52 protein-coding genes and 4 tRNA genes (1 of these 56 cut by a window edge) are annotated in these 56821 nt (G+C 68.4%); 40 read left to right on the top strand and 16 right to left on the bottom strand.

What is annotated here, in order from left to right; translation table 11 throughout:
• From E3O60_RS13075 to E3O60_RS13065, 3 genes are all read left to right on the top strand, one after another.
• A protein-coding gene (locus E3O60_RS13075) for a polyprenyl synthetase family protein (RefSeq protein WP_088454984.1) crosses the window boundary here: on the top strand, positions 1-490 show its end. 581 nt of this gene lie to the left of the window's left edge; only the last 490 of its 1071 coding nucleotides appear in the window; its start codon lies beyond the left edge, outside the window; the stop codon is at positions 488-490.
• A gap of 10 nt (positions 491-500) precedes the next feature.
• A complete protein-coding gene (locus tag E3O60_RS13070) occupies positions 501-1898 on the top strand; it encodes an FAD-dependent oxidoreductase (RefSeq protein WP_103478485.1) in 1398 nt (465 codons plus the stop codon).
• A gap of 71 nt (positions 1899-1969) precedes the next feature.
• Positions 1970-2956 carry an alpha/beta hydrolase gene (locus E3O60_RS13065; RefSeq protein ID WP_088454986.1) on the top strand — a complete coding sequence of 329 codons (987 nt, stop codon included), beginning with the start codon at positions 1970-1972 and terminating at the stop codon, positions 2954-2956.
• Between the two features lie 75 nt (positions 2957-3031).
• On the opposite strand, the gene E3O60_RS13060 is transcribed toward E3O60_RS13065, so the two are convergent.
• Positions 3032-3520: a YajQ family cyclic di-GMP-binding protein gene (locus tag E3O60_RS13060; RefSeq protein ID WP_088457811.1), complete on the bottom strand. Its 489-nt coding sequence runs from the start codon at positions 3518-3520 to the stop codon at positions 3032-3034.
• 49 nt (positions 3521-3569) lie between these two features.
• On the bottom strand, positions 3570-4586 hold the full coding sequence (locus E3O60_RS13055; RefSeq protein ID WP_088454987.1) for a LacI family DNA-binding transcriptional regulator: 1017 nt from the start codon (positions 4584-4586) through the stop codon (positions 3570-3572).
• A gap of 156 nt (positions 4587-4742) precedes the next feature.
• Here E3O60_RS13055 and E3O60_RS13050 point away from each other — a divergent pair.
• The 3 genes from E3O60_RS13050 (at position 4743) to E3O60_RS13040 (ending at position 7350) form a co-directional block, all read left to right on the top strand.
• A tRNA-Tyr gene (locus tag E3O60_RS13050) sits at positions 4743-4824 on the top strand.
• 109 nt (positions 4825-4933) lie between these two features.
• Entirely contained in the window at positions 4934-5767 is an 834-nt protein-coding gene (locus tag E3O60_RS13045) for an inositol monophosphatase family protein (RefSeq protein WP_134498350.1), read from the top strand.
• Positions 5768-6012: 245 nt separating this feature from the next.
• Complete coding sequence (locus E3O60_RS13040; RefSeq protein ID WP_133159696.1) at positions 6013-7350, top strand: M23 family metallopeptidase; 1338 nt, start codon at positions 6013-6015, stop codon at positions 7348-7350.
• Between the two features lie 130 nt (positions 7351-7480).
• Here the strand turns inward: E3O60_RS13040 and E3O60_RS13035 are convergent, their stop codons facing one another.
• Positions 7481-8242: a GTP pyrophosphokinase family protein gene (locus E3O60_RS13035; RefSeq protein ID WP_241993273.1), complete on the bottom strand. Its 762-nt coding sequence runs from the start codon at positions 8240-8242 to the stop codon at positions 7481-7483.
• A gap of 130 nt (positions 8243-8372) precedes the next feature.
• Complete coding sequence (locus E3O60_RS13030; RefSeq protein WP_134498348.1) at positions 8373-10043, bottom strand: glycoside hydrolase family 13 protein; 1671 nt, start codon at positions 10041-10043, stop codon at positions 8373-8375.
• A gap of 173 nt (positions 10044-10216) precedes the next feature.
• Between E3O60_RS13030 and E3O60_RS13025 the strand changes: the two genes are divergently transcribed.
• From E3O60_RS13025 to E3O60_RS13000, 6 genes are all read left to right on the top strand, one after another.
• On the top strand, positions 10217-11449 hold the full coding sequence (locus E3O60_RS13025) for a maltose ABC transporter substrate-binding protein (RefSeq protein ID WP_088454990.1): 1233 nt from the start codon (positions 10217-10219) through the stop codon (positions 11447-11449).
• A 100-nt stretch (positions 11450-11549) separates the two neighbouring features.
• Positions 11550-13175, top strand: coding sequence for an ABC transporter permease subunit (locus E3O60_RS13020; protein WP_088454991.1), 1626 nt, complete (start codon positions 11550-11552; stop codon positions 13173-13175).
• Between the two features lies 1 nt (position 13176).
• On the top strand, positions 13177-14094 hold the full coding sequence (locus E3O60_RS13015; RefSeq protein ID WP_088454992.1) for a sugar ABC transporter permease: 918 nt from the start codon (positions 13177-13179) through the stop codon (positions 14092-14094).
• Positions 14095-14101: 7 nt separating this feature from the next.
• Entirely contained in the window at positions 14102-16057 is a 1956-nt protein-coding gene (locus E3O60_RS13010) for a glycoside hydrolase family 13 protein (protein WP_134498346.1), read from the top strand.
• Between the two features lie 53 nt (positions 16058-16110).
• Positions 16111-16182 (top strand) — tRNA-Thr (locus E3O60_RS13005).
• Between the two features lie 31 nt (positions 16183-16213).
• Positions 16214-16287: transfer RNA gene (locus E3O60_RS13000), tRNA-Met, on the top strand.
• Positions 16288-16440: 153 nt separating this feature from the next.
• Here E3O60_RS13000 and E3O60_RS12995 read toward each other — a convergent pair.
• Entirely contained in the window at positions 16441-17184 is a 744-nt protein-coding gene (locus tag E3O60_RS12995; protein WP_133159695.1) for a hypothetical protein, read from the bottom strand.
• A gap of 273 nt (positions 17185-17457) precedes the next feature.
• Complete coding sequence (locus E3O60_RS12990; RefSeq protein ID WP_103460550.1) at positions 17458-18459, bottom strand: LacI family DNA-binding transcriptional regulator; 1002 nt, start codon at positions 18457-18459, stop codon at positions 17458-17460.
• A gap of 249 nt (positions 18460-18708) precedes the next feature.
• Between E3O60_RS12990 and E3O60_RS12985 the strand changes: the two genes are divergently transcribed.
• From E3O60_RS12985 to E3O60_RS18525, 8 genes are all read left to right on the top strand, one after another.
• Positions 18709-19968, top strand: a complete 1260-nt coding sequence (locus tag E3O60_RS12985; RefSeq protein WP_165791151.1) for an extracellular solute-binding protein — start codon at positions 18709-18711, stop codon at positions 19966-19968.
• Positions 19969-19977: 9 nt separating this feature from the next.
• Complete coding sequence (locus E3O60_RS12980; RefSeq protein WP_134480910.1) at positions 19978-20991, top strand: carbohydrate ABC transporter permease; 1014 nt, start codon at positions 19978-19980, stop codon at positions 20989-20991.
• Complete coding sequence (locus E3O60_RS12975; RefSeq protein WP_088454998.1) at positions 20988-21872, top strand: carbohydrate ABC transporter permease; 885 nt, start codon at positions 20988-20990, stop codon at positions 21870-21872. The genes E3O60_RS12980 and E3O60_RS12975 overlap by 4 nt, the downstream gene beginning before the upstream one ends.
• A gap of 119 nt (positions 21873-21991) precedes the next feature.
• Positions 21992-24271: a beta-glucosidase gene (locus E3O60_RS12970; RefSeq protein WP_134498360.1), complete on the top strand. Its 2280-nt coding sequence runs from the start codon at positions 21992-21994 to the stop codon at positions 24269-24271.
• A gap of 510 nt (positions 24272-24781) precedes the next feature.
• The gene (locus E3O60_RS12965) at positions 24782-25915 is read left to right on the top strand and encodes an acyl-CoA dehydrogenase (protein WP_134498344.1); all 1134 of its coding nucleotides are present in this window, start codon (positions 24782-24784) and stop codon (positions 25913-25915) included.
• Complete coding sequence (locus tag E3O60_RS12960; protein ID WP_134498342.1) at positions 25909-27339, top strand: bifunctional PIG-L family deacetylase/class I SAM-dependent methyltransferase; 1431 nt, start codon at positions 25909-25911, stop codon at positions 27337-27339. The genes E3O60_RS12965 and E3O60_RS12960 overlap by 7 nt, the downstream gene beginning before the upstream one ends.
• On the top strand, positions 27336-28037 hold the full coding sequence (locus E3O60_RS12955; protein WP_241993272.1) for a glycosyltransferase family 2 protein: 702 nt from the start codon (positions 27336-27338) through the stop codon (positions 28035-28037). The genes E3O60_RS12960 and E3O60_RS12955 overlap by 4 nt, the downstream gene beginning before the upstream one ends.
• A gap of 91 nt (positions 28038-28128) precedes the next feature.
• Entirely contained in the window at positions 28129-28290 is a 162-nt protein-coding gene (locus E3O60_RS18525; RefSeq protein WP_165787843.1) for a hypothetical protein, read from the top strand.
• Positions 28291-28347: 57 nt separating this feature from the next.
• Here E3O60_RS18525 and E3O60_RS12950 read toward each other — a convergent pair whose 3' ends face one another.
• Both E3O60_RS12950 and E3O60_RS12945 read right to left on the bottom strand, forming a co-directional pair.
• Positions 28348-29094, bottom strand: a complete 747-nt coding sequence (locus tag E3O60_RS12950; RefSeq protein ID WP_241980048.1) for an SGNH/GDSL hydrolase family protein — start codon at positions 29092-29094, stop codon at positions 28348-28350.
• 69 nt (positions 29095-29163) lie between these two features.
• Positions 29164-29718 carry a HEAT repeat domain-containing protein gene (locus tag E3O60_RS12945; RefSeq protein ID WP_088455003.1) on the bottom strand — a complete coding sequence of 185 codons (555 nt, stop codon included), beginning with the start codon at positions 29716-29718 and terminating at the stop codon, positions 29164-29166.
• Positions 29719-29866: 148 nt separating this feature from the next.
• Here E3O60_RS12945 and E3O60_RS12940 point away from each other — a divergent pair, with 148 nt between their 5' ends.
• From E3O60_RS12940 to E3O60_RS12930, 3 genes are read left to right on the top strand one after another with little or no spacing between them, the layout of a single operon-like run.
• Complete coding sequence (locus tag E3O60_RS12940; protein ID WP_088457815.1) at positions 29867-30853, top strand: methionine ABC transporter ATP-binding protein; 987 nt, start codon at positions 29867-29869, stop codon at positions 30851-30853.
• Positions 30854-30855: 2 nt separating this feature from the next.
• Positions 30856-31623, top strand: coding sequence for a methionine ABC transporter permease (locus E3O60_RS12935; RefSeq protein ID WP_255455318.1), 768 nt, complete (start codon positions 30856-30858; stop codon positions 31621-31623).
• 39 nt (positions 31624-31662) lie between these two features.
• Positions 31663-32529, top strand: a complete 867-nt coding sequence (locus E3O60_RS12930; RefSeq protein WP_241993271.1) for a MetQ/NlpA family ABC transporter substrate-binding protein — start codon at positions 31663-31665, stop codon at positions 32527-32529.
• 50 nt (positions 32530-32579) lie between these two features.
• Here the strand turns inward: E3O60_RS12930 and E3O60_RS12925 are convergent, their stop codons facing one another.
• Complete coding sequence (locus E3O60_RS12925; RefSeq protein ID WP_088455005.1) at positions 32580-33056, bottom strand: GNAT family N-acetyltransferase; 477 nt, start codon at positions 33054-33056, stop codon at positions 32580-32582.
• 64 nt (positions 33057-33120) lie between these two features.
• Here E3O60_RS12925 and E3O60_RS12920 point away from each other — a divergent pair, with 64 nt between their 5' ends.
• From E3O60_RS12920 to E3O60_RS12910, 3 genes are read left to right on the top strand one after another with little or no spacing between them, the layout of a single operon-like run.
• Positions 33121-33567, top strand: a complete 447-nt coding sequence (locus E3O60_RS12920; protein WP_088455006.1) for a MaoC family dehydratase N-terminal domain-containing protein — start codon at positions 33121-33123, stop codon at positions 33565-33567.
• Positions 33564-34004, top strand: coding sequence for a MaoC family dehydratase (locus tag E3O60_RS12915; RefSeq protein ID WP_088455007.1), 441 nt, complete (start codon positions 33564-33566; stop codon positions 34002-34004). Before E3O60_RS12920 ends, E3O60_RS12915 begins: the two co-directional genes overlap by 4 nt.
• Before the next feature lie 6 nt (positions 34005-34010).
• Positions 34011-35216: a UDP-N-acetylmuramate dehydrogenase gene (locus tag E3O60_RS12910; RefSeq protein ID WP_134498340.1), complete on the top strand. Its 1206-nt coding sequence runs from the start codon at positions 34011-34013 to the stop codon at positions 35214-35216.
• A gap of 205 nt (positions 35217-35421) precedes the next feature.
• On the opposite strand, the gene E3O60_RS12905 is transcribed toward E3O60_RS12910, so the two are convergent.
• From E3O60_RS12905 to E3O60_RS12890, 4 genes are read right to left on the bottom strand one after another with little or no spacing between them, the layout of a single operon-like run.
• The gene (locus E3O60_RS12905) at positions 35422-36045 is read right to left on the bottom strand and encodes a response regulator transcription factor (protein WP_134498338.1); all 624 of its coding nucleotides are present in this window, start codon (positions 36043-36045) and stop codon (positions 35422-35424) included.
• The gene (locus E3O60_RS12900) at positions 36042-37295 is read right to left on the bottom strand and encodes a sensor histidine kinase (RefSeq protein ID WP_134498336.1); all 1254 of its coding nucleotides are present in this window, start codon (positions 37293-37295) and stop codon (positions 36042-36044) included. Before E3O60_RS12900 ends, E3O60_RS12905 begins: the two co-directional genes overlap by 4 nt.
• A gap of 46 nt (positions 37296-37341) precedes the next feature.
• Positions 37342-38223 carry an ABC transporter permease gene (locus tag E3O60_RS12895; RefSeq protein ID WP_088455011.1) on the bottom strand — a complete coding sequence of 294 codons (882 nt, stop codon included), beginning with the start codon at positions 38221-38223 and terminating at the stop codon, positions 37342-37344.
• Positions 38220-39116, bottom strand: a complete 897-nt coding sequence (locus tag E3O60_RS12890; protein WP_103460540.1) for an ABC transporter ATP-binding protein — start codon at positions 39114-39116, stop codon at positions 38220-38222. The genes E3O60_RS12895 and E3O60_RS12890 overlap by 4 nt, the downstream gene beginning before the upstream one ends.
• A gap of 121 nt (positions 39117-39237) precedes the next feature.
• Here E3O60_RS12890 and E3O60_RS12885 point away from each other — a divergent pair, with 121 nt between their 5' ends.
• Positions 39238-40116: a hypothetical protein gene (locus tag E3O60_RS12885; protein WP_134408371.1), complete on the top strand. Its 879-nt coding sequence runs from the start codon at positions 39238-39240 to the stop codon at positions 40114-40116.
• A gap of 7 nt (positions 40117-40123) precedes the next feature.
• On the opposite strand, the gene E3O60_RS12880 is transcribed toward E3O60_RS12885, so the two are convergent.
• Positions 40124-41326 (bottom strand): pyridoxal phosphate-dependent aminotransferase, encoded by a 1203-nt coding sequence (locus E3O60_RS12880; protein WP_088455014.1) that lies wholly within the window; start codon positions 41324-41326, stop codon positions 40124-40126.
• Between the two features lie 151 nt (positions 41327-41477).
• Between E3O60_RS12880 and E3O60_RS12875 the strand changes: the two genes are divergently transcribed.
• From E3O60_RS12875 to E3O60_RS12850, 6 genes are all read left to right on the top strand, one after another.
• Positions 41478-41550, top strand: a tRNA-Trp gene (locus tag E3O60_RS12875).
• A gap of 42 nt (positions 41551-41592) precedes the next feature.
• Positions 41593-41865, top strand: a complete 273-nt coding sequence (secE, locus tag E3O60_RS12870) for a preprotein translocase subunit SecE (RefSeq protein WP_088455015.1) — start codon at positions 41593-41595, stop codon at positions 41863-41865.
• A gap of 120 nt (positions 41866-41985) precedes the next feature.
• Positions 41986-42918: a transcription termination/antitermination protein NusG gene (nusG, locus tag E3O60_RS12865; RefSeq protein WP_134498334.1), complete on the top strand. Its 933-nt coding sequence runs from the start codon at positions 41986-41988 to the stop codon at positions 42916-42918.
• A 107-nt stretch (positions 42919-43025) separates the two neighbouring features.
• A complete protein-coding gene (rplK, locus tag E3O60_RS12860) occupies positions 43026-43457 on the top strand; it encodes a 50S ribosomal protein L11 (protein WP_066592266.1) in 432 nt (143 codons plus the stop codon).
• 135 nt (positions 43458-43592) lie between these two features.
• The gene (gene rplA, locus E3O60_RS12855; protein ID WP_088455017.1) at positions 43593-44282 is read left to right on the top strand and encodes a 50S ribosomal protein L1; all 690 of its coding nucleotides are present in this window, start codon (positions 43593-43595) and stop codon (positions 44280-44282) included.
• 180 nt (positions 44283-44462) lie between these two features.
• Positions 44463-45107, top strand: coding sequence for a GntR family transcriptional regulator (locus E3O60_RS12850; protein WP_133159693.1), 645 nt, complete (start codon positions 44463-44465; stop codon positions 45105-45107).
• Between the two features lie 47 nt (positions 45108-45154).
• Here the strand turns inward: E3O60_RS12850 and E3O60_RS12845 are convergent, their stop codons facing one another.
• Positions 45155-46819, bottom strand: a complete 1665-nt coding sequence (locus tag E3O60_RS12845) for an ATP-binding cassette domain-containing protein (protein ID WP_134498331.1) — start codon at positions 46817-46819, stop codon at positions 45155-45157.
• Between the two features lie 222 nt (positions 46820-47041).
• On the opposite strand from E3O60_RS12845, the gene E3O60_RS12840 reads away from it, so the two are divergent.
• The 4 genes from E3O60_RS12840 (at position 47042) to E3O60_RS12825 (ending at position 51068) form a co-directional block, all read left to right on the top strand.
• Positions 47042-48733 (top strand): circularly permuted type 2 ATP-grasp protein, encoded by a 1692-nt coding sequence (locus E3O60_RS12840; protein WP_134408369.1) that lies wholly within the window; start codon positions 47042-47044, stop codon positions 48731-48733.
• On the top strand, positions 48727-49656 hold the full coding sequence (locus E3O60_RS12835) for an alpha-E domain-containing protein (protein ID WP_088455021.1): 930 nt from the start codon (positions 48727-48729) through the stop codon (positions 49654-49656). The genes E3O60_RS12840 and E3O60_RS12835 overlap by 7 nt, the downstream gene beginning before the upstream one ends.
• The gene (locus E3O60_RS12830) at positions 49653-50495 is read left to right on the top strand and encodes a transglutaminase family protein (RefSeq protein ID WP_134498329.1); all 843 of its coding nucleotides are present in this window, start codon (positions 49653-49655) and stop codon (positions 50493-50495) included. The genes E3O60_RS12835 and E3O60_RS12830 overlap by 4 nt, the downstream gene beginning before the upstream one ends.
• A 111-nt stretch (positions 50496-50606) precedes the next feature.
• Entirely contained in the window at positions 50607-51068 is a 462-nt protein-coding gene (locus E3O60_RS12825; RefSeq protein WP_088455023.1) for a MarR family winged helix-turn-helix transcriptional regulator, read from the top strand.
• A 110-nt stretch (positions 51069-51178) separates the two neighbouring features.
• Here E3O60_RS12825 and E3O60_RS12820 read toward each other — a convergent pair whose 3' ends face one another.
• The gene (locus tag E3O60_RS12820; protein WP_088455024.1) at positions 51179-52705 is read right to left on the bottom strand and encodes a helix-turn-helix transcriptional regulator; all 1527 of its coding nucleotides are present in this window, start codon (positions 52703-52705) and stop codon (positions 51179-51181) included.
• A 145-nt stretch (positions 52706-52850) separates the two neighbouring features.
• Between E3O60_RS12820 and aceA the strand changes: the two genes are divergently transcribed.
• The 3 genes from aceA (at position 52851) to E3O60_RS12805 (ending at position 56702) form a co-directional block, all read left to right on the top strand.
• Positions 52851-54212: an isocitrate lyase gene (gene aceA / locus E3O60_RS12815; RefSeq protein ID WP_088457817.1), complete on the top strand. Its 1362-nt coding sequence runs from the start codon at positions 52851-52853 to the stop codon at positions 54210-54212.
• A 46-nt stretch (positions 54213-54258) separates the two neighbouring features.
• Entirely contained in the window at positions 54259-55980 is a 1722-nt protein-coding gene (gene aceB, locus E3O60_RS12810; protein WP_088455025.1) for a malate synthase A, read from the top strand.
• 83 nt (positions 55981-56063) lie between these two features.
• Positions 56064-56702: an N-acetyltransferase family protein gene (locus E3O60_RS12805; protein ID WP_370448651.1), complete on the top strand. Its 639-nt coding sequence runs from the start codon at positions 56064-56066 to the stop codon at positions 56700-56702.
• Positions 56703-56821 lie beyond the last annotated feature (119 nt).

Raw genomic sequence — 56821 nt, 5'->3', positions numbered from 1 at the left:
CGACAAGACCGGCTCCCTGATCGCCGCCGCCGCCCAGGCCGGGATCATCTTCTCCAACGCTCCCGAGAAATTCGAGGAGCCCGTCGTGCTCTTCGGCGAGCGGATCGGTGTCGCCTTCCAGCTCATCGACGACGTGCTCGACCTGTCGCCGCAGCCCGAGGCGACCGGCAAGGTGCCCGGCACCGATCTGCGCGCCGGGGTCGCCACCCTGCCGCTGCTGCGCCTGCGTGAGCGTGCGGCAACGGATGTGCGCGCCGCCGACCTGGCCGCCCGCCTCGAGGCCGATGTGATGAGCAGCGCCGGCGTGGCCACCGAGGCCGCCGACTCCGCCATCACGGCTCTGCGCGAACACGACGTGACCACCCAGACCCTCGCGGAGGCCCACGGTTGGGCCCGTGATGCCGTTGCCGCCCTTGCCCCCCTGCCGAACGGCTCGGTCAAGAAGGCGCTCACCCGCTTCGCCGAGACCATCGTCGAGCGATCCAGCTAGAAAGGCTTCCATGACCAAGTTGCGATTGGCCATCGTCGGTGCGGGCCCCGCCGGCATCTACGCCGCAGACATCCTCCTGAAGGCCGAGCGAAACTTCGACGTTTCCATCGACCTGTTCGACCACCTGCCGGCCCCCTACGGGCTGGTGCGTTACGGCGTGGCGCCGGACCACCCCCGCATCAAGGGCATCATCAACGCGCTCCGCGACGTACTGGACCGCGGCGACATCCGCCTGTTCGGGAACGTGCGCTACGGCACCGACATCACCCTCGATGACCTCAAGAAGCACTACAACGCGGTCATCTTCGCCACCGGCGCCGTGCACGACGCCAACCTGCCCATCCCCGGCATCGAACTCGAGGGCTCCTATGGCGCCGCGAGGTTCGTGAGCTGGTTCGACGGCCACCCCGACGTGCCGCGCACCTGGCCGCTCGAGGCAAAGTCCGTCGCGGTGATCGGCAACGGCAACGTCGCCCTCGACGTCTCCCGCATGCTCGCCAAGCACGCCGACGACCTGCTGCCCACCGAGATCCCGGCCAACGTCTACGACGGACTCAAGGCCTCCCCGGTGACGGATGTGCACGTGTTCGGGCGCCGAGGCCCCACCTCGGTGAAGTTCACCCCGCTGGAGCTGCGCGAACTCGGCGAGCTGCCCGACGTGGACATCATCGTCTACGACGAGGACTTCGACTACGACGACGCCGCCCGCGCGGCGGTGGCCAGCAACAAACAGGTCTTCGTGATCGACAAGGTGCTCAACCAGTGGCGGAAGCGCGAGACCGGCCAGGCATCGCGTCGGCTGCACCTGCACTTCTTCGCCCGACCGGTGGAGGTCACCGACGACGGCAACGGCCACGTCGGCGGCTTCCGGTACGAGCGCACCGCACCGGATGGCCAGGGCGGTGTGCACGGCACCGGCGAGATCCGCGAGCTGCCGATCCAGGCCATCTATCGGGCGGTCGGCTACTACGGCTCGTCGTTGCCCGGCATCCCGTTCGACAAGAAGCGCGGCGTGATCCCCAACCGCGAGGGCCAAGTGCTCTGGAAGGGTGAGCCCGGCTTCGAGTCCAGCACCGGCAGCCAGCAGATGTACGGCGTCTACGCCACCGGCTGGATCAAGCGCGGACCGGTGGGCCTGATCGGGCACACCAAGTCCGACGCGATGGAGACCGTGCGGCACCTGATCAACGACGTCGGCAACTGGTGGCGGCCAGAAGCGCCCGAGGAGCAGAGCATCGTGGAGCTGCTGGAGTCCCGCGGCGTGGCGTACACCAACCTCGACGGCTGGCACCACCTCGACCAGCACGAGCTGGCGCTCGGCGCCGAGCAGGGCCGTGTGCGCGTCAAGGTCGTCCCGCGCCACGAAATGGTCGAGGTCTCCCGAGCCCAAGTCCCCGCCGAACTGTAGGCAAGCGGCGAGCCGTGAGCAAAGCACCGAAAATCGAACGATTCGGGGGCTTAGCTCACGGCTCGCGTGCTGTGGCCTGGCAGGACGACATCCTGGGCAGTGACTACCAGGCAGCTACCCTGCCGCTGGGCAGCGACGGCGAAGGGGAGGTCGTCGCCACGCTGGTGCGGCACCGCCCGCCCCTGACCGACCTGGTGTCGCCGGCGGCCCCGGCGCACGGCACCGATGTGCTCTACCTGCACGGATGGTCGGACTACTTCTTCCAGACCGGCCTCGCCGAGCACTGGCACGGTCTCGGCGCCCGGTTCTACGCCCTCGATCTGCGGAAGTACGGGCGCAGCCTGCGGGAGCATCAGACACCCGGCTTCGTGGCCGACCTGGCCACCTACGACGCCGACATCGAAGCCGCCCTTGCCGCGATGGGCCACGGCGAAAACGCCGAACGGCCCTCGCGGCGGCGGCTGGTGCTGATGGGGCACTCCACCGGCGGCCTCACCCTGAGCCTGTGGGCCTCCAGGCACCCGGGGCGGGCCCATGCGCTCGTGCTGAACAGCCCGTGGCTGGAGTTTCAGGCCGGCGGTGTGGGCCGGGCCTTCATCACGCCGCTCGTGCAGCTGGGCGCCCGCGTGCAGCCGCTGGGCACCCTGCCCCAGGTGGACCTGGGCTTCTACAGCCGCTCGGTCTCGTCCGAGTTCGACGGCGAGTGGTCCTACGAACCACGCTGGCGCCCGCCGCGCGGTTTCCCACCGCCCCGGGCCTGGCTGAACGCGGTGCTCGAGGGACACGCCGCCGTGGCGGCCGGACTGGGCATCGAGGTGCCTATCCTCACGCTGCTGTCGGCGCGGTCCACGATCCTGCCGCGCTGGAGCGAGCAGATGCGGCACAGCGACAGCGTCCTGGTGGTGAACGACATCGCCAGGGCCGCCGTGCGGCTGGGTGCGACGGTGACGGTGGCGCGCATCGAGGGAGCCCTGCACGACGTCGTCCTCTCCGCCGAGGCGCCGCGCGAAGCGGCCTACGCCGCCCTCACCCGGTGGCTCCGCGCCTACGCGCCCTGACCATCCGCGAACCGTGAGAAAAGCCCCAGATCTCGGAAGATTCTGGGGCTTAAGTCATAGTTCGCGGAAGGGGAACTAGCGGAAGTTGACGAACTGGAGGGCCACGTCGAGGTCCTTGCCCTTGAGCAGGGCCATCGTGGACTGCAGGTCGTCGCGGCTCTTCGAGCTCACGCGCAGTTCGTCGCCCTGAATCTGGCTCTTGACGCCCTTGGGGCCCTCGTCGCGGATGATCTTGTTGATCTTCTTCGCGTTCTCCTGGTCGATTCCGGCCTTCATGCTGGCCTCGATGCGGTACTCCTTGCCCGACGGGTACGGCTCACCGGCGTCGAGGCTGCGCAGCGAGATGCCGCGCTTGATCAGCTTCGACTCGAACACCTCGAGGATCGCCTTGACGCGCTCCTCGGTGTTCGCCTTCATGAGCACCTTTTCGCCGCTCATTTCGATGGATGCCCCGACGTTCTTGAAGTCGTAGCGCTGCGCCACCTCTTTGTGAGCCTGGTTGAGCGCGTTGTCGATCTCCATGGGGTCGACCTTGCTGACGATGTCGAACGTAGAATCTGCCATGAGAGCCATGTTACCGAGAAGGGCCGGATGCCGCCCGACGGCGCTCTGATCAGTCGCCGGGGCGTGCCGTACTCGAGCGCACGATCAGCTCGAACGGCATCGGAGTGTTCAGGGCCGCCTGGTCGTGCTGGCCAGGATGCAGCTGGTCCATCAGGATCTCCACGGCCTTGGCGCCCTGGCCCTGCGGGAACTGCGCGATGGTGCTCAGGCCGAAGAAGTCCGCCAGTTCGTGGTCGTCGATGCCGATCACCGAGACGTCCCGCGGCACGACCAGGCCCAGGTCCCGAGCGGCCAGGATGCTGCCGATCGCCATCTCGTCCGACGCGGCGAAGATCGCCGTCGGACGGTCGTGCGGGCTGCCCAGCAGCTGCTTCGCCGCCTGGTAACCGCCACGGATGGTGAAGTCGGCCGGTTGGAACAGCTCGGGGGCCACGCCGATACCGGCGGCTTCCAGGGCAGCCTCGTAGCCGAAGCGCCGGTTGGTGGGCAGGTGGAAGTCGAGGTCGTAGTCTTTGGTGCCGCCGATGTGGGCGATCCGGGTGTGGCCGAGCGCGAGCAGGTGCTCGGTGGCGAGCCGGGCCACGGCCGCGTCGTCGATGGTGAGGGTGCGCACGCCCGTGATCGGGCCGCCGACGCCCACGAGCGGCTTGCCGAGCGCGTGCAGCCTGGCCACCTCGCTCTCGGTCAGTTCCAGCGAGATCGCGATCACGGCATCCACCCGCTGACGGAGCAGGAAGTGCTCGAAGACGCTGCGGCGCTCGTCGCCGCCGCCGGTGAGGTTGTAGAGGGTGAGGTCGTAGCCGTTGTGCAGCAGTTCCTTCTGAGCGCCCTCGACGACGCTGGAGAAGAACCACCGATTCAGGAACGGCACGACCACGCCGATGTTCTTCATGCGACCCGACGCCAGGCTGGACGCGTTCGACGACACCACGTAGCCCAGCTCCAGGGCCGCGGCCTTGACCTTGAGCCTGGTCGTGGGCGACACGTGGCCGTTGCCGCTCAGGGCGCGCGAAACCGTGGCGGTGGAGACGCCCGCGCGACGGGCGACCTCGTCGATTCCGACCATTCGGGTTCCTAACCGGCGTGCAAGAGGGGGTGTGAAGTGATCATATCCACCGGTTCGGCGCCCGGCCGCCCACCCTGATTTCGCACTTGGGCCCTTCGGCTTGTATTCTGTCTGAGCGTCTCCGGTCACGTGGCTACATATGGCCGGGTATGCACTGGCGAGTTACCCAAGCGGCCAAAGGGATCTGACTGTAAATCAGACGGCGTAGCCTTCGTGAGTTCGAATCTCGCACTCGCCACAGCAAGAATGGGGCAAGACCAGCACTACCAGCACCACCACAACGCGCCGGGCCTCCGGCGCGTTTGTGCGTTAACCCGCCCGTTACCGCTCGGGCGTACCGTGGTCAGATGACCCCTTCCGCCACGACCGAACTGCTCACCCTCGCCCAGGAGACCGCGATGGTGGCCGGAGAGCTCGCCCGTCGCCGGCGGGCGGAAGGCGTGCAGATCGCCGCGTCGAAGTCGTCCCCGGAGGACGTGGTCACGCTCGCGGACCGGGAGACCGAGGCGCTCATCCGCGGCCTGCTCGCGGATGCGCGACCCGACGACGGCTTCTACGGCGAGGAGTCCACCGCCACCGCGGGCACCTCCGGACTGACCTGGGTCGTCGACCCCATCGACGGAACCGTCAACTACCTCTACGGCATCCCCTGTTACGCCGTGAGCATCGCCGTGGTCGAGGGAGACGCCGACCCGGCCAGCTGGAGCGCCCTGGCCGGCGCGGTGCGCAACCCGGCGATCAACGAACTGTTCTCCGCCCGCGCCGGCGATGGTGCGCACCTGAACGGGCGCGCGCTGCAGGTGACGAGCGGGGTGCCGTTGTCGTTAGCCCTGTTCGGTACCGGATTCTCCTACGACTCGGTCCGGCGAACCCGCCAGGCGAAGGTCCTGCACGGTTTGATCAGCCAGGTCCGTGACGTGCGGCGGATGGGCGCGGCCTCACTGGACCTGTGCTCGGTGGCCGCCGGCCGGCTGGACCTCTACTACGAGCGCGGATTGCACCCCTGGGATCACGCCGCCGGGGCCCTCGTCGCCACGGAGGCCGGCGCCCGGGTGGGCGCGTTCGGCGCGGACCGTGAAGGCGTCAGCCTTCTCATCGCGGCCGCGCCCGATCTGTACGCCACCGCCGAGCCGCTGCTCGCGAATCTTTTCGAGCAATTTATGGCCGACGACGACATTTGAGAATCGGAGTGCCGCTGACGGCTCCGCACCCGCTGGATGGCGGGGCAGACGCCCGATCCGCTATCACGCCGGGCCCTCCTTGCGCATCCTCCACAGGGAGGGATACACCCCGTGTTCGGGTGTGATTTGCCGACATCAAATGGCCATCCGGCGCTCCGCAAGCTAGCCTTTATCTATTCGTTACTTTGGCTCACGTCAAAACGCGTGCCTCTAGCCCTGTCCAACGCGCCGAAAGTACCCGTCCTTTGTCACGTCACACCCCGTTGTCGGATGCCCCCGCAGCCGACTCCAGTGACCTCTCACAGAGCGACCTCGGCAGCACCGATTCGACCGAGCCGGCCCTCGCACCGCACCGCACGCTCACGCGTCGCGAACAGCGCGAGCTCGAGCGTCGCGCGGAGCTGGCCGCCGAACCGACGCCGGTAACCGAGCCGGCACCCACCGAAACCGCCGACTTTGTTGCCGTCTCCGACGTGGAACCCCAGCCGGTCACCGAGCTGTCGCCCGCGGCGCACCTCCTGGTCGGTGCCGGACTGGCCGAACCTCACCTCGAGACCGTCGTTCTCAAGGAACGCGATCTGGCGCTGCCTGCCGAGCCGGCCTACGAGCAGATCCCAAGCGACGTTTCCCCGAACACCACGACCACGACGATCATCCTGCCGTCTCGCGCGGCCCTGCGTGCCCAGCTGCGCGCCGTGCAGGCGATCGACGACCAGGCGCCGGCCGGCGAGCCTGCTGCGGCGTCACAGGCCCGCACGGAGCCGAGTGAGCCGGAGCACACGCTGCCCGCCTTCGTTCCTCGCACCCGGGCCCTACCGTCCTCCGCCAAGCCCGGTGTGGCATCGGCACGTTCGGGACACCACCGCATGCGCATGCTCGCCACCAAGGGTGGGTCGATCATCGCGATGACCTTCGTCGCACTGATGGCCGTCGCCACCTCGATCCCCGCCGAGGCGCTGCTGTCCTCCAGCGACGTGCAGGCCGCGGCCCTCGAAGCCAAGAAGCCCACGAGCGGCGCCGACCCCGCCCAGGTCATCAACCTGGCCAACGGCACAGACACCATCACCGTCGAACAGGACAGCTACCAGTCGCAGTCCATCGCCGAGGTCGCGGCGGCGAGCGGCATCCGTATGGAAGACACGTTCAGCAACAACCCGAACGGAACCATCCAGTGGCCGTTCGCGGTCGGCGTGCACGTGGGCGACCAATTCGGTTACCGCAACTGCGCAGGTTGCTCGGTCAACCACGGCGGCCAGGACTTCAACCCCGGCCTCGGCGCCCCCACCCAGGCAATCGCCGACGGTGTGGTCAGCTTCACCGAGGACGGCGAGGGCAGCCTCGGCGTGCACATGATCATCGATCACATGATCGACGGCAAGCTGGTCTCCAGCGTCTATGCGCACATGATCCACGGCTCGATGCTGCTGAAGACCGGTGACGTCGTCAAGGTCGGCCAGGTCCTCGGCAAGGTCGGCTCCACGGGCATGTCGACGGGCCCGCACCTGCACTTCGAGATCCGCCTCGGTGGCATCAACGGCACCAAGACCGACCCACTCGCCTGGCTCTACGCCAACACCAACTAGCTCGCGCTTCGCCTGCTCTCGACAGGCTCGATCAACGGCGGTCTCGCGCCCCAGGCATCCCGCGAGAGCGGTCAGGTGGCTGCTTCGCGGGCGTCGAGGCGACCAGAAGCCCGCTTTCGCGAGGCCCGGGTCAGGCTTCTTTTGCGAGAAACGCCTCGAGCAGCGACCGGGGGAGCGGGAAGGGTGCGACGCCGTCCGCCCCGTGCTGGGCCGGCCGTGCCTCTCGCGGCGTCACGGGCTCGGACGCTTCGCCCAACGACACGACCTGGTCGTGCAGGCGTTCCATGTCGATGTCGAGCCGGTTGGCCACGTCGGCGGCCTGCTTGAGCTCGCCGACCAGCGCGGTCGGCACCGCGCCGTCGTACTTGTAGAAGATCTTGTGCTCGAGACTCGCCCAGAAATCCATGGCCACGGTGCGGATCTGCACCTCGACGGCGACGGGCTGCACCCGGTCGGACATGAACACCGGGATCGCCGCGATCAGGTGCAGGCTCTTGTAGCCGTTGGGCTTGGGGTTCTTGATGTAGTCCTTGACCTGCAGCACGGTGATGTCCCGTTGACCGGTGAGCATCTCGAGCACCCTGTAGGTGTCCGAGATGAAGCTGCAGGTGATCCGGATGCCCGCGATGTCCTGGATGTTCTCGCGGATGCCCTCGAGGTCCAGCGGGTAACCCTTGCGGTTGGCCTTCTTGAGGATGCCCTCCGGCGACTTGAGCCGGTGGCTGACGTGCTCGATCGGGCTGTAGTCGTGGATCGCGCTGAATTCTTCCTTGAGGATGTTGACCTTGGTCATCATCTCGTCGGTCGCGAACTTGTACGACATCATGAACCGGGTGAGCTCGGTCCGGATTTCCCGGAGGTCACTGGGCCATTCGACAACCTGGTCAGTCACGATCGCTCCCCAATCAACGGCGGCCCAGCGAACGCCGATGGCCACCTCGAGTCTGCCATCCCCCGCATCGGTACTCGCTGGGAGCGAGCTGCGAGCGGGGGAGTGGCGACTACTCGGTGATGCGAGGTGGTCAGCCCTGCAGCCAGGCCGTGGTGTCACCCGGCAGCGTGCGCCCGGTGAGGGTGGCGCTGGAAAGCAGCACATCGCCGGCGGGCAGCTCGATGGGCTGGTCGCCGGTGTTGGCGACCACCACGACATTCCGGTTGCGGAATACGAGCACGTCCTCGCTGGGCGAGGGCAGCCAGTCCACCGAGCCGAAGCCGAGCTCGTTCGCGCGGCGCAGGGCGAGGGCATCGGTGTAGAGCTCGAGGGTCGAGCCCTCCACACCGGCCTGCGCGTCGCGGGCCAGGGTGGCCCACTCGGCGGGCTGGGGCAGCCAGCTCTGTGCGCTCGGCCCGAAGCCGTACGACGGCGCGGCGCCTTCCCACGGGATGGGCACCCGGCAGCCGTCGCGGCCGTAGCGCTCACCGTTGGTGCGGAACCAGGTGGGGTCCTCCCGCGACGAATCGGGCAGGTGGATGACCTCGGGCAGGCCGAGTTCTTCGCCCTGGTAGATGTAGCTCGACCCCGGCAGCGCGAGCATCAGGGCGGATGCGGCGCGGGCGCGACGCAGTCCGACCTCGGTGTCCGGCAGGCCGACGGTGTTCGGGCCGATGCCGTGACCCTGCAGGTTGTCGGCGGTGAGCGCGAGCCTGGACGCGTGGCGCACGACATCGTGGTTGGAGAGCACCCAGGTGCTCGGCGCGCCAACGGAACTGAACGCGGCGAGCGAATCGTCGATCACGCGGCGGAGCGCGGGAGCCTGCCACGGCGTCTCCAGGTAGGCGAAATTGAAGGCCTGGTGCATCTCATCCGGACGCACCCACTGCGCTACCCGCTCGAGCGGGTCGACCCAGGCCTCAGCGGCCAGGATCCGGTCACCGTCGTACTCGTCGAGCACGATGCGCCAGTCGCGGTAGATGTCGTGCACGCCGTCCTGGGCCCAATACGGGGCTCCGGCGACGGGCTCCGCCACAACGCCGGGTTCGAGCGCGGTGGTCGCGCCGCCCATGCTGCCGCCGTCGACGGGCGGGGTGTAGTCGGGCAGGCCCTTGGCCTTGATCATGCCGTGGGCGACATCCACCCTGAATCCGTCGACGCCGCGGTCCAGCCAGAAGCGAAGCACATCGCGGAACTCGGCGCGCACCCACTCGTTGTCCCAGTCGAAGTCGGGCTGGGTGGTGTCGAAGAGGTGGAGGTACCACTGGCCGGGGGTGCCGTCCGGGTCGGTCGTGCGGGTCCAGGCGTTGCCGCCGAACACGGACTCCCAGTTGTTCGGCGGAAGCTCACCGTTCTCGCCCAGGCCGTCGCGGAAGATGTAGTGGCCGCGCTCTTCGCTGCCGGGGCCGGCGGCCAGTGCGGCCTGAAACCACGGGTGGTCGCTCGAGGAGTGGTTCGGCACGATGTCGACGATCACCCGGATGCCCAGGTCGTGCGCGGCGGCCTGCATCTTGTCGTAGTCGGACAGGGTGCCGAACAGGGGATCGACATTGCAGTAGTCGGAGACGTCATAGCCGGCGTCGCGCTGCGGCGACGTGTAGAAGGGTGACAGCCAGATGGCGTCCACCCCCAATTCGGCGAGCTGCGGCAGCCTGGAGCGGATGCCGGCGAGGTCGCCCATGCCGTCGCCGTTCGCGTCAGCGAACGACCGTGGGTAGATCTGATAGATAACGGCGTTACGCCACCACTCTGTGCCTGTCATGACGGACACACTACGGCATTCTGAGATGCATGCAAGCGCTTCCACAAACGTCGCTGGCGAATGTGGCATCAGAGCTGTCGATAACCACACACTGGGTTGCCAATCGAGGAAATGGCAGGTATACATGTAACCGCTTGCACAAAATGTCAATGTTGATTATGAAAGGCACACCAATGATGGTGAAGAAGAATGGCCTGCTGGCCGCCGGCGCAATTGCCGTCGCAGCGTCCCTGGCCCTGGCCGGCTGCTCGGCCGGTTCGAACTCGGGCGACACCTCGTCGGAGGCCGACTCCAGCGCCCTGACAGTGTGGGTGGACGCCGACCGCGCCGCCGTGCTGAAGGACGCCGCCGCGGCCTTCACCAAGGAGTCCGGCGTCGAGGTCAAGCTGGTGCAGAAGGACTTCGCGAAGATCCAGGAAGAGTTCATCGCCCAGGTCCCCACCGGCAAGGGGCCGGACATCACCGTCGCCGCGCACGACTGGCTCGGTAACTTCGTCAGCAACGGCGTTGTGCAGCCCGTCGAGCTCGGCGACACCGCGGCCGACTACCAGCAGGTCGCCGTCACCGCAATGAGCTACGAGGGCACGACCTACGGCGTTCCGTACTCCATCGAGAACATCGCCCTGCTGCGCAACACCGCGCTGGCCCCCACCGCCCCGGCCACCTTCGACGAGATGACCGCCGCCGGCGTCGCCGCGGGAACCGAATTCCCCTACCTGGTACAGATCGGCCCCGAGGCCGACCCGTACCACCTGTACCCGTTCCAGACCTCCTTCGGGGCCCCGGTGTTCGGCACCAATGCCGACGGCAGCTACAACCCCGATGACCTCACCGTCGGCAACGCCGGCGGAGAGGCCTTCGCCACCTGGCTCGCCGCCGAGGGTGCGGCAGGCCGCATGAGCGTGAACCTCACGGGCGACATCGCCAAGGAGAAGTTCTACGCCGGTGCCTCGCCGTTCCTTCTGACCGGACCGTGGAACGTGCCGGACGCCCAGGCTGCCGGCATCGACGTGTCCGTTGACGCCGTGCCGTCGGCCGGTGGCCAGGCTGCCCAGCCCTTCGTGGGCGTGGCGGGCTTCATGGTGAGCGCCAAGACCAAGAACGCCATCGCGGCGAACGAGTTCCTGGTGAACTACATCGGCAGCGAAGACGTGCAGACCGCACTCTACGAGGTCGGTGGACGTCCGCCGGCACTGACCGCCGCGTTCGAGGCCGCCAGTTCCGACCCCATCACCGCTGGATTCGGCGCCGTCGGCGCCACCGCCGTGCCGATGCCCAACATCCCACAGATGGGCAAGGTCTGGCAGTTCTGGGGCGTCACCGAGGCTGCGATCATCAGCAACCAGGGTGACCCGGTGCAACTGTGGCAGAAGATGACCGCGGACATCGCCTCCGCCATCGAATAACCAGCACCACCGAGTGCGCCCGGCCCCACCGGGTCGGGCGCACCGCACCATCCGCACGCAGCACCCGCACGATCACCGCCTGGCGGCTAGAGAGCAGACAATGATGACTACCCCCGGAACCGAGCGCGATCGGGCCCAGATCGTCGCCGCCAAGAAATCCCGGCAGGCGGGCCGCATCGCCGAAGCCGCATCCGCGGGCATCAAGGTGCTGCTGGTCAAGGTACTGCTGCTCGGCATCGTCGACGCGATCAGCGTCTACGCGCTCTTCGTGCTCTTCATCAAGCAGGACTGGCTGGTCTTCAGCCTCGTGCTGTTGGTCACCATCGTCGTCAACGGGATCTACTTCCGCGCCAAGGGCCTCCCGGCCAAATACCTCACGCCGGGTCTGATCTTCCTGATCATCTTCCAGATCTTCGTCATCGGCTACTCCGGCTACATCGCCTTCACCAACTACGGCACGGGCCACAACAGCACCAAAGAAGACGCGGTCAACTCGCTGATCCTCTCCTCGCAGGAACGCGTGCCGGACTCACCCAGCTACGCCGTCACCGTGCTCGAACAGGCCGGCGCCTACAGCTTCCTGGTCACCGACCCCGACGGCGAGATCAGCGTCGGCAACCCGGACGCGCCCCTTGAGCGCGTCTCGGATGCCGAGACGGATGCCTCCGGCCAGGCCATCGCCCTGCCCGGCTACACCACGCTGAACTTCTCCGACATCGTGAACAACCAGGAGGCCATCGCCGCTCTCGCGGTCCCCGTCTCCGACGACCCCAACGACGGCAGCCTGCGCACCCCGGACGGCTCCGCCGCCTACCTCTACCTCTCCGACCTCGTCTACGACGAGGCGGCCGGCACCATGACCGACGCCAGCACCGGTGTCGTCTACACCGAAGACCCCTCCCAGGGCTCGTTCATCGCCGAAGACGGCGCCGACCTGCAGCCAGGCTGGAAGGTGGAAGTGGGCCTGGCCAACTTCGCCAAGGCATTCGGCACCGACTCCATCCGCGGTCCGCTGATCAGCGTGACCCTGTGGACCTTCGCCTTCGCGTTCCTGTCGGTGGCCACCACCTTCGCCCTCGGCCTGTTCCTGGCGATCGTGTTCAACGATCTGCGGATGCGCGGCCGCAACGTCTACCGCGTCGTCATGATCCTGCCCTACGCCTTCCCCGCCTTCCTCTCGGCACTGGTCTGGGCGGGCATGCTCAACCCGCAGTTCGGCTTCATCAACCAGGTCCTGTTCGGCGGGGCGGAGATTCCCTGGCTCACCAACGAGTGGCTGGCGAAGTTCAGCATCATCTTCGTGAACCTCTGGCTGGGCTTCCCCTACATGTTCCTGGTCTGCACCGGAGCACTGCAATCCATCCCCGACGAACTGCAGGAAGCGGCCACCGTCGACGGCGCCAAGCCCTGGCAGGTGTTCAGGCTGATCAAGCTGCCGCTGCTGCTCGTCTCGGTCTCCCCGTTGTTGATCGCCTCGTTCGCATTCAACTTCAACAACTTCAACCTCATCTACATGCTCACCAACGGTGGGCCGCGAGACGTGACAGCGGGGGTGAACGTCGGAGCCACCGACATCCTCATCTCGATGGTCTACAAGGTTGCGTTCGTCGGCGCCAACCGGGACTACGGACTCGCGAGCGCCTTCTCGATCCTGATCTTCGTGCTCGTCGCCCTCGTGTCGATCATCAGCTTCAAACAGACCAAGGCGCTAGAGGAGTTGAACTGAGATGACCATCGCCCCGAACATCGCAGCCCCGGACAACCAGGAATACATCCCCGTCAAGCAGCCCTTCAACTTCGGCCGGTGGTTCCGCGCCACCGGCTGGCGCCACCTGGTCGGCGCTGTCATGGTGGTCTTCTCCGCCTTCCCGCTGCTCTACGTGCTCTCCGCGTCGCTGCACCCCGGCGGCACCCTGATCACCGCCAACGGCCTGTTCAGCGAGGTGGACCTGGGCAGTTACGTCACCCTGTTCAACCTGCCGCAGCAGCCGTACGCGGCCTGGTACGGCAACACCCTGCTGATCGGCGGCATCACCTCCGCCGGCACCGTGTTTCTCGGCGCGCTGGCCGCGTACTCGTTCTCGCGGATGCGTTTCACCGGCCGCCGGGCGGGCCTGCTGATGCTGGTGCTCGTGCAGATGTTCCCGCAGTTGCTCGCCGTGGTGGCGATCTTCCTGCTGCTCAACGGCATCTCCGACATCTTCCCGGCCATCGGCCTGGACACCCAGATCGGCCTGATCATGGTGTACCTCGGCGGCGCGCTCGGCGTGAATACCTACCTGATGTACGGGTTCTTCAACACGATCCCGGCCTCCATCGACGAGGCCGCCAAGCTCGACGGCGCCGGCCACGCCCGGATCTTCTTCACCATCATCCTGCGCCTGGTCGCGCCCATCCTCGCCGTGGTCGGACTGCTGTCGTTCGTGGGCACCACCAACGAGTTCGTGATCGCCAGCATCGTGCTGATCACGCCCGAGAAGCAGACCCTCGCGGTGGGCCTCTACCAGTTCGTCTCGCAGGAGTTCTCGAGCAACTACTCGGTCTTCGCGGCCGGCGCGGTGCTCGCGGCCCTGCCCGTGATGGCGCTGTTCCTCTGGTTGCAGAAGTACATCGTCGGCGGCCTGACGGCCGGATCGGTCAAGTAACCGCCGGATGCTCCCGCACCAGCCGCTCCCGCACCGCCTGCTCCCGCACAGCCTCAAGCCGCTCCTCGCCCTTCCGCACCATGATGGCTCGCCGCTCTACGTCTCAACCCAGGCGCCGGCCCTCGGCGACACCGTCACCGTGCGGCTGCGCATCCCGACCGCCTTCGGCGACGTGACGACGGTGCGCATCCGGGCCAACCCCGACCGGGAACCGCGCTTCGAGGACGCCCGGCGGCTCGGGGGCGCCGGCGCGCCGGACCACGGCTACGCCTGGTGGGCCGCGGACCTGGTGGTGGAGAACCCGGTGCACGGCTACAGGTTCCTGCTCGGCATGGCCGACGGCGGCCACTGGTGGCTGAACGCCAGCGGTCTGCACGACATCGAAACCCTCGACTCCGAGGACTTCAAGCTCGTCGCCCACCCGGCCCCGCCGGACTGGGCGGCGACCAGCATCATGTACCAGGTCTTCCCCGACCGGTTCGCGCGGTCCGCCGCCGCCGATCACCGCGAGGCGCCGGACTGGGCGATTCCGGCCGAGTGGAACGACGCCGTCGACCAGCTCCCGCCAGGCCGTTCGCACCAGTTCTACGGCGGCGACCTCGACGGCATCACCGAGCACCTCGACCACCTCGAGCGTCTCGGTGTGACCCTGCTCTACCTCACGCCGGTGTTCCCCGGCCGCTCCAACCACCGCTACGACGCGGCCAGTTTCACCGAGGTCGACCCGTTGCTCGGCGGCGATGCGGCGCTGATCCGGCTCGTCGAAGCCGCGCACGCCCGCGGGTTCCGGGTGATCGGCGACCTCACCGCCAACCACTCCGGCCACGGCCACGAGTGGTTCCAGGCCGCGCACCACACCCCGGCGGCTCCGGAGAGCGCCTTCTACTACTGGCTCGACCCCGAGCAGCGCGACTACCAGTCCTGGCTGGGAGTGCCAGAGCTGCCCAAGTTCAACTGGAACTCAAGGGAGCTTCGCCGCCGGTTCATCGACGGCCCAGACTCGGTGGTGGCCAAATGGCTCAAGCCGCCATTCCATCTGGACGGTTGGCGTATCGACGTGGCGAACATGACCGGCCGTCTCGGCGACGAAGACCTCAACGCCGAGGTGCGGCAGACCATCCGCCGCACCATGATCGACGTGAACCCCGACACGATCCTGCTCGGCGAATTCACCAACGACGCCTCGGCCGACTTTCAAGGCGACGCCTGGCACGGTGCGATGACCTACGCCAACTTCACCCGGCCGCTCTGGTCGTGGCTGTGCCGGCCCGACCAGGTTTCGTCGTTCTTCGGGCTGCCGCTGGGCACCATCCCGGCGCACACCGGCGAGCAGTTCCACCGGGCGCACACCCGGTTCGCCGCAGGGTTCCCCTGGCGCACCCGGCTGGCCACCATGAACGCCCTCGACACCCACGACACGGCCAGGTTCCGCACCCACGCCGACGCCGACGCAGTGCCGGTGGCCCTGGGGCTCTCGGTGACCCTGCCGGGCATCCCGGTGGTCTTCGCCGGCGACGAATTCGGCCTGACCGGCGTCGACGGCGAACACTCCCGCACCCCGATGCCGTGGCCCAGCGCCGCCGAGCCGCCCGTCGCCGCGACCATCGACCTCTACGCGTCACTGATCGGCCTGCGCCGTGCCCACGAGGCACTCAGTACCGGCGGACTGCGCTGGCTGCACGTGGGCGATGACGCGCTCGTTTACGTGCGGGAGACCGGGCACGAGTCGGTGTTGCTGCTGGCCACCCGGGCCGCCGCAGAGGTGACCCTGCCCGACTGGGTGCTGCCCGTCGGCGGCCGTGCCGGCGAGCTACCGCCCGAGGCCGGAACGGCTGTCTGCACGGTCTCCGACACCGGGGTCCGGCTGGTCGCCACGGGCGCATCCTTCACGGCCTGGGTGCTGCCCGGCGTCATAATTGCCCCGGATGGCCCCGCTGTGTCACCGAGGGGTCTCGCGAGGTGATAATGTTTACCGGTTGCCAAAAGCACGGTTCAGCTTCAGATGTTTGAGGTTTTGCCCCCTTAGCTCATTGGTAGAGCACTTCCTTGGTAAGGAAGAGGTAGTGGGTCCGATTCCCACAGGGGGCTCAGGCTTGAGAGCTAGGCTCTGAAGGTCTAAGGCGGGGTAGCTCAGTTGGTTAGAGCACACGGCTCATAATCGTGGTGTCGCGGGTTCAATTCCCGCTCCCGCTACACATAAAGGCCCTTTGACCAGGAATTTGTCCGGTCACGGGGCCTTTCTTCTTTTCGCGCATTCTCGCAGCAGCAGCCAGGGATCCCGCCACAGAACCCGCGATCCGCAGGCGTCTCGTCCGGTACCGCGGCGAATCCCAGGTGGGCGCTGCCTTACGCGGCAGGTACTTTCAGCGGGACCTTGGAGACGGCGAGTGCGCTATCCATGACGACGCGCACGAGCACCTGGAGGTCGAGGCCAGAAGTCTTGGCCATCTCGAGCATCAGCTGGATAGCTATGCCGTACGACGTCGGCCAGAGCTGCGGGTCGGGAGCGTAGCGTCGCAGCGAGCCGCTGACGTTGGGCCACAGTGCGTCGGCGTACTCGAGAGGCGTGGAGGGGACTCCCGTCCCGGGAGCGAAACGCGGCACCCCGAAGGCCGGCCCACCCAACGACTGCGCGCTGTGCACGAAGTACTCGCGCGCCTCGGGGATCGGCTCTCCCACGCTTCGCAGGTACCCAACGATGAGCGCGAACACCGAGTACTGGCGCTCGGCGAGCTGCCGGTTTATCGCGTCGCCGGCAAGGTAGGTGCCGCCGTCCTTGGTGCTGATGGTGTTGAGGGTCAGCCTGTTGAGTGTCGGATCGGTGCCCGCCTGCCCCGAAAGGCCGGCGATCAGGCACGCGCGCCCGGCGAGGCCGCCGAGAATTGTCGCGACGACCTCGATCTGCACCCCGCGTTCGTCTTTGACCATGGTGAGGATGTTCTGATAGATCTCCTTGCCCGCGATCTGCGCACCGAGCAGCGGCTTCTCGGCGAGCTGCGATTGCACATGGCGCATGAGCGCCTGGGTGCCGGGGCTTTCGAGCGACTCTGCGGGCTGTTCCCGTGGGGGTGGCTTACGTCGTCCGAACATGCTCCTCACGCTACCGACGCGCGCGCGTCGGGTCAGGTCCCACTACGAGGGGCTCCGACGGCCCAGGCCGGTGGCAACGGCTCGACTCGAGGGGATGCCAGAGCCCCACGTCGGCCACCTCGGGTTTCACACTCGGCGCCCCTTCTGGACCGCCCCGAGCCACTCGGCACGGGGCGTCAGCGGTACGGAGGCAGGTCGGTCGGCGGCGGTTGTTACGTCCACGCGGCGGCCCTCCGAGGCCGCGCGTTGCAGGGACTCCATGACGTCGAGCACTCAGATCTGGGGCGGCGCCGTCGTCGCCCGGCGCACGAGCCCGGTCGGCAGCCGGATGTGGTTCTGCGGCAGTATCTCGCCGTTCAGCAGCGAGACGAGCATCCCTGCCGCGGTGGCGCCGAGTTTTTTCATCGGCTGACGGATGGTGGTCAACGCCGGGTTCATCTGGGAGGCCTCTGGAATGTCGTCGAAACCGATCACCGAGAGGTCGCGCGGCACGTCGAGTCCGAGCTCCGCGGCGACCTGGATGATCGCGATCGCCGAGAGATCGTTCGCGGCGAACACCGCCGTCGGGCGGTCCGTCATCGACAGCAGCGACGCGGCGGGCGCCTTGGCCGTCTCCCGCTTGTACAACCCGACCCGAACCAGGGCGGGGTTGAACTGGATGCCCGCATCCGCGAGGGCCTGCCGGTATCCGGCCTCGCGGAGGGTGGCGCTGCGGAGGTCGGGTCGGCCGGCCAGGAAGCCGATCCGGCGATGGCCGAGCTCGATCAGGTAACGGGTGGCCTGCAGGGCACCGCCGAAGCTGTCCGACTCCACGGTGGGGAGGTCGGCCCGGCCGGTGTGCGGGTCGATCGCCACCACGGGGATTTCCGCTGAGGTGGTGTCGACGGTGGGCGTGACCATGATGGCCCCGTCGATCAGCGTCCCGCTGAGCCGGCTCAGGGAGCGCCGTTCCCAGCCGTTGGTCTCCCGTTGCCTGGAGCCGCTGTAGGCGAGCAGGTCGTAGCGGGAATCCGCCAGGGCCACGCCGACGCCCTTCAGGATCTCGGCGCTGAACGGCTCGAAGTCGGCGACAAGGATGCCGATGACGCTGGTGCGGCGGGAACGCATGCTGCTGGCCACGAGGCTGGACTCATAGCCCAGCTGCTGCACCACATCGAGCACCCTGGCGGTGGTCGCGGCCGAGATGCCGTACCGCCCGTTCACGGCCTTGGAGACCGTCGCTACCGAAACGCCGGCCGCTGCGGCGACATCGTGGATCGTGGCACGGGGAGTCATGGGTTCAGCATAGGGCGATTTGGAAAATGATTTCGAAAACGTTTGACACCCTATTTTTCCGCTGTGACACTGAGGCCATCCGGAACCTACAGGGCAGCCCTGTCGGAGTCCGAACCGAACAGCAGCCCGTCAGGGCGCGGCTTCACACCAAGACCATCGACCACCGATGGTGTCCCTCAATGAAGAGAAAAGGTTGAACCAATGAAGGTGAACCACACCACCACGGCGAAGAGGATCTTCGCGGGAACGATGGTCCTGGGCCTCAGCGCCCTGGGCCTCACCGCCTGCAGCGCCGATTCGAACGAAGGGTCTTCGGGCGGCGACGTCACGATGAGCCTCTGGCAGAACTCCACCACCGGCCCCGGCCAGGAATTCTGGGACAAGACCGTCGCCGACTTCGAGGCCGACAACCCCGGCGTCACCATCGACGTGCAGGCGATCCAGAATGAAGACCTGGACGGCAAGCTGCAGACCGCGCTGAACTCCGGCGACGCACCCGACATCTTCCTGCAGCGCGGTGGCGGCAAGATGGCGGCCATGGTCGCGGCCGGCCAGCTGATGGACATCACCGATGGCATCTCCGACCAGGTGCATGAGGAGATCCCCGATGGCTCGTTCATCGCGAACAGCCTCGAAGACAAGGTATACGCGATGCCGGTCGCCGTGCTCCCCGGCGGCATCTTCTACAGCCAGGACCTCTTCGACGCCGCGGGTATCACCGAAGCGCCGGCCACGATCACCGACCTCGAAACCGCGGTCGAAAAGCTCAAGACCACCGGGGTCGCCCCGATCGCACTCGGCGCCAAGGACGCCTGGCCCGCCGCGCACTGGTTCTACTTCTTCGCGCTGCGCGAATGCAGCCCCGATGTCCTGGCCGAGGCCGCAGACACCAAGGACTTCTCGGATGACTGCTGGATCAAGGCCGGTGAAGACCTCGAGAGCTTCGCCGCCACCGAGCCCTACAACCAAGGCTTCCTGACCACCGCCGCCCAGCAGGGCGCCGGCAGCTCCGCCGGCCTCCTGGCCAACCACCAGGCAGCGATGGAACTCATGGGCGCCTGGAACCCCGGCGTGATCGCATCGCTGACCCCGGATGAGAAGCCGCTGGCCGACCTGTCCTGGTTCGCGTTCCCCGAGGTTGACGGCGGCGAGGGCGAGCCCGGCTCGATCCTCGGTGGCGTGGACGGCTACTCCTGCTCGGTCGACGCTCCCGCTGAGTGCCTCGATTTCCTCAACTACATCGGCAGCGCCGATGTGCAGAAGGAGTACTACGCGGCATTCAATGCCCCGCCGGTGAACACCGTGGCGCAGGAAGCCGTCACCGAGCCCTACCTGCAGGAAATCATCGCGGCCTACAACGCGGCCCCGTACGTCTCGCAGTGGCTTGACACCGTCTACGGCCAGAACGTCGGAAACGCGCTGAACGTCGGCGTTGTCGACCTGCTGGCGGGCAAGGGCAGCCCGGAGCAGCTGATCCAGGCTGTGAACGACGCGGCCAAGAAGGCCTAGGCACCACTCATGTCAGTTCGCGAGAACACTCCGACGCGATTAGAGGTGGATCTCGCGAGCGGTGGGGCCACGGGCACCACGCCCGTGGCCCCGCCCGTGCGGCGCCGCCGCAGCAGTTCGATCGGGGCCAGAGTCGAGATCGCGGTCCTCGTCGGTCCCGCTCTCATCGTCTTCCTCGGCTTCGTGATCTTCCCCGTCGTGATGGCGGCGTACTACGGCTTCTTCAGCTGGCAGGGCTACGGCCCGCCGACCGACTTCGTCGGGTTCCGCAACTACGTCACGATCCTCCAGGACCCCACGTTCCAGGAAGCCCTCACCCACAACGGCGTCATCGTCGTTCTCTCCCTCGTGCTCCAGGGGCCGGTCGCGATCCTCCTCGCGCTGCTTCTCAACCGCAAACTCCGCGGGCAGTCCCTCATCCGGGTGCTGATCTTCGTGCCGTATGTGATCTCCGAGGTTGTCGTCGGCACCGGCTGGAGCCTGATGCTGCAGTCCAACGGCGCGGTCAACGGCATGCTGGAGAAGCTCGGGTTGGGCGCTTTCACCCAGGATTGGCTGTCGAACCCTGACATCGCCATCTGGACCCTCATGGTGATCATCACCTGGAAGTACGTCGGCTTCGCCGTCATCCTCTTCCTCGCCGGTCTGCAGGGCATTCCGGAGGAACTGCCGGAGGCCGCGGCCATCGACGGTGCCTCGTTCTGGCAGATCCAACGGCACATCACCCTGCCGCTGCTCGCTCCCACCCTGCGTATTTGGGCGTTCCTGTCGATCATCGGCGCCCTGCAGCTCTTCGACCTCGTCTACATCATCTGGGGTCAGTACATCGCGTCAACCGCGGGCACGTCGACCATGGCGACCTACCTCGTCGCCAACGGCCGGAACGCCGGCAACTACGGATACGGAAACGCCGTCGCCGTCGTGCTCTTCCTGATCTCCCTCGTCGTCGCGCTGATCTATCAGCGCTTCGTGCTGAGTCGGGACACCGAAGGCGCAATCACCGAGAAGGGGACGAGCAAATGACCGCGCTCACGACGCCCGCTGTGGCGCTGCCGCCGGCCAACCCGCCGGCCCCGATCAAGACGAGCCGGCGCTGGGGCACTCCCGTCGCCTACGTCGTCGCGGTGTTGGTGATCGGCCTGATGCTCGCCCCGGTGCTTTTCATCATCATCGGCGGGTTCCGCACCAACGCCCAGATCACCACAGACCCGTCCGGCTGGCCGAGCGTCTGGAACATCGGCAACTACCTCGACGTGTTGACCGGTGGCACGTTCTGGCGGCTGGTGGGCAACTCCCTGATCGCCGGGTTCGCCACCACTCTCGGCGTCGTGGTGCTCGGCCTGATGGCCAGCTACGTGCTGGCCCGGTACAAGTTCCGCGGCCGGGGCATCCTCTACGCCACCTTCGCGGCCGGTCTGATGTTCCCCATGACGGTGGCCATCACCCCGCTGTACCTGGTGGTGAAGAACCTGGGCCTGATGAACTCGCTCGGCGGCGTCATCCTGCCGCAGATCGCGTTCGCGTTGCCGACGACCATCATCATCCTGGTGCCGTTCCTCCGGGCCATCCCCGATGAGATCCAGGAGGCCGCGTTCATCGACGGCTGCAGCCGGCTCGGCTTCTTCTGGCGGATGATCGTGCCGCTGGCCATGCCCGGCGTCATCACCGTGGGAATCCTGGCGTTCATCGCCAGCTGGAACAGCTACCTGCTGCCCCTGTTCATCCTGAACAACGACGCCGTGTTCACCCTGCCGCTGGGTGTGCAATCGTTCGCGTCGCAGTACTCGGTGGATACCGCAAAGGTGTTGGCCTTCACCTCGCTGTCCATGATTCCGGCGCTGGTGTTCTTCGCCCTGTTCGAACGCCGCATCGTCGGCGGGCTGACCGGCGCGGTCAAGGGTTGATCGGCTGCCCGCGACACGTGCAGCCTGATTCGTCGACGTTGAAGAAGTAGAAAGAGATCGTTGTGACTAACCCAGAACTGCCCCAGGCATCCGACCGCGTGCGCGAACTGCACGCTCGGATGACCCTCGAAGAAAAGCTTGCCCAGCTCGTCGGCTACTGGGTCGACCAGGGCGGTGAGGTCGTCGCCCCCCTCGCCGGGGAAATGGCCACCTCGACGAAATACGACGAGGCGACGCAGCACGGGCTCGGCCACCTCACCCGGGTGTACGGCACCCGGCCGGTCGACCCCGTGGAGCGGGCCGAGTGGCTCTGGGCGGAGCAACGCCGCCTCACCGGAGAGACCCGGCTCGGCATCCCCGCCATCGTGCACGAGGAGTGCCTGACCGGACTCGCGGCGTGGAAAGCCGCGACGTTCCCCACCCCGCTCGCCTGGGGGGCCGCGTTCGATCCCGCCCTGGTGCAGGAGATGGGCCGCCTGATCGGCGGATCGATGAAGCAGCTCGGCATCCACCAGGGGCTCGCCCCGGTGCTCGACGTGATCCGCGACCCCCGCTGGGGCCGGGTCGACGAGTGCATCGCCGAAGATCCCTATGTGGTCGGGACCATCGGCACCGCCTACGTCACCGGTCTGCAGTCGGCCGGGGTGCACGCCACCCTCAAGCACTTCGTGGGCTACTCGGCCACGCAGGCCGGCCGGAACCACGCCCCGGTGCACGCCGGGTCGCGGGAGATCAACGACGTGTTCCTGCCCCCGTTCGAGATGGCCGTGCTCGACGGCGGGGTGCGGTCGGTGATGAACTCGTACGCCGAGATCGACGGCGCACCCGTGGGCGCCACCCCGGAGTACCTCACCGAGATCCTCCGCGACCGGTGGGGCTTCGACGGTGTCGTGGTGTCCGACTACTTCTCGGTGGCATTCCTGCAGCTGATGCATGCCGTCGCCGCCGACCGCGGTGAGGCCGCGGAACTCGCCCTGACCGCGGGGATCGACGTGGAGCTGCCCACCGGCGACGCTTTCCTCGCGCCACTGGCCGAGCGGGTGCGTGCCGGGCTGACAGATGAGGCGCTCATCGACCGGGCCGTGCTGCGGGTGCTCTCGCAGAAGGAGGACCTGGGCTTGCTCGATGAGACCTTCACCATGGCGCCCACCGAGATCGACCTGGACTCGCCAGAGCACCGGCGGGTGGCGCGGGTTCTGGCCGAGGAATCCCTGATCCTGCTCACCAACAACGGCGTCCTTCCGCTCCTGGGCACCGGCGACCGGGGCCCAGGCACCATCGCGGTGCTCGGCCCGAACGCCGACTCGACCGAGGCCCTGATGGGCTGCTACTCGTTCGTGAACCACGTGCTGGCGCACCACCCTGACGTGCCGGCGGACCTGACCATGCCCACGGTGCTGGAGGCGCTCCAGCAGGAGTTCCCCTCGGCGGAGGTCGTGTGGGCCCAGGGCTGCGAGGTAGAGGGGTCCGACGCATCCGCGATCGCCGCCGCCGTCGAGACGGCTCGCGCCGCCGACGTGGCCGTGGTCGTCGTGGGCGACCGGGCCGGCCTCTTCGGTCGTGGCACCGTGGGTGAGGGCAACGACGCGGAAAGCCTCGAGCTGCCCGGGGTTCAACGTGAACTCGTGGAGGCGCTGGTCGCGACGGGCACTCCCGTGGTGATGGTGCTGATGACGGGCCGGCCGTATGCCGTGCCGTGGGCCGTCGACGGCCCGCACGCGCCCGCGGCGGTGCTGCAGGCGTTCTTCCCCGGTGAAGAGGGTGGAGTCGCGATCGCGTCGGTGCTATCCGGCGCGGTCTCGCCGACCGGGCACCTGCCCGTGTCGCTGCCCAGGTCTGCCGGCGCGCAGCCCTACTCCTACCTGCACCCGATCCTGGGTGGCCCGTCTGACGTGACCAGTGTGGACAGCACCCCGGTGCTTCCGTTCGGGCACGGGCTGAGCTACACCACCTTCGACCGCACCGGCCTGGTGGCCGACGCCGAGGTCGCGGCCGGCGGCACATTCTCGGCGAGTGTGCGCATCCGCAACACCGGCGAGCGGGCGGGCACCGATCTCGTGCAGCTATACGCGCGGGATGTGCACGCCAGCGTCACCCGGCCGGTCGCCCAGCTGCTGGGCTACCACCGCGTCACTCTCGAGCCCGGCGAGGAGGTCGTGGTGCGCTTCGCCGTTCCGACGGCCCGGCTGGCGTTCACCGGCCTCCGGCACGAGCGCATCGTCGAGCCCGGCCAGGTGGACCTGTGGGTGGGCGCCTCCTGCGCCGACAAGCAGACCCTCGCGCAGATCACCATCACCGGTGCCGTGCACCGTGTGACGGTGGCGGATGCTCGCCTGGTGCAGAGCCAGATCGAGCGGGTGACTGAGCTCACGCGGGGGACCGCGGCGGTGCCGGTATAGCGGCGGGGTGGCGGCGGCGCGCCCGGCACGGCGGCTTCGCGGCGTCGGCTGAGGTGTGCGGGTCAGACGCCGCTATGCGGGTGGCACGCCACCCGCATAGCGGCGCGTGACCCGCCCGCCCGCCCGTGAGCGGCATCCTCCCGCGCCTCCGCACTCGCCGCCGCGCGCATCCACCCGCCGCGCTCGCCTCGGAGTTGCCGGGCGGGGCTCAACGGGGACGGAAGCCCCGATGGGCAGAGGAAGGGGCAGGCCACCCCGATGACGGCCCGCCCCATGCGGTGGTGTTTCGGGTGTGACCTCGGTCGGGCCCTATCAACGGTGCCTCAGGGTCACACTTCGGGGAACACCCCCGTATGGGGGGATGGTATCCCCGTTCTTCCGTCTTCGAAAGGTGTCGGGCACGGATTCCTGCCGTCGCATGGTGTGATGTTTGGCAGGATGATCTGACACGTATCGCCACGCGGCCCCGGATGCTCCGGGCTGCCGCCGTGCCGGATCAGGGGGAGAGCCATGACGACGCAGCCAGGCCCCGCGGCCGCACCCGCAGTGCTGACCGTCGGGGGAGTGAGCAGGAGCCGCGGCTCCCGGCCGCCGGAGGATCTCGAGCGGCTGGCCCACCTCGTCGAGGCCGCCTGGGCGGTGGACGGTAACGCGGAGCGGGCCATCCGGTTCGCCGTCGCGTCGGCCGGGACCCTGCCGCACCCCGGCTCCGGCCGCACCGATGCCCTGTTCGACGCGCTCGCCACCGTGGCGGCGGCCGACCTCACGGCCGCCCGGGTGCTCGAGGCGCATACCGATGCCCTCACGATCATGCAGCAGGCGCCGGGCGGCACGGCCGAGGCGGTCGCCACCCTGCCGGGCGCGGGCGGCGCGGAGCCGAGCAGCTGGGGCGTCTTCGCGGCGGAGGGCCCCGGCCTGCGGGTCGGCGCCACCCGCAGCCCGGGAGGCTGGCAGCTGAGCGGCCGGAAGCCCTGGTGCTCGCTGGCCGGCTCGCTCAGCCACGCGCTCGTGACCGCGCACACCACGCCGGACGGTGAGCAGCCGGCCCGTCGGCGGCTCTTCGCCGTGGACCTGGCCGATGCCGGCGTCGCGGTGCAGGAGGACGCCTGGTTCGCGACCGGACTCAGCCAGGTGCCCAGCGGTCCGGTGGACTTCACCGGTGTCCCGGCGGTGCCCGTCGGTGACGACGGCTGGTACCTCACTCGGCCGGGTTTCAGTTGGGGCGGCATTCAGGTGGCCGCTTGCTGGTGGGGCGGCGCCGTTGGCGTGGCCCGGCAGCTGCGGCAGGCGGCAGAGCGGCGTGAACCCGACCAGATCCTGCTGTCCCAGCTGGGCGCCGTGGACCTGGCCCTGATGGGCGCGGGCGCGGCGCTGGCTGACGCGGCCGCGGCGATCGATCGGGGTGAGGCAGAAGGCACGGCCGGCGGGCTGCTCGCCGCCCGGGTGCGCGGCCTCGTCGCGCGTACCGTGGACGAGGTGCTCGGCAGGGTCGGGCACGCGCTCGGCCCGGCTCCGCTCGCCCTGGATGCCCGGCACGCCCGCCGGGTGGCCGATCTCACTCTGTACGTTCGCCAGCACCACGCGGAGCGAGACGATGCGGCGTTAGGCCGCCGGCTGCTCGCGGAGGAGGCGGCCTCGTGGTGAGCTTCACGCACGACACCGGCGGCACCAGTGAACGGCGCTGGGACGAGGCCGACTGGTCGGACCGGAACAGGCCGCTCACGTTGGAGGGCTGTGCCCGACTGATCGTGGTGGCCGCCCACCCCGATGACGAGTCCCTCGGTGCCGGTGGGCTGATCGCCGTCGCCGGGCAGCTCGGGCTGGCGATCACGGTGATCGCCGCCACGAATGGTGAGGCCTCGCATCCGCGTTCGCCCACCCTGACCCCCGCCGATCTCGCCGCGGTACGCCGGGTGGAGATGGTGAACGCGGTGCGGGCGCTCGCGCCGACGGCGACGGTGCGCCTGCTCGACCTGCCCGACGGTGACCTGTCCCAGCACCGCAACAGCCTGGAGGAGGCGGTGTCGCAGGTGGTTGCGGCGGACGAGGCGGCCCCCGGGCCGGCCGGCGGGACCTGGATCGTCGCCCCGTGGCGGTTGGACGGGCATCCGGACCACGCGGCAGCTGGCGAGGCGGCTGCCCTCGTCGCCGGCCGCACCGGCGCCAGGCTGTTGGAGTACCCGATCTGGGCGTGGCACTGGTCGTCGCCGGAGGACCCGGTCTGGCCCACGGGTGCGGACGGCACGGCACTGTGCCGCCTCGACCTCGACGCGGCGGCCCGGGAACGCAAGAACACCGCCATGGCGGCGCACACCAGCCAGGTGCAGCCTTTGTCGGACCGGCCCGGTGACGAGGCCATCGTGCAACCGGGTTTCGCCGCCCACTTCGAGCGGGACCATGAAGTCTTCGTCGGCGCCGCGGCCGACGTCCTCCCGGCAGCACCGGTCGCCGGGTCGCCCCGGGCCAGCCTCACGGCCGGCTTCTTCGACGAGTTCTACGCGGGGTCGGCGGATCCCTGGGGATTCGAAACCCGCTGGTATGAGGCCCGCAAACGCGCCGTGACCCTTGCGGCGTTGCCGCTGCCGCGCTACGGCGCCGCCCTCGAACTCGGTTGCTCGATCGGCGTGCTCAGCCGGGACCTCGCCGAGCGCTGCGACACCCTCCTGGCCACCGACATCAACGAACAGGCCCTCACCGTGGCCCGCGAGCGGCTGGCCGGCCTGCCCGGCGTGACAGTGGAGCGGCGCGCCCTGCCGACCGAGTGGCCGGCCGGCACCTTCGACCTGGTGGTGCTGTCGGAGATCGGCTACTACTGCTCACCCGCTGACCTGGCCGTGCTGCTGGAACGGTGCCGGCGAAGTCTCACCCCGAACGGCGCTCTGGTGGCCTGCCACTGGCGGCACCCGGTGGGGGAATACCCGCTCGGCGGCGACGAGGTGCACGCGGCGCTCGCCGCCCTGCCCGGACTCGACCGCACCGTGCAGCACGTGGAGCGCGACTTCGTGTTGGAGGTCTACGAGCCGTCCCCGGCTCCCTCCGTGGCGCAACGAGAGGGGCTCACGGAGTGACGACTCGCATCGACAGACTCATCGTGGTGGTCCCGGCCCGCGATGAGGAGAGCCGGCTGCCGCGGTGCCTGGCCGCGCTCGCAGACGCCGTGCAGGCCGTCGAGGACGAGTTCGGCACGGACGCCCCGGCCATCTCGGTCGTCGTGGTCCTCGACCGCTGCACCGACGGGTCTGCCGAGGTCGTGGCGCAGTGGCCGCAGTTCAGGGCGTTGGAGTGCTCGGCGGGATCGGTCGGCTCGGCCCGCCGGGAGGGCGTGGCCCACCTGTTGACCGACGCGGCGGCGGCGCACACCTGGGTGGCCACGACGGATGCCGACTCCGCGGTTCCCCGGCGCTGGCTGACGGCACAGTTGGCCCTGGCCCAGGCCGGCACCGAACTGGTGCTCGGCACCGTGCTGCCCGACGACGAACTGCCGGTGCAGGAACGTGCCCGCTGGCACGGGTCGCACACCCTGGTCGACGGTCATCCGCACGTACACGGCGCCAACCTGGGTGTGCGCGCCGACCGCTACCTGCAGGCCGATGGGTTCAGCGACGTCGACTCGGACGAGGACGTGCTGCTGGTGGAGGCGCTCCGCACCCTCGGCGCGCGGGAGTGCCGTACCGCGCTGATCCCGGTGCTCACCTCTGGTCGGCTGGGCGGCCGGGTGCCGGGCGGATTCGGCGGCTACCTCGCCGACCAGGTGGTGACACGCTGACGAAAACTCAGAAATAGCTCGCGATCAGCGCCGTGAGGGGTCTAACATCTCGAACACGAGGAAACCCTCGGTTCTAGGAAAGGTTTGACACATGAATCTTCTAGTCATCATCATCGCCATCGTGGCCGTGGTCCTGCTCATCACCGGCGGGCTCGTCGAGTCCCTGCAATTCCTGCTCTGGGTCGGTGTAGTCCTCGCAGTGATCGCCGTCATCGTCTTCCTGCTCCGGACGATCTCGGGCCGCAAGGTCTGATTCGTCCTCGACACCAAAAACGGGCCGCGTGGGCAACCACACGGCCCGTCCTGCGCCCTACGGTGTCTCGACGACGGTGAGCTCGGGGCGCTTGGGCGGGCGGCCGTCACCGGATGACCGGCCGGTGAGCCGGCGTCCGATCCAGGGCAGCACGTAGGCGGCGTAGTACGCGGCGGTGTCCTGGATCCGTTCCCGCGGCGGGGCCTCGCCGGCCGCGCCCTGGGCCCACCCGGCGGGAATCGGCACGTTCAGTGCGGTGAGCACATTCGTCGCGACCCTGGTATGCCCGCGGGCGTTCAGGTGCAACTTGTCGGCCGACCAGAACCGGCCGTTCATGAGCTCGGTATCGATCCAGTTGTCGACCAGGGTCACGCCGGGCTTGCCGAAGGTCTCCCTGGCGGCCTCGGCGAGCCTGTCGCCGCGCTTCTGCATCAGGGAGCCCAGTGGCAGGTGCCTGGACGGGTTGCCGCCGCTGAGCACCACAACGTGGATGCCGTCGGCCACGGCCTTCTCGACGACGTGGTCGAGCAGATCGACGACGTAGGAGATCTCCACCCGCGGGCGCATCATGTCGTTGCCGCCGCCACATACCGTGAGCAGGTCAGGTTTCAGCGCCAGAGCCGGCTTGAGCTGGTCACTCACGATCGGACCGAGCAGCTTGCCGCGGATGGCGAGGTTCGCGTACGAGACCGGTTCGGGGGTGGCCGCAGCCAGCCCGATCGCCACGAGGTCGGCCCAGCCGCGCACCTGGCCGTCGGGCAGGTCGTCGCCGACGCCCTCGGTGAAGCTGTCACCGATCGCCACATACCGTCGGTACGGCTGTGCGTTTCGGTGCGGGGTGCTCTGATTCGGAGTGGGGATGGCGTTCGTGGGTTACTCCTTGGGCAGGTTGAGCCGGGTCATGATGGCATCGCGGGCCTGCTGGGCGGCGCGGCGCACATCCTTGTCGGGGTCGCGCAGGCGCACCACGATGGTGGGGATGTCCTGTTCGCGACCCTGCTCGGCGAGGGCGTTGAGGGCGGCGACCCGCACGCGGGGCACCTCGTCGGTGGTGGCCTTCACGAGCTTGGGCGCGACATCCAGCTTGCGCAGCATGACGACCTTCGCGCACATCTCGCGGATGCGCCAGGCCTCGTTGTTCAGGCCAACGACGACGTACGGCGCCGCGGAGTCGTTCCAGACGTGCAGCAGCGCACGGGCTCCCCACAGCTCGGGCCAGTACAGCGCCGGCGCTCCCTCGAGGATGCCGAGCGCGTGCCGGCCGCCCACGTAGAGCAGGAAGTCCTTGCCGGCGTTCTTGCCGCGCATCAGGGCGACGGAGTGGTCGACGACGGTGGACTCGCCGTAGTGTTCGACGGCCTTGGCGAGTCGTTCGGCCGTGGGCAGGTCGATCGGAAGATCGGGGTGTGGGGTCAATTTGTTATGCATAACGAGTCAACGTTATCCCGCGCGGAGGGTCGGCGCGGCTTCCGGAGGCCCGGCGACTTATTTCGTCACAGTGATTTGGCCCGCGGCGTTGCGATTGACACACTCGGAATCACTGCGGTACAAGGCCGCGCGAACCCTCAGGACCACCGTGATCTCCGTACAGCACGTCTCCAAGACCTTCCGCTCCGGCGGCACCGTCACCGCTGCCCTGCAGGACGTCTCGCTCGAGGTCGCCGAAGGGGAGATCTTCGGGGTGATCGGTCAGAGCGGTGCCGGTAAGAGCACCCTGATCCGCGCGATCAACCTGCTCGAACGGCCGGACTCCGGCACCGTGACCGTCGACGGTGACGAGCTCACCGCGCTATCGCCCGCCGATCTGCGCCGTGCCCGCCGCAAGATCGGCATGGTTTTCCAGCACTTCAACCTGCTGGCCGGCCGCACGGTGCGCGGAAACGTGGAACTGGGACTCGAGATCATCGGCGTCGACGGCGACGCCCGCCGACGCCGTGCCCTCGAGATCCTCGACCTGGTCGGCCTCGCCGACAAGGCCGGCGCCTACCCGGCGGAGCTGTCCGGCGGTCAGAAGCAGCGGGTGGGCATCGCCAGGGCGCTGGCCGGCAGCCCCAAGGTGTTGCTCTCCGACGAGGCCACCAGCGCGCTGGACCCCGAAACCACCCGGTCGATCCTCGACCTGGTCAAGACCATCAACACCGACCTGGGCCTGACGGTGCTGCTGATCACGCACGAGATGGATGTCGTCAAGCGCATCTGCGACTCCGCCGCGCTGATCGAGGACGGCCGGATCGTCGAGCAGGGGCGCATCGTCTCGCTGATCTCCACCGCCGGATCCCGCCTCGCGCACGAGCTCTTCCCGCTCGGCGCCGTGCCGTCGCTGCCGGGCGACACCGTCATCGACATCACCTTCAGCGGCGGGTCGGCCGACCGCCCCGTGATCGCACAGCTGGCGCGCACCTACGGTCTGGACGTGTCGATCCTCGGCGCGGCCATCGAGACCATCGGCGGCAACCAGGCCGGCCGCACCCGCCTGGCGCTGCCGGGCAGCGCGGCGGGCAATGCCGCGCCCATCTCAGACCTGCGCAGCCAGGGCATGCTCGTCGAAATCGTGGGGGAGTAACCGTGCTTCTGGATCCATCGCTGCCGCAATTCTGGTCTGACCTGTTCCAGGTGCTGCTCATCGGCACCGGGCAGACCCTCTACATGGTCGGCGTCTCGCTGCTCATCACCATCATCGTGGGCCTGCCGCTGGGCATCGTGCTCGTCGGCACCGAACCCGGCGGCCTGTTCGAGAGCCCGTTCGGCTCCCGCCGGCTCGGCCGGGTGGTCAACCGGGTGCTCGATTTCGTCGTCAACCTCGGTCGCAGCGTGCCGTTCATCATCCTGATGGTGGCCCTGATCCCGTTCACCAGGCTGGTGGTGGGCACCTTCATCGGGCCCACCGCCGCCATCGTGCCGCTGGCCGTTGTGGCCATCCCGTTCTTCGCCCGCATGGTGGAGATCGCGATCAAGGAGGTCGACACCGGTCTGATCGAGGCCGCGGAGTCGCTCGGTGCGACCCGCTGGCAGATCGTGTCCAAGGTCCTCGTGCCCGAGGCGCTCTCGCCGATGATCCTGGGCCTGTCGACCACGGTGACCTCCATCATCAACTTCTCGGCCATGGTCGGCACCGTCGCCGGCGGCGGCTTGGGCGACGTGGCCGTGCGCTACGGCTACCAGCGCTACAGCACCATCCACATGATCGCCGTGATCATCGTGATCTTCGTGATCGTCATGGTGCTGCAGGGGCTGGCGACGATGCTGGCCAAGCGATTCGCGCACAGGTCCCGGCCGACTCGCGCGGAGAAGACCGCGCCGGCCCTGCGTGCCAGCGCCGTCACCGGCGCGTAACCCCGACCCCACCCGACCGCGCCGCGTCAGCATGACGGCGTGGCCACCACCACCCACGAGAAGAGCCCTCCCATGCAGTTCACCTCCCGCGGAACGCGCCTTGCCGGTGCCGCCGTCACCCTCTCCGCCCTGTTCGCCCTCACCGCCTGCGCGGGAACGACCGACGAGCCCGCCACGACCGGAGCCGACGACGACCTCGGCACGATCACGGTGGGCGCCCTGGCCACCCCGGCCGGCGACATCCTCAAGTTCGTGCAGGACAACCTGGCCGCCGACGCCGGGCTGGACATCACCTTCCAGGACTTCACCGACTACAACACCCCCAACGTGGCCCTGTCCGACGGTTCGATCGACGCGAACCTGTTCCAGAACGCCACCTTCCTGAAGACCTACAACGAGCAGGCCGGCGGCAGCCTGGTGAGCGTCGGCGAGATCTACCTGCCCAGCGCCGCGTTCTACAGCAACACCGTTGACTCCCTCGACGACCTCAAGGACGGCGCCACCATCGCCATCCCCAACGACCCGACCAACGAGGGCCGCGCGCTCAAGATCCTCGCCGCCGAGGGCCTGATCGAGACGACGGACGAGCCCACCTCACTCGCCGACATCACCGACAACCCCAACAAGTACGAGTTCCGCGAGATCGAGAACGCCACCCTGCCGCAGGCCGTGCAGGATGTCGACGTGGCGTTCGTCACCATCTCGTTCGCTCTGCCGGCCGGCCTCACCGCCGACCAGGCGATCCTGATCGAGGGCTCGGACAGCCCGTACTTCAACGTGCTGGCCACCACGCCAGAGCTGGAGAACGACCCGCGCATCGTCAAGCTCACGGAGCTGCTGCTCTCAGACGAGACGCAGGCCTACATGGAGGAGACCTGGGGCGGACTGGTCATCCCCGCCGTCTGACCCTGACGGCCCGGCGCACGCACGCCCCGTCACTGCCGGCCGCTACGGCCTCAGTGGCGGGGCTTCGTCGTGACAGCGTCGAGGTCGAGCTCGAAGGCCGTCGCGTTCTCGTAGGGACCGTAGCTGCCGATCTCGGCGAATCCCAACCGACGGTACAGCGCCAGCGCCTCCGGCTGGGCGTGCCCGGTTTCAAGCCGCACCGTCTGATAGCCGAGCTGGCGGGCGAGGCCGGCCAGTTCGCGCAGCATCCGGCTGGCGTAGCCCTGGCGGCGGTAGTCCGGGTTCGTCCACATGCGCTTGATCTCCACGACGGTGTCGTCGATGCGCCGGATGCCGCCGCCCGCGACCGTCGTGCCGTCGTCCAGGAGCACCACGAACGCTCCGGTCGGCGCCTCGAACTCGCCGGCGTCGACATCCAGCACCGACTCGCCGGCGCCGTGCCCGTAGCGGGCGTCGTACTCCTGGCGCAGGCCGGTGAGCAGGGGGGCAACCTCGGGGGCGGTCAGTGCGACCTGTACGTAATCCACTGGGCCAAGTCTGCCCTAACCGGCCCGACCGAACAATTCTGCGGGGCGCAAGTACACTCGATACGTGTCCGTGAATCCAGCAATCCAGGGTCGGGTCTTTCCCGCCGTGCCGCCGTATCTGGTCGGCCGGGAGAAGGTGCGCGAGTTCTCGCGTGCAGTCTTCGCGACCAACCCGATCAATTTCGACCCCGACGCCGCCCGCGCCGCGGGGCACAGCGACATCGTCGCGCCGCCGACATTCGCCGTGGTGGTGCAGGAGGCGACCCTCGCCCAGCTGCTCGCCGAGCCCGACGCCGGCATCGACTTCACCCGGGTGGTGCACGGCGACCAGCGGTTCAGCTACAGTCGCCCGATCGTGGCAGGTGACGAACTCACCGCAACGCTGCGCGTCGCCAGCGTGAAGAGCCTGGGCGGCCACTCGATGGTCACCGCGGAGTCGACAATCGTCGATGCCACCGGCGCCCACGTGGTCACCGCCACCTCCACCCTCGTCGTCAGGGGAGACGAATGACCACCAGCGCACCCGTCACGCCCAGCCTCGAGAGCCTCACCGTGGGCGACATCGTCGCCGAGAGCAGCTTCCCACTGACCCGGGACTCCCTCGTGCGCTACGCGGGTGCCTCTGGCGACTTCAACCCCATCCACTACCGCGACGACGTCGCCCACGCGGTGGGGCTGCCCGGCGTGCTCGCGCACGGCATGCTCACCATGGGCCTGGCTATCCAACCCGTCGTCGACTGGGTCGGCGACTCGGCCCGGGTTCTGGACTACCAGGTGCGCTTCACCCGGCCGGTGCCAGTGGACCCCGACCTCGGCGCCGTGGTGACCGTGGTCGCCAAGGTGGGCGCGCTCGACGCGGATGCCGGCGTGGCGCGGATCGACCTCACCGTGACCTTCAACTCCGTCACCGTTCTCGGCAAGGCGCAGGCGCGCGTCTCGCTGGTCTAGGCGACCATGACCGACCCTGTAGCCGCTCCTGTTCCGGTGCCCGTGACCCTGGCAGACCTGACGACCCTGCGGGTCGGCGGTGCCCCCGCGCACCTCGTCGCGCCGGCCGATGAGGCCGGCTTGATCCAGGCGGCCCTGGATGCCTGGGGCTCCGACGAACCGTGGGTGCTGCTCGGCGGTGGCTCGAACACCGTCGCGGCCGACGCCGGCTTCGACGGCACCGTCATCCGGGTGTGCACCCGGGGTGTGGAGGTGCTCGCCCCGGCGGCCGAGACCGGCGCCGACGCGGAAACCGACGCGGATGTCGACGGGCGCCCGGTGCGCATCCGTGTGCAGGCCGGCGAACCGTGGGACGACCTCGTCGCCCTCACGGTGGCCAACGGCTGGGCCGGCATCGAGGCGCTCTCCGGTATTCCGGGGACCAGCGGTGCGGCCCCGGTGCAGAACATCGGCGCCTACGGCCAGGAACTGGCCAACAGCCTGGCCGCCATAGACTTCCTCGACTTCGAGTCCGGCGAGGTGGATCGGCTCAGCGCCGCCGAACTCGGCCTCGGCTACCGCACCTCGGTGCTCAAGCAGGGCCGCCGCGGAGTGGTGCTCGCCATCGAACTCGAGCTGCGCGACATGTCGGCACAGGCCGCCGTGCTCGGCAGCGCCCTGAGTCAGCCGGTGACCTACCCGCAGCTGGCAAATGCCCTCGGGGTACAGCTGGGCGACCGGGTGCCGCTGGCCGAACTGCGCCAGAGCGTGCTCGGCCTCCGGGCCGGTAAGGGCATGGTGCTCGACGCCGCCGACCCCGACACCTACAGCGCCGGGTCGTTCTTCACCAACCCGATCGTCACCGAAAGCTTCGCCCGCACTCTGCCCGACGAGGCCCCGCGCTGGAAGCAGGCCGAGATCGAGCTGCCCGACCGGGTGATCCCGCTCGACGAGTACGCCGGTGTAGGGCCGATGCCGGGCGTCGAGGTTCTGCGCACGGTGAAGCTCAGCGCCGCCTGGCTGATCGAGAACTCCGGCATCCACCGTGGCTTCCGGCTGCCCGGCTCCGGCGCGGCGATCTCGAGCAAGCACTCCCTGGCCATCACCAACACCGGCACCGCCACCGCCGACGAGATCGGCCAGCTCGCCCGGTTCGTACAGCAGCGCGTGCAGGCCGACTTCGGCGTCATCCTGCACCCTGAACCCGTCTTCGTGGGCTTCTCGCTGCTCTAGCCGCGGCGCCGCGAGTTGCGCGAAAAACCCCTTCGGAGGCATCCAGAGGGGATTCTGCGGCAAGTCGGTGAGAACCCCTTGCGTGACTTGCGGGAAAAGTCCCTTTGGAAGCATCGCAATGGGCGTTTTGCGGCACGTCGGCGCTGGGGAGCGTGGGCGGGATAATTCGGCTGGCTGGCAGGCGGCACCAGGGCGAGCGGATGCGTCAGAGCAGGCGCAGCTCCATCGCCAGGGTGACCGCCCGGGTGCGGTCGCCCACGCCCAGCTTCTCGAACACGTGCAGCAGGTGCGTCTTCACCGTGGCCTCGCCGATGAACAGTGACCTGGCGATCTGCGGGTTGCTCTCGCCGGCCGCCACCAGACGCAGCACCTGCAGTTCGCGGGCCGACAGCCGAGGCGCCGGCACGGCATCCGCCCGCACCCGCTGCACCAGCCTGGCGGCGATCACGGGTGCGAGCACGGTCTGGCCGCCGTATACCGAGCGCACACCCTCGATGATCTCCGCCTGCGGGGCCGCCTTGAGCAGGTAACCGCTGGCGCCGGCGGCGATCGCGCCGAGGATCTGGTCGTCGGACTCGTACGTGGTGAGGATCAGCACCCGGGTGGCCGGGTTCTGCTCCAGAATCTGCGCGGTGGCTGCGGCGCCGTCCAGGTGCGGCATCCGAAGGTCCATCAGCACCAGGTCGGGCCGCAACTCGCCGGTCAGACGCACCGCCATGGCTCCATCGGCGGCCTCGCCGACCACCTCGATGTCGTCGGCGCCGCCGAGCAGGCCCACAATGCCGCCGCGCACGATCGGATGGTCGTCGGCGACCAGCACCCGGATCATCCGCGCCCGCCGGTGCTGGGCGCCGTCACCAACAGAGGCAGGGTCACCCGCAGCACCGTGCCGGAGCCGTTCGCCGAGTCGGTCACCTCGAGCCGGCCGCCCACCAGGCCGACCCTGTCGCGCATACCCGTCAGCCCGAAGCCGTGCTCGGACTCCGGGCGGTAAGCGCCCAGGCCCCGGCCGTTGTCGGTGACGGTGAGGGCGACCTCCTGGGGTGTGCGAGCGATGGCGATGCGGGCGGCGCCGGCGCCGGAGTGTTTGCGCACATTGGCGAGGCCCTCCTGGCCGCAGCGCAGCAGGACCACCTCGAGGGCGCGGTCCAGCGGGGGCAATTCGGTCCCGTGGTCAGCGCCCGCCGGGTCGAGGCCGGTGAGTTCGACGGTCACCTGGATCCCGGTCTCCCTCTCGAAGCGTTCCGCGAGCCGGGTCACGGTGTGAGCGAGGTCGCCGTCGGCGGCGCGCACCGGCGACATCGACGCCACCAGGGCACGGGCCTCGGTGAGGGCGTCGCGCCCGGTCGACTCGATCAGGTCGAGACTGTCGGCAACGGCCGACGTGTCGCCGGGAACGGCGGCGAGCTCGGAGCGGGTGCGCTGGGTGAGCATCACCAGGCTGGTGAGGCTCTGCGCGATGGTGTCGTGGATCTCGCGGGCCAACCGCTCACGCTCGGCCGCGCTGCCGGCATCCCGCTGCGCCGCCGCCAGCTCGTCCTGGGCCAGGGTGAGTTCCTCCACCAACCGGCGCTGGTAGGCGCCGGCCTCGACGATGTGGGAGATCCAGGTGCCCATCGCCAGCGCGAACGCCAGTGAGATCCCTTCGATGGCGGCCGCCTGCACGGCGGCGTCCGCCGTGCGCCCGCCGCTGATCCACAGGCCCAGCCCGGTCACGGTGGCCAGGGTGATGTTGAGCAGCACCGCGCCCCGGTATGTTCTGGCGAGCACCCAGAGAAACGGGAACACCAACGTCTGCAGCGTGGCCATGCTCGGGTCGAACGCCGTCGCGACGCCACAGGCCACGATCACGACCACCCGGAAACCGGTGTCGGCAACCGAGGGCGCGACCTCCGGCCGGTCGGTTGCCCGGGCGATCGCCAGGCGGCCCCAACCGAGGTACGCCACGCCGACGGCCGCGAGGCTGAGGAGCGCCCCGATCCGTGCCGGTGCGCCACCGCCGGAGCCCTCGATCGCCATGACGGTGAGGACGGTCAGCGCCCCGGCGACCGCCACATCCCACCAGCGCCGTGTGCTCATGCGACAAGCATCCCATGTGCCGCACGCCCCGGGCACGGCGGGTGCATCAGGAGTCCTTGCGGATCCAACGGAAGGTGAGCCGACTGCCGACGAGCCCCACCACCAGCCAGATCAGCAGCGCGATCGCCACCAGGCCCAACTCCCAGGCGCCGTTCTGCTCCTGGGCGGCGAAGCTGTCCGGCAGGAACACCGCACGCATGCCCTGCGCCATCCACTTGAGTGGGAACAGGCTGGCGACGTTCTGCATCCAGTCCGGCAGGGCGTTGAACTGCAGGTACACGCCGGAGATGAACTGCAGCACCAGCACGATGGGGATCACCACGGCCGACGCACTGCGGCCCGACCGTGGCAGTGCCGAGAGGGCGATGCCCAGGAACGCGCAGGTGATCACGCCCAGCAGGAACACCCAGATGAAGGTGAGCCACTTCTCCGGCTCGGTGGGCAGGGCGATGTCGAAGGCGAACCGGGCCACGATCAGCAGCAGCACGGCCTGCAGGATGCCCGTGACGAGCACCTGGCCGATCTTGCCGATGAAGTAGCTCAGCGGCGACAGCGGGGTGCCGCCGAGCCGTTTGAGGGTGCCGTCGCCCTTCTCGCCGGCGATGTCGATCGCGAGGTTCTGCAGGCCGGAGAGCAGCATGCCCGCGGCCAGCATGCCGGGCAGGTAATACGCGCCGACGCTGATGCCGCCGGAGCCGTCCGGGTTGGTGCCGATGTTGCCCTGGGCGCTGAACGCCGCGGTGAAGATGCCCAGCATGATGAACGGGAACAGGAACGTGAAGAAGACGGTGTCGGTGGAGCGGAAGTACAGCTTGATCTCGAAGCCGATGCGGGCCAGGCCCAGGCTGAACAGCCCGTGCCGAGTAGTGCGGTGACCGGCCGGTTGGGGCAACTGTGGGGTCGGTTGCGGGGTCAGGGTCGCGCTCATGCGAGTACCTCCGTGCTTGCGGTGTCACTGGTGCTGCCGGCCGCGTGACCGCGCACCAGGCCCAGGTAGATGTCTTCGAGGCTGGGTCGGATGACCTGCAGTTCGGCGGGTTCGCCGCCGAGGTCCCTGGCCAGCTGGGCGACCAGGCCGGCGGGGGTCTCGGTGCGCGCCTCCCGCTGCACCCCGTCGGCGTCCCGCCAGCGCACCATCGGGATGCGGGCGGCGGGGCCGCCGAGTTCGCCGATCGTGCCGATGTCGATGAGCCTGCCGCCCACGATGATGCCGGCGCGGTCGCTGAGCTCCGCCGCCTCGTCGAGGTTGTGGGTGGTCAGCAGAATGGTGGTGCCCTCACCCTTGAGGGTGCGGATGAGATCCCAGAACTGGTGCCGGGCCTCGGGGTCGAATCCGGTGGTCGGTTCGTCCAAGAAAAGCAGTTCCGGCCGGCCGATGATGCCGAGCGCAACATCCACCCGTCGTTGCTGACCGCCGGAGAGCCGGTGGATGCGGGTCTTCGCCTTCTCCTCAAGCCCGACCGCGGCGAGGACCTCCTCCACCGGTCGGGGGTTGGGGTACAGGCTCGCGAAGTGCCGCAGCTGCTCGAGCACTGTGGCGTTGCCGCTCTCACCGCTGGATTGCAGGACGATGCCGATGCGGGCCTTCCAGTCCAGACCGGCGTGCTGCGGGTCAACGCCCAGGACCGTGACGTCGCCCTCTGAACGGTCGCGGTAGCCCTCAAGGATTTCGATGGTGCTGCTCTTGCCGGCCCCGTTGGGTCCGAGCAGCGCAAAGGTCTCGCCGGGGCGGATGTCGAAGCTGATGTCGTTGACGGCATCGAACGCGCCGTACGACTTACTCAGCCGCGAGACGCGCACTGCCGGAGGTGAAGTAGTCATGTACCCACAATCGTCCCAGTGCCGATTCTGGGCAACACCCTCCCGACCGACCTGCCTATCCACCACCCGGTGGATGCCAAAGGTCGATAGGGTTCGGGGAACAAACCGGGGGAGAAACACCATGAACGACGCCAATGGAGCCAACACGCACCAGGAGCCCGCGGGAGCGGAGGGGGACCCGGCAGTGGCCGGCGCTCCGGTGAGCGGCGCGCCAGAGAAACGTCGCAGCGCGTTGCGGCCGTGGCTGTGGCTGCCGGTGGCGGGCTTCGCGGTGCTGTCCATCACGGGTGCGGTGGTCAGCGGTTTCCTGGTCGGCGGCAGCGTGGTCGACGGGGTGAACGCGGGCCGGGCCGGAGTGCTCGCGGTGCCGACGGAGGCCGCCACCGACGTCGCGGAGCCGACCGACGCACCGACGCCCGCGTCAACCTCCGGCGCCGATCTGGCCGGGCAGGAGGGCACCGTATCCCTCGACGACCAGGTCGACCTCGGGGGCACCTTCCCGGCGTGGGGATACCCGATCCTGGACGGCTGGGGGGTCACCGTGTTCGACGAGCAAGGCATCAACCAGTCCGAGAATTCGGAGCTCGGCTGCCAATTGACGTCATCCCAGAACGTGCAGAGCGCCTACGACGCCGGCGCGACGGACGATCTGACCGACACTCTCGCAACCGTGGATGCGCTTGAGCAGCAGCTGCTGTCGGCCGGAAACGACGCCACACTGGTCGGCGAACTCGGATTCACCGACTTCGGCATCAACCTGCCCGGCGCCGCGGAGCGCATCGAGTTCCTCACCACCCGTATCGACTACGTGGATCCTGAAGCGGGCGTGAGTTACACGAACGAGATCGCGGCCAGGGCGATGCCGCTGTCGGAATCGTTCATGTACATCGTGGTGCGGTGCCCGACCTCGCTGGTCGACGCCGGCGGCAGCCCGTTCGAGGAGCTGCGGGCCGGTCTCGCCGTCATCATCGACGGGCCGGGGAAAGTCGGTCCGGAGTGAGCCGGGCCTAGGAGAACAGCTTCTGCAGGCGCTGGACACCCTCCAAGAGAGCGTCGTCACCGAGAGCGTAGGACAGCCGCAGGAAGCCGCTGGGGCCGAAGGCCTCACCGGGAACCGCGGCCACCTCGGCTTGATCCAGAATCAGGTCGGCCAGCTCGAGCGAGGAAGTGGGGGTGACCCCGCCCCAGCTGCGGCCGAGCAGTCCGGTCACGTCGGGGTAGACGTAGAACGCGCCCTGCGGGGTGGGCGTGCGGATGCCCGGGATCTTGTTGAGCTCGGCGACGATGAGCTTGCGCCGACGGTCGAACGCAACCCGCATGGCCTCTGCGTCGTCCTGCGGGCCGTTCAGCGCGGCGATACCGGCGCGCTGGGAGATGTTCGACACGTTCGAGGAGAGATGTGACTGGAGGTTGGCCGCGGCGGTGATCGCATCCTGGGGCCCGACCATCCAGCCCAACCGCCAGCCGGTCATGGCGTAAGTCTTGGCGACGCCGTTGACCAGGATGGTGCGGTCGGCCAGCGCCGGGACGACCTCGACGATCGAGACCGCTTTGACACCGTCATAGGTGAGGTTCTGGTAGATCTCATCACTGATGACCCAGAGCCCGTGCTCTTGGGCCCATTCGCCGATGGCGCGGGTCTGCTCCTCGGAGTAGACGGCGCCGGTGGGGTTGGACGGCGAGACGAACAGAAGCACCTTGGTGTTGTCGGTGCGGGCAGCCTCGAGCTGCTCCACGGTGACGAGGTAGCCCTGGTCGCTGCCGGCGAACACATCAACGGGAACGCCGCCGGCCAGGCGGATCGCCTCGGGGTAGGTGGTCCAGTACGGAGTGGGCAGAAGCACCTCGTCGCCCGGATCGAGCAGGGTGGCGAAGGCCTGGTATACGGCCTGCTTTCCACCGTTGGTCACGAGGACCCGGGACGGGGGCACCGCCAGGCCGCTGTCCCGCAGGGTCTTCGCGGCGATGGCCTCGCGCAGGTCCGGCAGACCGGCCGCCGGGGTGTACCGGTGGTTGCGGGGGTCGGACACGGCGGCCAGTGCGGCCTCGACGATGTGCGGCGGGGTGGGGAAATCGGGCTCGCCCGCAGCGAAGCTGATCACCGGCCGGCCGGCCGCCTGCAGCGCCTTGGCCTTGCCGTCGACCTTGAGGGTCGCGGACTCCGCGATGGAGCCGATTCTGGTGGAAATCCGTTTGATGTCGTGTGCCACGGTACGAGCATACGGGGCGGTCGTGTTCGAGGAACAGAGGGGCTGGCTTTACAGGGCTCTCGCCGTGACCTAGACTTGGTCCGGTAGTTGAAATCTGCCAAGCTTTTTTGCGCCTATTTTGGTCGTTTGAAGCTGGACGGTTTCGCTTCATAGGGTGGTGGCTCAATTGGTAGAGCAGCGGTCTCCAAAACCGCAGGTTGCAGGTTCGAGTCCTGTCCGCCCTGCAAGTCGGTGGTCTTTCCGCCGGCCCACGAAAGGTGTAACAGGTGGCCCGAAAAGTTATCGACGAACCCAGCGAGGAAATCGTCGCCAACGCCAAAGTGGCCCGCGAAACCAAGCGCGGACCATTCGCTCGGGTGTCCCTGTTTATCAAGCAGGTCCTGGCCGAACTTCGCAAGGTCGTCACCCCGACCCGCAAGGAACTGCTCAGCTACACCGGAGTGGTTCTGATTTTCGTCGTGATCATGATGGCGCTGGTATCGGCACTCGACTGGGTGTTCGCGCTCGTCGTCACGTACGTATTCGGCACTCCCAGTTGACCGGTGCCGCGAGAGCGGCATCCAGACTGATCATGCACGTGGATCGGTGAGCCAGCACCACAGCTGTGAACAACACTGTGCGGCCTCACGCCCACGCAATAGAAGAAGGATTGATATTTAGTGACTGAGACCAATCGCGACGACGTCGACTGGGCCACCGCCGCCGAGCAGTCCGCCAACGACGATGAGGCGCAGGAGGGCAACACCCTCGCCGCCGACGAAACGTCCGTCGAAGCCGCCGAGCAGGTCGCCCTGCACGTCGAAGACGAGAACGCCGACATCGAAGTCGATCTCGACGCCGCCCTGGACGCTCTCACCGAGTCGACCGACCCCGCAGCCGACGCCATCGTCGAGGACGCCCTCGACATCGACAACGCCGACGAGGCCGAGGCCGCCGTCGAAGCCGTCGAAGACGAAGAAGAGGTCGACGCCGAAGACGAAGACCCCTACGAGGCCTTCCGCAAGGAACTGCGTTTCCAGCCCGGCAAGTGGTTCGTCATCCACTCCTACGCCGGTTTCGAACGCCGCGTGAAGTCGAACATCGAGAACCGCAAGCAGTCGATGGCCATGGAAGATTACATCTACCAGGTCGAGGTCCCGATGGAAGACGTCGTCGAGATCAAGAACGGCCAGCGCAAGATGGTCACCCGTGTTCGCATCCCCGGCTACGTGCTGGTGCGCATGGATCTCAACGAAGACAGCTGGTCCGTCGTGCGTCACACCCCCGGCGTCACCGGCTTCGTGGGCAACGCGCACAACCCCACCCCGCTGCGTTTCGAAGAGGCCTTCGGCATGCTCAAGGGCCTCGTTGAGATCAAGGATGTTCCGGCCACCAAGTCCGGTGCTCCCGGCAAGGCCGCGCAGCGCGTTCTGCCCGCCGAGATCGACTACGAAATCGGCGAGACCATCACGATCAAGGAAGGCTCGTTCGCGGGCCTGCCCGGTTCGATCAGCGAGATCAAGCCCGAGAGCGGCAAGCTCATCGTGCTCGTATCGCTCTTCGAGCGTGAGACCCCGGTCGAGCTCAGCTTCGACCAGGTCACCAAGCTTTAGGCTCCGCCGGCCTCCAGCCAGCAGAGCCCTGAACCACCGGGGCCCATCCGGGCCACCGGGAGAGCGACCTTCGCGGCCGCTCGAACATCAATAACGAAGGAAGAACAATGGCACCGAAGAAGAAGGTTACTGGTCTGATCAAGCTTCAGATCAAGGCCGGCGCCGCCAACCCCGCACCGCCCATCGGGCCGGCGCTGGGACAGCACGGCGTCAACATCATGGAATTCTGCAAGGCATACAACGCCCAGACGGAATCCCAGCGCGGCAACGTCATCCCGGTTGAGATCACCGTTTACGACGACCGTTCGTTCACGTTCATCCTGAAGACCCCGCCTGCAGCGGAGCTCATCAAGAAGGCCGCCGGAGTTGCCAAGGGCAGCGGAACGCCGCACACCGTCAAGGTTGCCAAGCTCACCAAGGCGCAGGTTCGCGAAATCGCCGAGGCCAAGATGGTTGACCTCAACGCCAACGACCTCGACGCTGCGTCGAAGATCATCGCCGGAACCGCTCGCTCCATGGGCATCACGGTCGAGGGCTAATACCCCTTCGTTCGATTCGTCGAACACCAGCCGACGGGCATGATCGATCTCGATCTGCCGACAGGCACCAAGTGGAAGAGCCAGCCAGGCTCACGAAAACCACGCTCTCAGCACATGCATCTACAGGAGATTCAAATGGCACAGAAGTCAAAGGCCTACCGCGCTGCGGTCGAGAAGATCGAAGCCGATAAGTTCTACACCCCCACCGAAGCCGTCACCCTCGCCCGCGAGACCGGTTCCGTCAAGTTCAACTCCACCGTTGAGGTCGCGCTCAAGCTCGGCGTCGACCCCCGCAAGGCAGACCAGATGGTCCGCGGCACCGTGATTCTTCCTCACGGCACCGGCAAGACCGCCCGCGTCATCGTCTTCGCAACGGGCCCCGCGGCCGACGCAGCCATCGCTGCCGGCGCCGACGAGGTCGGTGGCGACGAGCTCATCGAGAAGGTGGCCGCCGGCTACACCTCGTTCGACTCTGCAGTCTCGACCCCCGAGCTCATGGGCAAGGTCGGTCGTCTCGGAAAGGTCCTGGGCCCGCGCGGCCTCATGCCCAACCCGAAGACCGGAACCGTGACGCCCGACGTGGCCAAGGCCGTGAACGACATCAAGGGTGGAAAGATCGCCTTCCGCGTCGACAAGCACTCCAACGTGCACTTCGTCGTGGGCAAGGCTTCCTTCTCCGCCGACCAGCTCAACGAGAACATCGGTGCCGCACTCGAGGAGATCGTTCGCCTCAAGCCGAGCTCTTCCAAGGGCCGCTACATCATGAAGGGCGCCGTGTCGACCACGTTCGGCCCCGGCATCCCGCTCGATGTGAACAGCATCTAAGGATTCCTTCGTGAAGGAAGGGCCCGTCGAAAGACGGGCCCTTTTTCGCGCCCTGATGACCTCGCTACCCCCAGTACGAGGCGACCGATCCTGATTTTCCGCCGTATCCCTCTTTTAGGGGCCGCGGTGTGTAAAGCTCGACGTGCGGCGGGGTGTGCCTCTGCCCAGGGGGAGGAATCCGTGGCGTCAACAGGCGGTGAAACGGTTTACCTGACCCTGCGCGCCCGCATCCTGTCAGGCCAGTTGAGCGCCAACACCATGCTGAGAGAACAGGCTCTGGCCGAGGAACTCGGAGTCAGCCGGACCCCGGTGCGAGAAGCTCTCCGCCGACTGGACGAGGCCGGGCTGGTGACCTTTGTGCCCAATCGTGGTGCCACGGTCGTGGCCTGGAGCGTCGAGGAGGTCCGCGAGACGTACATGGTGCGGGCCGGACTCGAGAGCCGCGCCGCCGGGCTGGCGGCCAGCCGCATCACGGCGGAGGAACTGGACAGGCTCGCCGCGCTGATCGACGCCATGGAACCCGTGTTGACAGCGGATGACGACGCCGGCCTCGCCGCGCTGAGCAGCCTCAACGCCGAATTCCACCACATCGTGGTTGCGGCCTCTCGCAGCCACCAACTGATGACCCTCACCTCGTCCGTCGCCAGGGTGCCGCTGATGGCGGCCGCCTTCCGCCGGCGCGGCGCCGAGTACCGCGCGCGCAGCAACCACCAGCACCGCGACATCCTCACCGCGCTTCGCACCGGAGACGCGATCTGGGCCGAGGTGGCGATGCGGGGGCATATCCTCGGAGCCCGCAACGCCGTCTCGGGCACCGAGGGCTGATCTGGTCGGCGCCGCCTGGCCGGCACCGTCCAGCCGGCACCGTCGGGTCAGCGGCCGATCGGCCGTGGCCCTGATGAGCGGTCGGCGAGAATCCGCTGACTGTGCGGGTGACGGGGGTCGATGAGCAACTCGAGGACCGAAGCGTGCTCGACGATGGTGTCGTCGCTCATGACCGCGACGCGGTCGCACCTGGCGATGATCTCAGCTCTGGGCGATGCCACGATGAGAGTGAAACCAAGTTGCTTTTGGAGCGCATGCAGAGAGTCGAGGAAGCTCTCCTCATCGGCCGTGTCGAGGCCCTCGGTCGGATTGTCGGCGATGAGAAGCTGTGGCTCGCGAACGAGGGCACCGGCGAGCAGCACCCGCTGGCTGATCAGCGCCGAGACCTGATGCGGGTACGCCCACAACACGGCCTCGACGTTGTCGACGCCGACGGCGGTGAGAAGCGCGGCGGCGGCGGAGCGGGCGCGGGATCGGGAGTGTCCCGCGCGTCCGGCCAGGATCCCGGCGAGTTGGTGGCCGATGCGGACGTCGGGGTCCAGACGATCCGCTGCCGGTGCCGGGAGAAACCCGATCTGCTGCCCGCGCAGGTGCCGGAACTCCCCTTCCGCGAGGCCGACGAGTTCGGTGCCGTCGAAGAGGATCGACCCGGACCGGATCGGACTGTCGAGCGGGAGCAGACCCGCGATGGCGTGGCACAGCGACGAGGTGGCGTCACTGCCGCCGCCGACGACCGCCAGCGCCTGACCGCGCGTCGCAGTGAGGCTGATGCCGTGCAGCGCGTCTCGAGGCTCCTGCGCCGAACCGTCGTGCAGGCAGAGGTTCCTGATATCGAGGAGGTCGGTCGAACGAAACGTCGTGGAAGGCAGGGCCGGTTCGACCTGACGGGAGTCCGCCAGAAGCGCGGCGGCGAGTCCGCCGGGCGTGGGCCGGGTCTGCCGCGGGGCCGCGGGGCCGAGTACGGCCGAAGCGACCGTGAGGCCGGTCATGATCACTCCGACTACGCACAATAGGCAGGCGCCGAGCACGAACGGGAGGCTCTCAGCGGGCAACAACGGCAGCATGGTCGCGAGGGACGGTGTGGTGAACACGGCCTGGACCGTCAGCGCGCTGGCGTAGAGCACCAGGAACTCGACGAGCAGGACGGCCAGGATGGTGGGCAGCGTACGACGGAACACCCGGCGGATGACCGGTGCGGTGGTGGGAAGGCCACGGCTGCGGGCGGTCTGCACGTGTCCCTCGATCGCGGCCACCCGAGTCGCAGCGCGCACCGACGCCGTGATGGCCGTGGCGGCCCCCAACACGATCACGGTGGCGGGCAGCAGCACGGAGCTCAGCGCGCTCGCGCCGGCACGAGCCGTCGGACCGTCCTCCAGCACCGGCATGAGTTCGGCCTGGACGGCGAACCAGAAGACCAGAACGAGCGCCAGCCAGGCCAGGCAGACACCGATACCGGCCCCCACCAGCGACCGCAGCCTCGGGTCGATCCAGCCGCTGCGACGGGCGGCCACCAGGCCCCCGCCCAGGCCCAGCAGGCCGGAGAGGATCGGTGCGGCCAGCGTGCCGGCGGTCGCGAGGGGGAGCCGGTCCGAGAGCGGATGCAGCAGCACGCCGTCGGCGCCACTGAGCCGCGCCGCCACCAGCACGCCGGCGCCGGCCAGGCAGGCCAGGATCAGCAACCCCAACCGTCTGGGCCCTGCAACTGTGCGCATGAGTGCTCGGATCTGCTTGGTGCGGCCACATCACCGCCTTGCGGAGTATTCGCATCGGACTTGAGCTAACTGTATGCAACAAAGACGTCTGTGGGCGCCATCTGTTCCCATGTCGCCCCGTTTGGTTGGTTGATCGATGCAACATGTATGCAACCTTTGTGGCGCACGGCGGCGTCACGGTCAGGAAACAAACCGGCAACACCGGACGGTTAGCATCCAGACATGGTTGACCTCTTCAGTGGCTATGGCGCTACCTCCGCACCGCCCCGTGAGCGAGGGCAGACGTCGGCCTGGGACGAAATGTTCCCTGACCCGTCGTCGCTCGCCCCCTCGGAGGCGCGGGCCGCCTACAAGGACGTGTACAGCGCTCTGGCCCGGATGACCCAGGAAGAGTTGCGGGGCCGTACGGACGCGCTGGCCAGCTCCTACCTGGCGCAGGGCGTGACCTTCGACTTCGCCGGCGAGGAACGTCCTTTCCCGCTCGACGCTGTGCCCCGGGTGATCGAGCAGCAGGAGTGGGTGACCGTCGAGGCCGGCATCAAACAGCGGGTCCTCGCACTGGAGGCCTTCCTCGCCGACATCTACGGCCCCCAGGCCGCCGTGCGCGACGGTGTCATCCCGGCCGGCCTGATCACCTCGTCCACACACTTCCACCGTCAGGCAGCCGGAATCGTCTCGGCGAACAACGTGCGCATCCAGGTGTCCGGGATTGACCTCATCCGCGACGAGATCGGGGCCTGGCGGGTGCTCGAAGATAACGTGCGGGTGCCCAGCGGGGTCAGCTACGTCATCTCCAACCGCCGCGTGATGGCCCAGACCCTGCCCGAGCTGTTCGTCTCGATGCGGGTGCGCCCGGTGGGCGACTACCCCAACAAGCTGCTGCAGGCCCTGCGCGCCTCGGCCCCGGCCGGCGTCGACGACCCGAACATCGTGGTGCTCACCCCCGGCGTCTTCAATTCGGCCTACTTCGAGCACACTCTGCTCGCCCGGCTGATGGGCGTGGAGCTGGTGGAGGGCCGCGACCTGTTCTGCTCGGGCGGCCGGGTGTGGATGCGCACCACGGCCGGACCCACCCGGGTCGACGTGATCTACCGCCGGGTCGACGACGAGTTCCTGGACCCGCTGCAGTTCCGCGCCGACTCGCAACTGGGATCACCGGGCATCCTGATGGCCGCGCGGCTGGGCAATGTGACCATCGCCAACGCCGTGGGCAACGGGGTCGCCGACGACAAGCTCGTCTACACCTACCTGCCCGAGCTGATCAAGTACTACCTCGGCGAAGACGCGATCATCCCCAACGTCGACACCTGGCGGCTCGAAGACCCCCTCGCGCTCGAGGAGGTACTCGACAGGCTCGATGAGCTGGTCGTCAAGCCCGTCGACGGCTCCGGCGGCAAGGGCCTCGTGGTCGGCCCCGCCGCGTCGAAGGCCGAGTTGGAGACCCTGCGGAAGCAGTTGCTCCTGGACCCGCGCGGCTGGATCGCCCAACCCGTGGTGCAGTTGTCCACCATCCCGACCCTCGTCGACGACGGCATGCGGCCCCGGCACGCGGACTTGCGGCCGTTCGCGGTGAACGACGGGACGGACGTCTGGGTGTTGCCTGGCGGCCTCACCCGGGTGGCTCTACCCGAGGGTGAGCTCGTCGTTAACTCCAGCCAGGGCGGCGGTTCCAAGGACACCTGGGTGATCGGTCTCGAGCCCGATTTCCACAGCATGGGGTCGGCCCGGAACATCCAGGGCCTCGTCAACGACCAGGCCGCGAATACCCAGTCGATCTCCATCATCCCGCCCAGGGTCGCCGACCACTCCCCGCAGGACGCCCCGCCGGGCGGCGACCAGGACCAGGAACAACAGCAACAGCAACAGCGCACAGCGACCGCGGTCACGACCGCAGACGGGACCCTCGAATGCTGAGCCGCATCGCCGAGAGCCTGTTCTGGATCGGCCGTTACATCGAACGCAGCGACGGCACCGCGCGCATCCTGGATGTGCACCTGCAGCTGCTGCTGGAAGACCCGTGGATCGAAGAGAACCTGGCCTGCCGGTCACTGCTGCACCTGATGGGCAGCCCGGTGCCCCCGGACCGTGACCTCACCCGCAAGGATGTGCTGGCGACCCTGGCGGCCGACCGCACCAATCCGGCGTCGATCGCGTATTCGCTCGGTGCCGCCAGAGAGAACGCCCGCCGGGCCAGGGAGATCGTCTCCACCGAGCTCTGGGAATGCCTGAACACCACCTACACGAAGATGCCGAAGAACATCGCGAGCGCCAAGACCCACGACTTCTTCGGCTGGGTGCGCGAACGCGCGGCCCTGGCCGTCGGCATCGTCGAGTCCAGCGCCAGCCGGGACGACGCCTGGCACTTCTTCACCCTGGGCCGCAGCCTCGAGCAGGCCGACATGACCGCGCGGCTGCTGGCCACCCGGTCACTGACCGAGAACAGCGGACCGTCCTGGACCACGATCCTGCGCTCCTGCGGGGCATACGAGTCGTATCTGCGCACCTATCGTGGCGTGCCGTCAGCGCGGAACGCCGCCGAGTTCCTGCTCCTGGACCGGCTCTTTCCCCGGTCGATCGTGTTCTCGATTTCCCGGGCCGAGCAGTGCCTGCAGGAACTCGAACCCCGCACAGACCGGCTGGGCGTCTCCGAATCGTCGCAGCGGGTGCTCGGCCAGATCCGCAGCCAGCTGGAATACCGACCGATCATGGAGATCCTGAACGACCTGCCGGGGCACATGGACATGGTGCTGGACGCCACCAGCACCGCGTCGGAGTCGATCGGGCACCGGTACTTCCCGACCAGCGCGGTGCCGACCTGGACCGGAGAAGCCTCGTGAAGCGCCTACGGATTCGCCACACCACCGGCTACAGGTATCAGGGCGAAGTAGCCACCTCCTACAACGAGGCCAGGATGCTGCCGGTCACCTCCCCCGACCAGTTCGTGCTGTATTCCAACCTGGACATCACTCCGGTCTCGAGCAACCACAACTACGTGGACTACTGGGGTACCAGGGTGTCGTCGTTCGAGGTGCTCACCCCGCACGCCGAACTCACCCTCACGGCCAACAGCCTCGTGGAGGTGTCGCCGCGGGAGCACGCGCTGCATCCGATGCCCTGGGCGGACCTGGCGGCGTTGGTGGCCCGCTCGACGGCTTCGGTCGAACAGTCCTGGCAGACCTCGCTCACCGAACCGCCGGCGGACGTGGTGGCCACAGCCGCCGAGATCGCCGGTCGGCTGGACCCGTGTGACGCTGCGCTGGCGATCTGCCGGTTCGTGGGGGAGAACATGGCCTACGTGCAGGGTGTCACCGGGGTCAAGACCAACGCCCGTGAGGCCTGGGCCGACAGGCGCGGCGTCTGTCAGGACATCACCCACGTGGCGCTGGGCGCGCTGCGGTCGGTGGGGATCCCGGCCCGCTACGTGTCCGGCTACCTTCACCCCAGGCCGGAGGCCCTGATCGGTGAGACCGTCACCGGCGAATCCCACGCCTGGGTGGAGTGGTTCTGCGGCGAGTGGCGCGGCTACGACCCCACCAACCTGATCGACATCGGTGACCGGCACGTGGGTGTGGGTCGCGGCCGCGACTACAACGACATCGCCCCCTTGCGCGGGGTGTACGCGGGGTCGAGCGGGTCGCAGCTGTTCGTGAAGGTGGAGATCACCCGGGAGTCGTAGCCGGGCGCTGGCGAAGACCGCCTCGCTGCATAGACTGGTAGTTGCAAGCGCGGTGTACTTGCGTCGTGTAGTCGGAGTCGGGTCGGGTCGAAAGAGCATGGAGAAGCACGAATGAGCATCGAAGACGACGCCGTCGAGGTTCGGGCGCAGGGTTGGCGCACCCTGGCCGCCCTGCATGGCCGCATCGAAGCCGTGCTGGAGCGGGCCCTGCAGGCCGGCTTCGACCTGTCGGTGGTCGAGTTCACCGTGCTGGACGCCCTCAGTCGCCAGCACGGCTGGCACATGCGGATGCAGCAGCTCGCCAGGGCCGCCGCCCTCTCGAGCAGCGCGACGACCCGCCTGGTGAACCGGCTGGAAGACCGGGCGCTGCTCACCCGCATCCTCTGCGCCGACGACCGCCGCGGCATCTACACCGAGCTCACCGAGGCCGGTGAGGCACTGCTGGCCCGCGCCCGACCGGTCTACGACGAGGCCCTGGCTGGCGCCCTTGCCGCCGCCGAAGAGGAACCTGAACTCGGCCCCCTGGTCGACGCCCTGCACCGCCTGCCCGACCTGGCCCGCGCCGCCGTCTGAATCCGCCCGCATCCGTGCGCATCCGCCCGCACGGACGCTCGCGACTTGCCGCACAATTCTCCATCCGGCGCTCCCCAGGCGCACATTGCGGCACGTCGGCACACTCTGTCTCAGGCGGGGGCGTGCGCCTCGAGGAACTGATACACCTCGGTGGGGTCGACGCCGGGGAAGGTGCCCGTCGGCAGGGCGGCTAGCAGGCTGGTGGGGGTGCGGGCGACCGGCCAGGCCTGGCCCTCCCAGCGGTCGGAGAGTTCGTCGGGCGCCCGGCGGCAGCAGGATTCGTCAGGGCAGCGCGACACGGCCCGGTTCGGGGTCTCCCTGCCGCGGAACCAGTTGACGTGGGCGAACGGCACGCCGACGCTGACGGAGTAGTCGCCCTCCTTGGCCTTCTCGATGCGGGAGGTGCACCAGAAGGTGCCGGCCGGGGTGTCGGTGTACTGGTACCAGGGGCTGAACCGGTCCGGCACGTCGAAGACCGTGCGCGCCGTCCAACTGCGGCACACCGTGCTGCCCTCCACGGCGCCGAGCGCGTCGCTGGGGAACTGCACGTCGTCGTTCTCGTACGCCTTGATGATGGTGCCGGACTCGTGCACCTTCATGAAGTGCACCGGGATGCCCAACCGCGCGGTGGCGAGGTTGGTGAACCGATGCGCGGCGGTCTCGTAGGACACCGAGAAGGCATCCCGCAGGTCTTCGAGCGAGATACGCCGGGCCGCCTTGGCGTCGTTCAGCAGTCGCAGGGTGTCGGTCTCCGGCAGCAGGATGGCGGCGGTCAAGTAATTGGTCTCCACCCGCTGTCGCAGAAAATCGGCGTAATTTCCCGGTTCGACGTGCCCGCAGAGGTGGCTGGCGAAGGCCTGCAGGATCGGTGAGCGGCTGTCACGGGACGCGGCCTGCTCAGTGGGCAGATAAATTCGGCCGTTGCGCTTGTCGGTGACGGACCGGGTGGAGTGCGGCAGGTCACCGACGTAGTGCAGCGAGAAGCCGAGGTGTGCGGCCATGTCGGCCACGACCTGATGCGAGACGGGGCCGCCGGAGTGCCCGACGGCCGTGAGGAGCTCGAGCGCTTGCGCCTCGAGTTCGGGGAAGTAATTGTCGCGGGCGCGCATCTCGGCGCGCAGTTGGGCGTTGGCCCGCCGCGCCTCTTCCGGGGTGGCCGCGCGTTCCCGGTGCAACCGTTCGATCTCGTTGTGCAGGGTGAGGATGGTCTGCAGGGTCTCGTCGGGCTGGCCGGGGCCGACCCGGAGCCGGGGCAGCCCGAGCGCCGTGAACACCGGCCCACGCTGGGCGCGTTCGACAGCGATCTCCAACGCCGCCCGGGGAGTGGGCGCATCCGTCCGCAGTAGTTCGTCGACGGTGGTGTTCAGGGCCGCGGCGATCAGGCGCAGCATCGACAGGCGCGGTTCCCGTTTGCCGTTTTCGATCATCGAGATCTGCGAGGGCGCCCGGTCCACCGCCGCGGCGAGTGTATCGAGGGTGAGGCCGAGTCGGTGCCTGCGGTCCCGGATGCGCCGGCCCAGGGTGAGCGCGTCGAGGCCGCCCTCGCCCGGCTCGGCGTCGCCCGGTGCGGGGGACCCGGCGGCTGACGGGCTCGGTGCTGGCGCTAGGGGCGGGAGAGCTGGATCGACGGTGACCATGTGCTCATGCTCACATGCGGTGATTGTTCACACAACCGGAAGAACAGGATTTCTTCTTCGGATTGGGCCCGGGGTGCGGTCGATGGCGCGCAGCAGAGTGGGTGCACGCACCAGTTCCGCAATGACGCTGACCGAGGAGAACACCATGACGAACCCCACCGCATCCGGCCCCACCGCATCCGGCAGCCCCGCCGCCCGCCCCGGCGACCAGACCCAGACGGCCGCGGAGCTTGCCCTGGAATGGGCGGCCGACCCGCGCTGGGAGGGTGTGCGCCGCGACTACACCGCCGACGACGTGATCGCCCTGCGCGGTGCCGTTCGTGAGGAACGCACCCTGGCCCGGCGCGGCGCCGAGAAGCTCTGGGAGCTCATCCACCAGAACGGCACCCCGGAGAACCCCGAGTGGGTCCACGCGCTCGGCGCCCTCACCGGCAACCAGGCCGTGCAGCAGGTGCGCGCCGGGCTCAAGGCCATCTACCTGTCCGGCTGGCAGGTCGCCGCCGACGCGAACCTGTCCGGCCAGACCTACCCCGACCAGTCGCTCTACCCGGCCAACTCGGTGCCGGCCGTGGTGCGGCGCATCAACAACGCGCTGCTGCGGGCCGGCCAGATCGAGGGCGCCGAGGCGGCCGCATCCGGTGCCGAGCCCGGCATCGACTGGATGGCGCCCATCGTTGCCGACGCCGAGGCCGGCTTCGGCGGACCGCTGAACGCCTACGAGCTGATGGCCTCCATGATCGAGGCCGGCGCGGCCGGTGTGCACTGGGAGGACCAGCTCGCCAGCGAGAAGAAGTGCGGCCACATGGGCGGCAAAGTGCTCGTGCCCACCGGCCAGCACATCCGCACCCTCAATGCGGCCCGGCTGGCGGCGGACGTCGCGGGCGTGCCCACCATCATCATCGCCCGTACCGACTCGCTCGCCGCCACCCTGATCACTAGCGACATCGACGAGCGTGACCAGGAATTCCTCACCGGAAGCCGCACCGCCGAGGGGTTCTACGACACCGCGAACGGACCCGACGTGGTGATCATGCGAGGCCTGGCCTACGCTCCGTACGCCGACCTGCTCTGGGTGGAGAGCAGCGAGCCCGACCTCGAGCTCGCCCAGCGCTTCGCGAAGGAGATCCACGCGCAGTTCCCCGGCAAGAAGCTCGCCTATAACTGCTCCCCGTCGTTCAACTGGAAATCCCACCTCAACGACGAGCAGATCGCCGCGTTCCAGCGGGAGCTCTCGGCCTGCGGGTACGCCTTCCAGTTCATCACGCTGGCAGGCTTCCACGCCCTCAACCACTCCATGTTCACCCTGGCCAAGGACTACTCCGAGCGTCAGATGAGCGCATACGTCGACCTGCAGGAGGCCGAGTTCGCCTCGGAGGCCGACGGCTACACCGCCACCCGCCACCAGCGGGAGGTGGGCACCGGCTACTTCGACCGGATCGCCACCGCGCTCAACCCCACCAGCGCCACCCTCGCGCTGGCCGGTTCCACCGAGGCCGAGCAGTTCTAGCCGGCCCGGCCCAGACATCCGCATCGCTTCGAAGGAGAAAACGATCATGACCACGACAACCCAGGCGACGGCCGAACGGCCGACACCGCCCACCACCGGGCGGGCCTTCGGTGAGACCAGCACCGGCAGCTTCGCCACCATCCATCCGCACCTCGAGGTGACCGGGTCCCTCGGTGAACGCTACGACGAGATCCTCACCCCGGCGGCCCTGGAGTTCCTCGCCGAGCTGCATGACCGCTTCGCCGGCACCCGGCACGACCTGCTGGCCGCCCGGCTGCAGACCCGGGTGGACGCCGCCAACGGGCGCGACCCGCGGTTCCTGCCCGAGACCGCGCACATCCGCGATGACCCGACCTGGCGGGTGGCCGGCGCGGGCCCCGGCCTGGAGAACCGCCGGGTGGAGATCACCGGGCCGACAGACCGCAAGATGGCCATCAACGCGCTCAACTCCGGCGCGGCCGTGTGGCTGGCCGACCAAGAGGACGCGACCAGCCCCACCTGGGTGAACGTGATCGAGGGCCAGCTCACCCTGCACGACGCCGTGCGCGGCACCTTGTCGTACGACGGCCCAGACGGCAAGGCGTATCGGGTCACCGGCGCCCCCTCCGACCGGCAGGATGGCGGCACCCCGGGGTCCACCCCGACCATCGTCATGCGCCCGCGCGGCTGGCACCTGGTGGAGAAGAATCTCACCTTCGTCGACCGGGCCAACCGGCGGATGCCGGCCTCCGGCAGCCTGGTGGACTTCGGCCTCTACGCCTTCCACAACGCGCACCGGCTGATCGAGAACGGCAGCGGTCCCTACTTCTACCTGCCCAAGCTCGAGAGCCACCTCGAGGCGCGGCTGTGGAATGACATCTTCAGCCACAGCGAGGACCACCTGAACCTCGGACACGGCACCATCCGCGCCACGGTGCTGATCGAGACCATCCAGGCCGCCTTCGAAATGGAGGAGATCCTCTACGAGCTGCGCGACCACTGCGCGGGCCTGAACGCCGGGCGCTGGGACTACATCTTCAGCATCATCAAGACCTTCCGCGCCAGGGGCCGCCGGTTCGTGCTGCCCGACCGCAAGGAAATCACCATGACGGTGCCGTTCATGCGGTCGTACACCGAACTGCTGGTGGCCACCTGCCACCGCCGCGGCGCGTACGCCATCGGCGGGATGAGCGCCTTCATCCCGAACCGGCGGGACCCCGCCGTGACCGAACGAGCCCTGGAACAGGTGGCCGCGGACAAGCGCCGCGAGGCCGGTGACGGCTTCGACGGCACCTGGGTGGCGCATCCCGACCTCATTCCCACCGCGAGGGCCGAGTTCGATGCCGTGCTCGGCGACCGGACCAACCAGCTGGAGCGCACCCGCGATGAGGTCCAGGTCACCGCGGCCGACCTTCTGGATGTGGCGTCGGCCGGCGGTCAGATCACCGAGGCCGGGGTGCGCGGCAATGTGCGCATCGCCCTGCGCTACATCGAGTCCTGGCTGCGCGGCGTCGGCGCCGCGGCGATCGACAACCTGATGGAGGATGCCGCCACCGCGGAGATCTCCCGCTCGCAGATCTGGCAGTGGATCCACGACAACTCGGCCCTCGCCGACGGTCGCCGGATCGACGCGGACTGGGTGGCCGGGCTGGTCGCCGAGGAGATGGCGGCGTTGCCCCGTACGACAGGGGACAGGTTCGATGACGCCCTCGAGGTGCTCAGGGCCTCGGCGCTCGAACCCGAGTTCCCGACCTTCCTCACCGTCGCCGCCTACGCCCGCTACCTGTAGGCGACAGGCGTCAGCGAACGGCCCCGCCGGTACCCCCGGCCGGGCCGTTTGCGCGTCCGGAGTCGGACTGAGAAGCTGGGACGGTGACCGAGACCACACCGACAGACCCTGCTTCGACAGGCCCCGCACCGACAGGCCCCGCACCGACCGCCCCTGCACCGACCCGGCCCGCCGCCGAGGTGCGGATTCGCCCGGCTCGTCCCGACGAAGCCGCGGCGCTCGCCGAGCTGGCCGAGGCCACCTTCGCCCTGGCCTGCCCGCCGCACACCAGCGCCGACGCCATCGCCGCGTTCCTTACGCGTGTGCTCGCCCCGGCGAACTTCGAGGCCTTCCTCGCCGACCCGGACCGGCTCCTGCTCGTGGCCGAAACCGGCGCGGGCACCCTCACCGGCTACACGATGCTCGTCTTCGGTGAACCGCACGACGCGGATGCCGCCGGCGCGATCCGGATCCGCCCCACCGCCGAGCTGAGCAAATGCTACGTGCGCGCCGAGGCGCACGGCAGCGGCACGGCCGCCGCCCTGATGGCGGCCACTCTCGATGCCGCCCGGGAGCGTGGGGCCGCCGGCTCCTGGCTCGGCGTGAACCAGGAGAACGTGCGCGCCCTGCGCTTCTACGGCAAGCACGGCTTCGAACAGGTGGGTATCAAACGGTTCCTGGTGGGCGAGCGCTACGAAGACGACTACGTGCTGGAGCGCGCCCTCCAGAGCCGCGAACCGTGAGAAAAGCCCCGGAAACCTCGGGCAAAGTCATACGGTCATAGCAACGCTCTGATTCAAGGAGTGTTGGATGGTCAAGCTTTTTCCGGCGGGAACGCGGACGAGGTTCGTGGATTTGGTCT

Origin of the sequence: Cryobacterium sp. TMB1-7 (assembly GCF_004402435.1) — a bacterium.
GTDB classification, from domain to species: Bacteria; Actinomycetota; Actinomycetes; order Actinomycetales; family Microbacteriaceae; genus Cryobacterium; species Cryobacterium zongtaii.
Note: the sequence above shows the minus strand (reverse complement) of the source record. Positions and strands in the feature narration are given on the sequence as shown.

What these genes read in the sequence shown, in the direction of transcription:
- E3O60_RS18525 (WP_165787843.1), top strand. Translation starts at nt 28,129, where the DNA reads ATGAATCTTCTAGTCATCATCATCGCCATCGTGGCCGTGGTCCTGCTC.
- E3O60_RS12975 (WP_088454998.1), top strand. Translation starts at nt 20,988, where the DNA reads ATGACCGCGCTCACGACGCCCGCTGTGGCGCTGCCGCCGGCCAACCCG.
- E3O60_RS12985 (WP_165791151.1), top strand. Translation starts at nt 18,709, where the DNA reads ATGGTCCTGGGCCTCAGCGCCCTGGGCCTCACCGCCTGCAGCGCCGAT.
- E3O60_RS12980 (WP_134480910.1), top strand. Translation starts at nt 19,978, where the DNA reads ATGTCAGTTCGCGAGAACACTCCGACGCGATTAGAGGTGGATCTCGCG.
- E3O60_RS12995 (WP_133159695.1), bottom strand. Translation starts at nt 17,184, where the DNA reads ATGTTCGGACGACGTAAGCCACCCCCACGGGAACAGCCCGCAGAGTCG.
- E3O60_RS12900 (WP_134498336.1), bottom strand. Translation starts at nt 37,295, where the DNA reads ATGAGCACACGGCGCTGGTGGGATGTGGCGGTCGCCGGGGCGCTGACC.
- E3O60_RS12890 (WP_103460540.1), bottom strand. Translation starts at nt 39,116, where the DNA reads ATGACTACTTCACCTCCGGCAGTGCGCGTCTCGCGGCTGAGTAAGTCG.
- rplA (WP_088455017.1), top strand. Translation starts at nt 43,593, where the DNA reads ATGGCACAGAAGTCAAAGGCCTACCGCGCTGCGGTCGAGAAGATCGAA.
- E3O60_RS12845 (WP_134498331.1), bottom strand. Translation starts at nt 46,819, where the DNA reads ATGCGCACAGTTGCAGGGCCCAGACGGTTGGGGTTGCTGATCCTGGCC.
- E3O60_RS12835 (WP_088455021.1), top strand. Translation starts at nt 48,727, where the DNA reads ATGCTGAGCCGCATCGCCGAGAGCCTGTTCTGGATCGGCCGTTACATC.
- aceB (WP_088455025.1), top strand. Translation starts at nt 54,259, where the DNA reads ATGACCACGACAACCCAGGCGACGGCCGAACGGCCGACACCGCCCACC.
- E3O60_RS13070 (WP_103478485.1), top strand. Translation starts at nt 501, where the DNA reads ATGACCAAGTTGCGATTGGCCATCGTCGGTGCGGGCCCCGCCGGCATC.
- rplK (WP_066592266.1), top strand. Translation starts at nt 43,026, where the DNA reads ATGGCACCGAAGAAGAAGGTTACTGGTCTGATCAAGCTTCAGATCAAG.
- E3O60_RS12970 (WP_134498360.1), top strand. Translation starts at nt 21,992, where the DNA reads ATGACCCTCGAAGAAAAGCTTGCCCAGCTCGTCGGCTACTGGGTCGAC.
- E3O60_RS13015 (WP_088454992.1), top strand. Translation starts at nt 13,177, where the DNA reads ATGACCATCGCCCCGAACATCGCAGCCCCGGACAACCAGGAATACATC.
- E3O60_RS13020 (WP_088454991.1), top strand. Translation starts at nt 11,550, where the DNA reads ATGATGACTACCCCCGGAACCGAGCGCGATCGGGCCCAGATCGTCGCC.
- E3O60_RS12840 (WP_134408369.1), top strand. Translation starts at nt 47,042, where the DNA reads ATGGTTGACCTCTTCAGTGGCTATGGCGCTACCTCCGCACCGCCCCGT.
- E3O60_RS12825 (WP_088455023.1), top strand. Translation starts at nt 50,607, where the DNA reads ATGAGCATCGAAGACGACGCCGTCGAGGTTCGGGCGCAGGGTTGGCGC.
- E3O60_RS12885 (WP_134408371.1), top strand. Translation starts at nt 39,238, where the DNA reads ATGAACGACGCCAATGGAGCCAACACGCACCAGGAGCCCGCGGGAGCG.
- E3O60_RS12895 (WP_088455011.1), bottom strand. Translation starts at nt 38,223, where the DNA reads ATGAGCGCGACCCTGACCCCGCAACCGACCCCACAGTTGCCCCAACCG.
- E3O60_RS13030 (WP_134498348.1), bottom strand. Translation starts at nt 10,043, where the DNA reads ATGACAGGCACAGAGTGGTGGCGTAACGCCGTTATCTATCAGATCTAC.
- E3O60_RS13060 (WP_088457811.1), bottom strand. Translation starts at nt 3,520, where the DNA reads ATGGCAGATTCTACGTTCGACATCGTCAGCAAGGTCGACCCCATGGAG.
- E3O60_RS12905 (WP_134498338.1), bottom strand. Translation starts at nt 36,045, where the DNA reads ATGATCCGGGTGCTGGTCGCCGACGACCATCCGATCGTGCGCGGCGGC.
- E3O60_RS12965 (WP_134498344.1), top strand. Translation starts at nt 24,782, where the DNA reads ATGACGACGCAGCCAGGCCCCGCGGCCGCACCCGCAGTGCTGACCGTC.
- E3O60_RS13055 (WP_088454987.1), bottom strand. Translation starts at nt 4,586, where the DNA reads ATGGTCGGAATCGACGAGGTCGCCCGTCGCGCGGGCGTCTCCACCGCC.
- E3O60_RS13045 (WP_134498350.1), top strand. Translation starts at nt 4,934, where the DNA reads ATGACCCCTTCCGCCACGACCGAACTGCTCACCCTCGCCCAGGAGACC.
- E3O60_RS12990 (WP_103460550.1), bottom strand. Translation starts at nt 18,459, where the DNA reads ATGACTCCCCGTGCCACGATCCACGATGTCGCCGCAGCGGCCGGCGTT.
- E3O60_RS12945 (WP_088455003.1), bottom strand. Translation starts at nt 29,718, where the DNA reads ATGCATAACAAATTGACCCCACACCCCGATCTTCCGATCGACCTGCCC.
- aceA (WP_088457817.1), top strand. Translation starts at nt 52,851, where the DNA reads ATGACGAACCCCACCGCATCCGGCCCCACCGCATCCGGCAGCCCCGCC.
- E3O60_RS12910 (WP_134498340.1), top strand. Translation starts at nt 34,011, where the DNA reads ATGACCGACCCTGTAGCCGCTCCTGTTCCGGTGCCCGTGACCCTGGCA.
- E3O60_RS12820 (WP_088455024.1), bottom strand. Translation starts at nt 52,705, where the DNA reads ATGGTCACCGTCGATCCAGCTCTCCCGCCCCTAGCGCCAGCACCGAGC.
- E3O60_RS13025 (WP_088454990.1), top strand. Translation starts at nt 10,217, where the DNA reads ATGATGGTGAAGAAGAATGGCCTGCTGGCCGCCGGCGCAATTGCCGTC.
- E3O60_RS12915 (WP_088455007.1), top strand. Translation starts at nt 33,564, where the DNA reads ATGACCACCAGCGCACCCGTCACGCCCAGCCTCGAGAGCCTCACCGTG.
- E3O60_RS13010 (WP_134498346.1), top strand. Translation starts at nt 14,102, where the DNA reads ATGCTCCCGCACCAGCCGCTCCCGCACCGCCTGCTCCCGCACAGCCTC.